The organism is Escherichia sp. WS1118 (genome assembly GCF_046487695.1).
In the GTDB taxonomy this organism is placed as follows: domain Bacteria; phylum Pseudomonadota; class Gammaproteobacteria; order Enterobacterales; family Enterobacteriaceae; genus Escherichia; species Escherichia coli.
In genome coordinates this window covers 229,907-286,469 of the sequence record NZ_JBJQIZ010000003.1, presented here as the reverse complement: position 1 = coordinate 286,469, position 56,563 = coordinate 229,907, and the positions used below count along the sequence as shown (strand labels likewise).

The 56,563-nt window shown below is 51.3% G+C and carries 58 protein-coding genes and 1 other RNA gene (2 of these 59 cut by a window edge); 32 read left to right on the top strand and 27 right to left on the bottom strand.

Translation table 11 applies throughout. The features are described 5' to 3' along the window. On the bottom strand, positions 1–96 hold the beginning of the coding sequence (acpH, locus tag ACJHYO_RS07190; protein WP_001009870.1) for an ACP phosphodiesterase. Its footprint begins 486 nt before the window's first position; 96 of the gene's 582 nt are visible here — the first part of the coding sequence; the start codon lies at positions 94–96; its stop codon lies off the left edge, out of view. Positions 97–188: 92 nt separating this feature from the next. On the opposite strand from acpH, the gene queA reads away from it, so the two are divergent. The 6 genes from queA (at position 189) to yajD (ending at position 6,130) form a co-directional block, all read left to right on the top strand. Beyond that, positions 189–1,259: a tRNA preQ1(34) S-adenosylmethionine ribosyltransferase-isomerase QueA gene (gene queA / locus ACJHYO_RS07185; RefSeq protein ID WP_001266506.1), complete on the top strand. Its 1,071-nt coding sequence runs from the start codon at positions 189–191 to the stop codon at positions 1,257–1,259. A 54-nt stretch (positions 1,260–1,313) separates the two neighbouring features. Then, the gene (gene tgt / locus ACJHYO_RS07180; RefSeq protein ID WP_000667319.1) at positions 1,314–2,441 is read left to right on the top strand and encodes a tRNA guanosine(34) transglycosylase Tgt; all 1,128 of its coding nucleotides are present in this window, start codon (positions 1,314–1,316) and stop codon (positions 2,439–2,441) included. Positions 2,442–2,463: 22 nt separating this feature from the next. Further along, positions 2,464–2,796, top strand: coding sequence for a preprotein translocase subunit YajC (yajC, locus tag ACJHYO_RS07175; RefSeq protein ID WP_000007629.1), 333 nt, complete (start codon positions 2,464–2,466; stop codon positions 2,794–2,796). A gap of 27 nt (positions 2,797–2,823) precedes the next feature. Next, positions 2,824–4,671: a protein translocase subunit SecD gene (gene secD, locus ACJHYO_RS07170; RefSeq protein WP_000934823.1), complete on the top strand. Its 1,848-nt coding sequence runs from the start codon at positions 2,824–2,826 to the stop codon at positions 4,669–4,671. 10 nt (positions 4,672–4,681) lie between these two features. Further along, a complete protein-coding gene (secF, locus tag ACJHYO_RS07165) occupies positions 4,682–5,653 on the top strand; it encodes a protein translocase subunit SecF (RefSeq protein WP_000046637.1) in 972 nt (323 codons plus the stop codon). Between the two features lie 129 nt (positions 5,654–5,782). Further along, the gene (gene yajD / locus ACJHYO_RS07160) at positions 5,783–6,130 is read left to right on the top strand and encodes an HNH nuclease YajD (protein ID WP_000974813.1); all 348 of its coding nucleotides are present in this window, start codon (positions 5,783–5,785) and stop codon (positions 6,128–6,130) included. Between the two features lie 37 nt (positions 6,131–6,167). Here the strand turns inward: yajD and tsx are convergent, their stop codons facing one another. After that, positions 6,168–7,052, bottom strand: a complete 885-nt coding sequence (gene tsx, locus ACJHYO_RS07155) for a nucleoside-specific channel-forming protein Tsx (protein WP_001350206.1) — start codon at positions 7,050–7,052, stop codon at positions 6,168–6,170. 298 nt (positions 7,053–7,350) lie between these two features. Then, entirely contained in the window at positions 7,351–7,890 is a 540-nt protein-coding gene (locus tag ACJHYO_RS07150) for a DUF3251 domain-containing protein (protein ID WP_001314529.1), read from the bottom strand. A 150-nt stretch (positions 7,891–8,040) separates the two neighbouring features. Here ACJHYO_RS07150 and nrdR point away from each other — a divergent pair, with 150 nt between their 5' ends. The 6 genes from nrdR to pgpA all read left to right on the top strand — a co-directional run bounded on the left by nrdR (position 8,041) and on the right by pgpA (position 12,146). After that, positions 8,041–8,490: a transcriptional regulator NrdR gene (gene nrdR, locus ACJHYO_RS07145; protein WP_000543535.1), complete on the top strand. Its 450-nt coding sequence runs from the start codon at positions 8,041–8,043 to the stop codon at positions 8,488–8,490. 3 nt (positions 8,491–8,493) lie between these two features. Further along, the gene (gene ribD / locus ACJHYO_RS07140; RefSeq protein WP_001150484.1) at positions 8,494–9,597 is read left to right on the top strand and encodes a bifunctional diaminohydroxyphosphoribosylaminopyrimidine deaminase/5-amino-6-(5-phosphoribosylamino)uracil reductase RibD; all 1,104 of its coding nucleotides are present in this window, start codon (positions 8,494–8,496) and stop codon (positions 9,595–9,597) included. A gap of 88 nt (positions 9,598–9,685) precedes the next feature. After that, positions 9,686–10,156 carry a 6,7-dimethyl-8-ribityllumazine synthase gene (gene ribE, locus ACJHYO_RS07135; protein WP_001021161.1) on the top strand — a complete coding sequence of 157 codons (471 nt, stop codon included), beginning with the start codon at positions 9,686–9,688 and terminating at the stop codon, positions 10,154–10,156. Between the two features lie 19 nt (positions 10,157–10,175). Further along, positions 10,176–10,595 (top strand): transcription antitermination factor NusB, encoded by a 420-nt coding sequence (gene nusB, locus ACJHYO_RS07130; protein WP_000801125.1) that lies wholly within the window; start codon positions 10,176–10,178, stop codon positions 10,593–10,595. A 77-nt stretch (positions 10,596–10,672) separates the two neighbouring features. After that, positions 10,673–11,650: a thiamine-phosphate kinase gene (gene thiL / locus ACJHYO_RS07125; protein ID WP_000752121.1), complete on the top strand. Its 978-nt coding sequence runs from the start codon at positions 10,673–10,675 to the stop codon at positions 11,648–11,650. After that, on the top strand, positions 11,628–12,146 hold the full coding sequence (pgpA, locus tag ACJHYO_RS07120) for a phosphatidylglycerophosphatase A (RefSeq protein ID WP_000154049.1): 519 nt from the start codon (positions 11,628–11,630) through the stop codon (positions 12,144–12,146). The genes thiL and pgpA overlap by 23 nt, the downstream gene beginning before the upstream one ends. 53 nt (positions 12,147–12,199) lie before the next feature. On the opposite strand, the gene yajO is transcribed toward pgpA, so the two are convergent. The 4 genes from yajO to xseB are packed head-to-tail and all read right to left on the bottom strand — an operon-like array spanning position 12,200 to position 16,257. Then, entirely contained in the window at positions 12,200–13,174 is a 975-nt protein-coding gene (yajO, locus tag ACJHYO_RS07115; RefSeq protein ID WP_001199804.1) for a 1-deoxyxylulose-5-phosphate synthase YajO, read from the bottom strand. 54 nt (positions 13,175–13,228) lie between these two features. Next, positions 13,229–15,091, bottom strand: coding sequence for a 1-deoxy-D-xylulose-5-phosphate synthase (gene dxs, locus ACJHYO_RS07110; protein ID WP_000006817.1), 1,863 nt, complete (start codon positions 15,089–15,091; stop codon positions 13,229–13,231). 24 nt (positions 15,092–15,115) lie between these two features. Beyond that, the gene (gene ispA / locus ACJHYO_RS07105; RefSeq protein WP_001764302.1) at positions 15,116–16,015 is read right to left on the bottom strand and encodes a (2E,6E)-farnesyl diphosphate synthase; all 900 of its coding nucleotides are present in this window, start codon (positions 16,013–16,015) and stop codon (positions 15,116–15,118) included. Next, positions 16,015–16,257 (bottom strand): exodeoxyribonuclease VII small subunit, encoded by a 243-nt coding sequence (xseB, locus tag ACJHYO_RS07100; protein WP_001124935.1) that lies wholly within the window; start codon positions 16,255–16,257, stop codon positions 16,015–16,017. Before xseB ends, ispA begins: the two co-directional genes overlap by 1 nt. Before the next feature lie 205 nt (positions 16,258–16,462). Here xseB and thiI point away from each other — a divergent pair, with 205 nt between their 5' ends. Then, a complete protein-coding gene (thiI, locus tag ACJHYO_RS07095) occupies positions 16,463–17,911 on the top strand; it encodes a tRNA uracil 4-sulfurtransferase ThiI (protein WP_085455213.1) in 1,449 nt (482 codons plus the stop codon). Positions 17,912–17,964: 53 nt separating this feature from the next. Here the strand turns inward: thiI and yajL are convergent, their stop codons facing one another. Both yajL and panE read right to left on the bottom strand, forming a co-directional pair. Then, positions 17,965–18,555: a protein deglycase YajL gene (gene yajL / locus ACJHYO_RS07090; protein WP_001276309.1), complete on the bottom strand. Its 591-nt coding sequence runs from the start codon at positions 18,553–18,555 to the stop codon at positions 17,965–17,967. Further along, complete coding sequence (gene panE, locus ACJHYO_RS07085; protein ID WP_000705834.1) at positions 18,518–19,429, bottom strand: 2-dehydropantoate 2-reductase; 912 nt, start codon at positions 19,427–19,429, stop codon at positions 18,518–18,520. The genes yajL and panE overlap by 38 nt, the downstream gene beginning before the upstream one ends. Positions 19,430–19,596: 167 nt before the next feature. Between panE and yajQ the strand changes: the two genes are divergently transcribed. Then, positions 19,597–20,088, top strand: a complete 492-nt coding sequence (yajQ, locus tag ACJHYO_RS07080) for a nucleotide binding protein YajQ (RefSeq protein WP_001138904.1) — start codon at positions 19,597–19,599, stop codon at positions 20,086–20,088. A 127-nt stretch (positions 20,089–20,215) separates the two neighbouring features. Here the strand turns inward: yajQ and ACJHYO_RS07075 are convergent, their stop codons facing one another. The 8 genes from ACJHYO_RS07075 to ACJHYO_RS07040 all read right to left on the bottom strand — a co-directional run bounded on the left by ACJHYO_RS07075 (position 20,216) and on the right by ACJHYO_RS07040 (position 29,084). Continuing rightward, complete coding sequence (locus tag ACJHYO_RS07075; RefSeq protein WP_001000968.1) at positions 20,216–21,580, bottom strand: MFS transporter; 1,365 nt, start codon at positions 21,578–21,580, stop codon at positions 20,216–20,218. Between the two features lie 152 nt (positions 21,581–21,732). Beyond that, positions 21,733–22,623, bottom strand: a complete 891-nt coding sequence (gene cyoE / locus ACJHYO_RS07070; RefSeq protein WP_000576425.1) for a heme o synthase — start codon at positions 22,621–22,623, stop codon at positions 21,733–21,735. Positions 22,624–22,634: 11 nt separating this feature from the next. Next, positions 22,635–22,964: a cytochrome o ubiquinol oxidase subunit IV gene (locus tag ACJHYO_RS07065; protein WP_000019796.1), complete on the bottom strand. Its 330-nt coding sequence runs from the start codon at positions 22,962–22,964 to the stop codon at positions 22,635–22,637. After that, positions 22,964–23,578 (bottom strand): cytochrome o ubiquinol oxidase subunit III, encoded by a 615-nt coding sequence (locus ACJHYO_RS07060; protein WP_000179819.1) that lies wholly within the window; start codon positions 23,576–23,578, stop codon positions 22,964–22,966. Before ACJHYO_RS07060 ends, ACJHYO_RS07065 begins: the two co-directional genes overlap by 1 nt. After that, positions 23,568–25,559, bottom strand: coding sequence for a cytochrome o ubiquinol oxidase subunit I (gene cyoB / locus ACJHYO_RS07055; protein ID WP_000467180.1), 1,992 nt, complete (start codon positions 25,557–25,559; stop codon positions 23,568–23,570). Before cyoB ends, ACJHYO_RS07060 begins: the two co-directional genes overlap by 11 nt. 21 nt (positions 25,560–25,580) lie before the next feature. After that, entirely contained in the window at positions 25,581–26,528 is a 948-nt protein-coding gene (gene cyoA, locus ACJHYO_RS07050) for a cytochrome o ubiquinol oxidase subunit II (RefSeq protein ID WP_001239434.1), read from the bottom strand. 458 nt (positions 26,529–26,986) lie between these two features. Continuing rightward, positions 26,987–28,462, bottom strand: a complete 1,476-nt coding sequence (gene ampG / locus ACJHYO_RS07045) for a muropeptide MFS transporter AmpG (RefSeq protein WP_000098433.1) — start codon at positions 28,460–28,462, stop codon at positions 26,987–26,989. Positions 28,463–28,505: 43 nt separating this feature from the next. Next, positions 28,506–29,084 (bottom strand): lipoprotein, encoded by a 579-nt coding sequence (locus ACJHYO_RS07040; protein WP_001295326.1) that lies wholly within the window; start codon positions 29,082–29,084, stop codon positions 28,506–28,508. A gap of 304 nt (positions 29,085–29,388) precedes the next feature. On the opposite strand from ACJHYO_RS07040, the gene bolA reads away from it, so the two are divergent. The 9 genes from bolA to fadM all read left to right on the top strand — a co-directional run bounded on the left by bolA (position 29,389) and on the right by fadM (position 39,729). Next, positions 29,389–29,706, top strand: coding sequence for a transcriptional regulator BolA (gene bolA / locus ACJHYO_RS07035; RefSeq protein WP_000973448.1), 318 nt, complete (start codon positions 29,389–29,391; stop codon positions 29,704–29,706). Positions 29,707–30,049: 343 nt separating this feature from the next. Further along, entirely contained in the window at positions 30,050–31,348 is a 1,299-nt protein-coding gene (gene tig, locus ACJHYO_RS07030; RefSeq protein WP_001198388.1) for a trigger factor, read from the top strand. Positions 31,349–31,593: 245 nt separating this feature from the next. After that, on the top strand, positions 31,594–32,217 hold the full coding sequence (gene clpP / locus ACJHYO_RS07025; RefSeq protein WP_000122253.1) for an ATP-dependent Clp endopeptidase proteolytic subunit ClpP: 624 nt from the start codon (positions 31,594–31,596) through the stop codon (positions 32,215–32,217). A gap of 125 nt (positions 32,218–32,342) precedes the next feature. Continuing rightward, positions 32,343–33,617, top strand: coding sequence for an ATP-dependent protease ATP-binding subunit ClpX (clpX, locus tag ACJHYO_RS07020; protein WP_000130305.1), 1,275 nt, complete (start codon positions 32,343–32,345; stop codon positions 33,615–33,617). A gap of 187 nt (positions 33,618–33,804) precedes the next feature. Beyond that, the gene (gene lon / locus ACJHYO_RS07015; protein ID WP_001295325.1) at positions 33,805–36,159 is read left to right on the top strand and encodes an endopeptidase La; all 2,355 of its coding nucleotides are present in this window, start codon (positions 33,805–33,807) and stop codon (positions 36,157–36,159) included. 190 nt (positions 36,160–36,349) lie between these two features. Next, complete coding sequence (gene hupB, locus ACJHYO_RS07010; protein ID WP_254892905.1) at positions 36,350–36,640, top strand: nucleoid-associated protein HU-beta; 291 nt, start codon at positions 36,350–36,352, stop codon at positions 36,638–36,640. A 191-nt stretch (positions 36,641–36,831) separates the two neighbouring features. Beyond that, positions 36,832–38,703 (top strand): peptidylprolyl isomerase, encoded by a 1,872-nt coding sequence (ppiD, locus tag ACJHYO_RS07005; protein ID WP_000969372.1) that lies wholly within the window; start codon positions 36,832–36,834, stop codon positions 38,701–38,703. 150 nt (positions 38,704–38,853) lie between these two features. Then, the gene (locus ACJHYO_RS07000) at positions 38,854–39,225 is read left to right on the top strand and encodes a helix-hairpin-helix domain-containing protein (RefSeq protein WP_000680314.1); all 372 of its coding nucleotides are present in this window, start codon (positions 38,854–38,856) and stop codon (positions 39,223–39,225) included. Between the two features lie 105 nt (positions 39,226–39,330). After that, positions 39,331–39,729: a long-chain acyl-CoA thioesterase FadM gene (fadM, locus tag ACJHYO_RS06995; protein WP_001194552.1), complete on the top strand. Its 399-nt coding sequence runs from the start codon at positions 39,331–39,333 to the stop codon at positions 39,727–39,729. Positions 39,730–39,780: 51 nt separating this feature from the next. Here the strand turns inward: fadM and queC are convergent, their stop codons facing one another. Next, positions 39,781–40,476: a 7-cyano-7-deazaguanine synthase QueC gene (queC, locus tag ACJHYO_RS06990; RefSeq protein WP_000817227.1), complete on the bottom strand. Its 696-nt coding sequence runs from the start codon at positions 40,474–40,476 to the stop codon at positions 39,781–39,783. Positions 40,477–40,540: 64 nt separating this feature from the next. Then, the gene (locus tag ACJHYO_RS06985) at positions 40,541–42,241 is read right to left on the bottom strand and encodes an SgrR family transcriptional regulator (RefSeq protein WP_001238259.1); all 1,701 of its coding nucleotides are present in this window, start codon (positions 42,239–42,241) and stop codon (positions 40,541–40,543) included. 99 nt (positions 42,242–42,340) lie between these two features. Between ACJHYO_RS06985 and cof the strand changes: the two genes are divergently transcribed. The 6 genes from cof to amtB all read left to right on the top strand — a co-directional run bounded on the left by cof (position 42,341) and on the right by amtB (position 49,181). Continuing rightward, positions 42,341–43,159, top strand: coding sequence for an HMP-PP phosphatase (gene cof / locus ACJHYO_RS06980; protein WP_085455214.1), 819 nt, complete (start codon positions 42,341–42,343; stop codon positions 43,157–43,159). 152 nt (positions 43,160–43,311) lie between these two features. Next, entirely contained in the window at positions 43,312–43,770 is a 459-nt protein-coding gene (gene decR, locus ACJHYO_RS06975) for a DNA-binding transcriptional regulator DecR (protein WP_000884589.1), read from the top strand. Positions 43,771–43,799: 29 nt separating this feature from the next. Continuing rightward, positions 43,800–45,572: a SmdA family multidrug ABC transporter permease/ATP-binding protein gene (locus ACJHYO_RS06970; protein WP_085455215.1), complete on the top strand. Its 1,773-nt coding sequence runs from the start codon at positions 43,800–43,802 to the stop codon at positions 45,570–45,572. Further along, on the top strand, positions 45,565–47,346 hold the full coding sequence (locus ACJHYO_RS06965; RefSeq protein ID WP_001256198.1) for a SmdB family multidrug efflux ABC transporter permease/ATP-binding protein: 1,782 nt from the start codon (positions 45,565–45,567) through the stop codon (positions 47,344–47,346). Before ACJHYO_RS06970 ends, ACJHYO_RS06965 begins: the two co-directional genes overlap by 8 nt. A 180-nt stretch (positions 47,347–47,526) precedes the next feature. Beyond that, the gene (glnK, locus tag ACJHYO_RS06960; protein WP_000780338.1) at positions 47,527–47,865 is read left to right on the top strand and encodes a P-II family nitrogen regulator; all 339 of its coding nucleotides are present in this window, start codon (positions 47,527–47,529) and stop codon (positions 47,863–47,865) included. 29 nt (positions 47,866–47,894) lie between these two features. Then, the gene (amtB, locus tag ACJHYO_RS06955; RefSeq protein WP_085455216.1) at positions 47,895–49,181 is read left to right on the top strand and encodes an ammonium transporter AmtB; all 1,287 of its coding nucleotides are present in this window, start codon (positions 47,895–47,897) and stop codon (positions 49,179–49,181) included. A gap of 48 nt (positions 49,182–49,229) precedes the next feature. Here the strand turns inward: amtB and tesB are convergent, their stop codons facing one another. Beyond that, a complete protein-coding gene (tesB, locus tag ACJHYO_RS06950) occupies positions 49,230–50,090 on the bottom strand; it encodes an acyl-CoA thioesterase II (protein WP_000075870.1) in 861 nt (286 codons plus the stop codon). A gap of 217 nt (positions 50,091–50,307) precedes the next feature. On the opposite strand from tesB, the gene ACJHYO_RS06945 reads away from it, so the two are divergent. After that, complete coding sequence (locus ACJHYO_RS06945) at positions 50,308–50,880, top strand: YbaY family lipoprotein (protein ID WP_000779831.1); 573 nt, start codon at positions 50,308–50,310, stop codon at positions 50,878–50,880. Between the two features lie 30 nt (positions 50,881–50,910). On the opposite strand, the gene ACJHYO_RS06940 is transcribed toward ACJHYO_RS06945, so the two are convergent. Further along, the gene (locus ACJHYO_RS06940; RefSeq protein WP_000409908.1) at positions 50,911–51,222 is read right to left on the bottom strand and encodes an MGMT family protein; all 312 of its coding nucleotides are present in this window, start codon (positions 51,220–51,222) and stop codon (positions 50,911–50,913) included. A gap of 162 nt (positions 51,223–51,384) precedes the next feature. On the opposite strand from ACJHYO_RS06940, the gene ffs reads away from it, so the two are divergent. Both ffs and ACJHYO_RS06930 read left to right on the top strand, forming a co-directional pair. Further along, positions 51,385–51,481: signal recognition particle sRNA small type (gene ffs / locus ACJHYO_RS06935), an RNA gene on the top strand. A gap of 119 nt (positions 51,482–51,600) precedes the next feature. Next, positions 51,601–51,954 (top strand): DUF1428 domain-containing protein, encoded by a 354-nt coding sequence (locus ACJHYO_RS06930; protein ID WP_000878140.1) that lies wholly within the window; start codon positions 51,601–51,603, stop codon positions 51,952–51,954. A gap of 41 nt (positions 51,955–51,995) precedes the next feature. On the opposite strand, the gene pdeB is transcribed toward ACJHYO_RS06930, so the two are convergent. The 6 genes from pdeB to acrB form a co-directional block, all read right to left on the bottom strand. After that, a complete protein-coding gene (pdeB, locus tag ACJHYO_RS06925) occupies positions 51,996–53,546 on the bottom strand; it encodes a cyclic-guanylate-specific phosphodiesterase PdeB (protein ID WP_085455481.1) in 1,551 nt (516 codons plus the stop codon). Positions 53,547–53,709: 163 nt separating this feature from the next. Beyond that, a complete protein-coding gene (locus tag ACJHYO_RS06920) occupies positions 53,710–54,180 on the bottom strand; it encodes a YlaC family protein (RefSeq protein WP_085455217.1) in 471 nt (156 codons plus the stop codon). Positions 54,181–54,295: 115 nt separating this feature from the next. After that, positions 54,296–54,847: a maltose O-acetyltransferase gene (gene maa, locus ACJHYO_RS06915; protein ID WP_000102539.1), complete on the bottom strand. Its 552-nt coding sequence runs from the start codon at positions 54,845–54,847 to the stop codon at positions 54,296–54,298. A 172-nt stretch (positions 54,848–55,019) separates the two neighbouring features. Next, positions 55,020–55,238, bottom strand: a complete 219-nt coding sequence (locus ACJHYO_RS06910; RefSeq protein ID WP_001291435.1) for an HHA domain-containing protein — start codon at positions 55,236–55,238, stop codon at positions 55,020–55,022. 25 nt (positions 55,239–55,263) lie between these two features. Continuing rightward, positions 55,264–55,638 carry an Hha toxicity modulator TomB gene (tomB, locus tag ACJHYO_RS06905; protein ID WP_000344800.1) on the bottom strand — a complete coding sequence of 125 codons (375 nt, stop codon included), beginning with the start codon at positions 55,636–55,638 and terminating at the stop codon, positions 55,264–55,266. Positions 55,639–56,182: 544 nt separating this feature from the next. Continuing rightward, positions 56,183–56,563: the final stretch of an efflux RND transporter permease AcrB gene (acrB, locus tag ACJHYO_RS06900; RefSeq protein ID WP_001132480.1), read on the bottom strand. Its footprint extends 2,769 nt past the window's final position; the window shows 381 of its 3,150 coding nt (coding positions 2,770–3,150); its start codon lies beyond the right edge, outside the window; it ends in the stop codon at positions 56,183–56,185.

Genomic DNA, 56,563 nt, shown 5'->3' with positions numbered 1-56,563 from the left:
TTCTTCAGGATTTCCGCGTACGAAATCAGCCAGTAAATTGCCGGAAAGCGAGCTTTCCGCGAGATGGGCTAAATGCAGGTGAGCTAAAAAATTCATCGATTATATTCTATCCAAAGGGGGGTAAAGGTTGCAGGGAGAGCGCCCCGGCACTAGACTACCCGCCTCTTATTTTAGTCTGAGTCAGTGTCATGCGCGTTACCGATTTCTCTTTTGAATTGCCCGAATCCCTGATTGCCCACTATCCCATGCCTGAACGCAGTAGCTGTCGTTTACTGTCGCTGGACGGGCCGACGGGCGCGCTGACGCACGGTACTTTCACCGATTTACTCGATAAGCTCAACCCCGGCGATCTTCTGGTTTTTAATAATACCCGCGTGATCCCGGCGCGTCTGTTTGGGCGTAAAGCCAGCGGCGGCAAGATTGAAGTGCTGGTTGAGCGGATGCTCGACGACAAACGCATTCTTGCGCATATTCGCGCCTCGAAAGCGCCAAAACCTGGCGCAGAACTGCTGCTGGGCGATGACGAAAGTATTAACGCAACAATGACCGCGCGCCACGGCGCACTGTTTGAAGTCGAATTTAATGATCAACGTTCGGTGCTGGATATTCTCAACAGCATCGGCCATATGCCGCTGCCGCCGTACATCGACCGTCCGGACGAAGATGCAGACCGCGAACTTTATCAAACGGTTTATAGCGAAAAACCCGGCGCGGTAGCAGCACCGACCGCCGGACTGCACTTTGACGAACCTTTGCTGGAAAAATTACGCGCCAAAGGCGTGGAGATGGCGTTTGTGACGTTGCACGTTGGTGCGGGCACCTTCCAGCCGGTGCGCGTCGACACCATTGAAGATCACATCATGCACTCGGAATACGCTGAAGTTCCGCAGGATGTGGTAGACGCGGTACTGGCGGCGAAAGCGCGCGGTAACCGGGTGATTGCGGTTGGTACCACCTCAGTACGTTCGCTGGAAAGTGCGGCTCAGGCAGCGAAAAACGATCTCATTGAACCGTTCTTTGACGATACCCAAATCTTTATCTATCCGGGCTTCCAGTACAAAGTGGTCGATGCGCTGGTGACGAACTTCCACCTTCCGGAATCGACGCTGATTATGCTGGTTTCGGCATTTGCTGGTTATCAACACACCATGAATGCCTATAAAGCGGCGGTAGAAGAGAAATATCGCTTTTTTAGTTACGGTGATGCGATGTTTATCACGTACAATCCGCAGGCAATTAATGAGCGCGTTGGGGAGTAATTCCGCGGCGCTGGTTTAAACGTTGGACTGTTTTTCTGACGTAGTGGAGAAAAAATGAAATTTGAACTGGACACCACCGACGGTCGCGCACGCCGTGGCCGCCTGGTCTTTGATCGTGGCGTAGTGGAAACGCCTTGTTTTATGCCTGTTGGCACTTACGGCACCGTAAAAGGGATGACGCCGGAAGAAGTTGAAGCCACTGGCGCGCAAATTATCCTCGGCAACACCTTCCACCTGTGGCTGCGCCCGGGCCAGGAAATCATGAAACTGCACGGCGATCTGCACGATTTTATGCAGTGGAAAGGACCAATCCTTACCGACTCCGGCGGCTTCCAGGTCTTCAGCCTTGGTGATATTCGTAAAATCACCGAACAGGGCGTTCACTTCCGCAACCCGATCAACGGCGACCCGATTTTCCTCGACCCGGAAAAGTCGATGGAGATTCAGTACGATCTTGGTTCGGATATCGTCATGATCTTTGATGAGTGTACGCCGTATCCTGCTGACTGGGATTACGCAAAACGCTCCATGGAGATGTCTCTGCGTTGGGCGAAGCGTAGCCGTGAGCGTTTTGACAGTCTCGGAAACAAAAATGCGCTGTTTGGTATCATTCAGGGCAGTGTTTACGAAGATTTACGTGATATTTCTGTTAAAGGTCTGGTAGATATCGGTTTTGATGGCTACGCTGTCGGCGGTCTGGCTGTGGGTGAGCCGAAAGCAGATATGCACCGTATTCTGGAGCATGTATGCCCGCAAATTCCGGCAGACAAACCGCGTTACCTGATGGGCGTTGGTAAACCAGAAGACCTGGTTGAGGGCGTACGTCGCGGTATCGATATGTTTGACTGCGTAATGCCAACCCGCAACGCCCGAAATGGTCATTTGTTCGTGACCGATGGCGTGGTGAAAATCCGCAATGCGAAGTATAAGAGCGATACTGGCCCACTCGATCCTGAGTGTGATTGCTACACCTGTCGCAATTATTCACGCGCTTACTTGCATCATCTCGACCGTTGCAACGAAATATTAGGCGCGCGACTCAACACCATTCATAACCTTCGTTACTACCAGCGTTTGATGGCGGGTTTACGCAAGGCTATTGAAGAGGGTAAATTAGAGAGCTTCGTAACTGATTTTTACCAGCGTCAGGGGCGAGAAGTACCACCTTTGAACGTTGATTAATATTAATAATGAGGGAAATTTAATGAGCTTTTTTATTTCTGATGCGGTAGCGGCAACGGGTGCACCGGCGCAAGGTAGCCCGATGTCTTTGATTTTGATGCTGGTGGTATTCGGTCTGATTTTCTATTTCATGATCCTGCGTCCACAGCAGAAGCGCACCAAAGAACACAAAAAGCTGATGGACTCCATCGCTAAAGGTGATGAAGTGCTGACGAACGGTGGCCTGGTCGGTCGCGTAACCAAAGTAGCGGAAAACGGCTACATTGCTATCGCACTGAATGACACCACTGAAGTAGTTATTAAACGTGACTTCGTAGCTGCCGTTCTGCCGAAAGGCACCATGAAGGCGCTGTAATTAAAATTTTTCCCTAAGGGAATTGCCGTGTTAAACCGTTATCCTTTGTGGAAGTACGTCATGCTGATCGTGGTGATTGTCATCGGTCTGCTGTATGCGCTTCCCAACCTGTTTGGTGAGGATCCGGCTGTTCAGATCACTGGTGCGCGCGGAGTCGCCGCCAGTGAGCAAACGCTGATCCAGGTCCAGAAAACGTTACAAGAAGAAAAAATAACTGCTAAGTCTGTGGCACTGGAAGAGGGCGCTATTCTTGCGCGCTTCGACTCCACTGACACCCAGCTGCGCGCTCGTGAAGCATTAATGGGCGTTATGGGTGACAAATACGTCGTGGCGCTTAACCTTGCCCCGGCAACGCCGCGCTGGCTGGCAGCCATTCATGCTGAGCCGATGAAGCTCGGCCTTGACCTGCGTGGCGGCGTTCACTTCCTGATGGAAGTGGATATGGACACCGCGCTTGGCAAACTCCAGGAACAAAATATCGATAGCCTGCGCAGCGACCTGCGTGAAAAGGGCATCCCGTATACCACCGTTCGTAAAGAAAACAACTACGGCCTGAGCATCACTTTCCGCGATGCTAAAGCTCGTGATGAAGCCATTGCGTATCTGAGCAAGCGCCATCCGGACCTGGTGATTAGCAGCCAGGGCAGCAACCAGCTGCGTGCGGTAATGAGCGATGCTCGTCTGAGTGAAGCGCGTGAATATGCGGTGCAGCAGAACATCAATATCCTGCGTAACCGTGTAAACCAACTTGGCGTGGCGGAGCCGGTGGTTCAGCGTCAGGGTGCTGACCGTATCGTTGTTGAACTGCCAGGTATTCAGGACACTGCGCGTGCGAAAGAGATTCTGGGTGCAACGGCAACGCTGGAATTCCGTCTGGTAAACACCAACGTTGATCAGGCCGCTGCGGCATCCGGTCGCGTACCGGGCGACTCTGAAGTGAAACAGACCCGCGAAGGTCAGCCGGTTGTGCTGTACAAACGCGTAATTCTGACCGGTGACCATATCACCGACTCCACTTCCAGCCAGGACGAATACAACCAGCCGCAGGTTAACATCTCGCTCGATAGCGCGGGTGGTAACATCATGTCTAACTTCACCAAGGACAACATCGGCAAACCGATGGCAACCCTGTTTGTGGAGTACAAAGACAGCGGTAAGAAAGATGCAAACGGTCGTGCGGTTCTGGTGAAACAGGAAGAGGTGATTAATATCGCCAACATCCAGTCTCGTCTGGGTAACAGCTTCCGTATTACTGGCATCAATAACCCAAGCGAAGCGCGTCAGCTTTCACTGCTGCTGCGTGCCGGTGCGTTGATCGCGCCGATTCAGATTGTTGAAGAACGTACCATTGGCCCAACCCTGGGTATGCAGAACATTGAGCAGGGGCTGGAGGCTTGCCTTGCCGGTCTGCTGGTTTCTATTCTGTTCATGATCATCTTCTATAAGAAGTTTGGTCTGATTGCGACCAGTGCTCTGATTGCCAACTTGATCTTGATTGTCGGTATTATGTCGCTGTTGCCAGGCGCAACGCTGAGTATGCCAGGTATCGCGGGTATCGTCTTAACCCTTGCGGTAGCGGTCGATGCGAACGTACTGATCAACGAACGTATTAAAGAAGAGTTGAGCAACGGACGTACTGTTCAACAGGCAATTGATGAAGGTTATCGTGGCGCATTCAGTTCCATCTTCGATGCGAACATCACCACGCTGATTAAAGTCATCATCCTGTATGCAGTGGGTACCGGGGCAATTAAAGGGTTCGCGATTACTACCGGTATCGGTGTGGCGACGTCGATGTTTACCGCGATTGTCGGTACGCGTGCCATCGTAAACCTGCTATATGGCGGCAAGCGCGTCAAGAAGCTGTCAATCTGAGGAGTGCGATGTGGCACAGGAATATACTGTTGAACAACTAAACCACGGCCGTAAAGTCTATGACTTTATGCGCTGGGACTACTGGGCTTTCGGCATCTCTGGTCTGCTGTTAATCGCCGCTATCGTTATTATGGGCGTGCGCGGCTTTAACTGGGGGCTGGATTTTACCGGTGGTACGGTTATTGAAATTACGCTCGAAAAACCGGCTGAAATTGACGTAATGCGTGATGCATTGCAAAAAGCCGGTTTTGAAGAGCCGATGCTGCAAAACTTTGGTAGCAGCCACGACATCATGGTCCGTATGCCGCCTGCTGAAGGCGAAACCGGCGGTCAGGTGCTGGGCAGCCAGGTTCTGAAGGTGATTAACGAATCCACCAATCAGAATGCGGCAGTGAAGCGTATTGAGTTCGTCGGTCCGAGCGTGGGGGCAGACCTTGCGCAAACCGGTGCGATGGCGCTGATGGCAGCGCTGCTGTCTATCCTCGTGTACGTTGGTTTCCGCTTTGAGTGGCGACTGGCGGCAGGGGTTGTTATTGCGCTGGCGCACGACGTTATCATTACGCTGGGTATTTTGTCGTTATTCCATATCGAGATTGACCTGACCATTGTGGCATCATTGATGTCGGTTATCGGTTACTCGCTTAACGACAGTATCGTGGTATCGGACCGTATTCGTGAAAACTTCCGCAAGATCCGTCGCGGTACGCCTTACGAAATCTTTAACGTGTCCTTGACCCAGACGCTGCACCGTACCTTGATCACATCCGGTACTACCTTGATGGTTATCCTGATGCTGTACCTCTTCGGTGGTCCGGTACTGGAAGGCTTCTCGCTGACCATGCTTATCGGTGTTTCCATCGGTACTGCATCTTCCATCTATGTGGCATCTGCGCTGGCTCTGAAACTGGGTATGAAGCGCGAACACATGTTGCAGCAGAAAGTGGAAAAAGAAGGGGCGGATCAGCCGTCAATTCTGCCTTAATCAAGTTTCAGCTGATGTTGAAAATCCCGGTCAGAAGATCGGGATTTTTTTTGATGTAAGGTGATTGCGAAAATCCCCGCATCTTGGGAAACTGCGCGTAACCCTACATTTCATCCAGGTAACTTTTTCATGGCTATCATCCCAAAAAACTATGCGCGGTTAGAAAGCGGCTATCGCGAAAAAGCATTAAAAATCTATCCGTGGGTCTGCGGTCGCTGTTCCCGCGAGTTTGTTTATTCCAACCTGCGTGAACTTACCGTTCACCACATTGATCACGACCATACTAATAACCCGGAAGATGGCAGTAACTGGGAATTACTTTGTCTCTATTGCCACGATCATGAGCATTCGAAATACACTGAAGCGGATCAGTATGGTACGACCGTTATCGCAGGGGAAGATGCGCAGAAAGATGTCGGTGAAGCGAAGTACAACCCATTCGCTGATTTGAAAGCGATGATGAACAAGAAGAAGTGATAAAAAATGCCGGATATGAAATCCGGCATTCTCACAATTAGAAGTTGTAACCTACTACCAGATAACCACCCCAGCCGGTAGAGTGAACGTTGAAGTTGCCGTTGCCGAAGTTCAGTTCTGCATCGTCATTCCACTGACCACCGTTATGCCAGTAACGGGCAACGACAGAGTAGTGCCAGTGATCGTAATTCAGCGCCAGAATATGGCTGGACGCAATAGAGTTATTGGTACGTGTTTTAATACCGTTGTTCGCATAACCGCTGTCATCGCCCAGGTCGGAACCCCAGTCGAAGTTGGTGAAGCCGATGTAGCTCAGCTGGCCGCCCCACAGATCGGTAATCGGCACAAAGTACTTCACTTTGAAACGGTAACCGTCCCACTCGTTTTCGTTCGCTGCGCCGTAGTTCTGCCACTGGTATTTCGCATAGACGTTCATGGACAGGCTCATCGGCAGACCAGTATCGATGTCGGTACCCAGACCCATGTACCAGGTGCTCTGGCGGCCATCTTTATTACGACCCATGTCGTAAATGTAGTTGTTCGCAAAGTACCACTCTTTGAACGGACCGAAGCTAAGGTCAGTATTGGTCAGCTTGTCAATGGAGAAACGCGGTTCGATTTCCATAAACAGCGGAGAACCGTGGTTCCAGATACCTTTTGCATCGGAGTTACCGCCGAAGAATACCGGCGCATCCGCATAACCATAGAAGTCGAACCAGTCTTTTTTAGCGAATGCTTCGTACTCAAGGTAGGTATCGTTGCGGAGCTGCGGTCCGAAACGGGTGTGATAGCTTCCGACAACGTTAACGCTCTGGTGCCACCAGTCGGAAAGATACTGCGGTTTGTCGTTTTCAGCTGCGTTGACAGTAAAAGACGAAGAGAGCGCCAGTACCGCACCGGCTGCCAGTAATGTTTTTTTCATATGTATGCCACTGTTTGAAAATCCCTTGCGGGAGTGAAAAAGGCGCAAATTGCGTTTCTAAATATTTCGTATACAGAGGAGCCTATTATAAAAATCATTGCTCACAAAAATATGTTTCGTTTCACAGTTCTATCATTTACGTAATCGATTGCGTTCACGTTTACACACATTCGGGCGGGGATTGTACTGACTTTCACCCTTGTTGCAAACTTTTACTATCAATCCAGGTGATGTAAGCGGAGTAACAAAATGACGGAGAAAGATGTTGCGGGACGCACAATATCGCCCCGCAATACGTTTACTGCATAACAGGTTGAATGTCGTGGATACGTACAAAGCCTAACTGATCCACAGAAATACCCTTTAACTGTAACGGAATATCAACATCGCTGGGGGCGAGGACGCTGGCAGGTGCGTTAATCAATTGATTCTGCACATTGATTTCCTGAAAGTTGTCTATTGTTCCCTGAATTTGCCCATATTCAACGGTTCCGCTGAATGCGGGTAAAGGGTCATTGGATTCGCCCTGAATACGTAGCGTCAGGGTGGTGCCATCTGTATCAGGCGTAATATTCACCAGCGACATACGTAAAGTACCGATCTGGCTTTCCAGTCTTGCTGGTGTTTTTGCTCCAGGCAGAAGGTAAACCCCACTGCTGGATTTTGCATTCAGCCTGTTTTGCTGAGTGATTTTGACCGTTTCTTTATTGAGCTGCGTCATCTCCTGGTTCAGCGTGCTGACGCTGTGTTTCATCTGTCGCACTTCACTTTGCTGCACACAGGCGCTAAGGCTGAACAGGCTTCCCAGCAGGAGCAGTCGAAAAACGTTAGTATTCATAGGTCGTCCCTTTCTCGTCGCAATTAGCCTAATGGTAGAGGGTAAAAGCAGTGAAAGCATCGATCCTTTATCTCAAAAGCGTTGCGCCTTTGTTGTATCGTCAGTTCAGGGTAAAATAGATTTCTGTTAACCACCTGGTCAGGACGCCGTATGCATTGCCCATTCTGTTTCGCCGTGGACACTAAGGTAATTGACTCTCGTCTCGTGGGCGAGGGTTCATCCGTACGCCGCCGTCGGCAGTGTCTGGTGTGTAATGAACGTTTCACCACCTTTGAAGTGGCGGAGCTGGTTATGCCGCGTGTTGTAAAAAGCAACGACGTGCGTGAACCGTTTAATGAAGAGAAATTACGTAGCGGAATGCTGCGGGCGCTGGAAAAACGTCCGGTGAGTTCCGATGACGTCGAAATGGCAATCAATCATATAAAATCGCAGCTGCGCGCCACCGGTGAGCGCGAAGTGCCGAGCAAGATGATTGGCAATCTGGTGATGGAGCAATTGAAAAAGCTCGATAAAGTCGCCTATATCCGTTTTGCCTCTGTCTACCGCAGTTTCGAAGATATCAAAGAATTTGGCGAAGAGATCGCGCGCCTGGAGGACTAAGCCGTGCAGGACGAGTATTACATGGCGCGGGCGCTAAAGCTGGCGCAACGAGGACGTTTTACCACGCATCCCAACCCGAATGTCGGGTGCGTCATTGTCAAAGATGGCGAAATTGTCGGTGAAGGTTACCATCAACGCGCGGGTGAACCTCATGCCGAGGTACACGCGTTGCGCATGGCCGGCGAAAAAGCCAAAGGCGCAACGGCGTATGTCACACTCGAACCCTGTAGCCATCATGGTCGTACGCCACCGTGTTGTGATGCATTAGTTGCTGCGGGCGTGGCGCGCGTGGTTGCTGCAATGCAAGACCCCAATCCGCAGGTCGCTGGACGTGGACTTTACCGTCTGCAACAGGCTGGCATTGACGTCAGCCACGGGCTGATGATGAGTGAAGCTGAGCAATTGAATAAAGGCTTTCTCAAGCGGATGCGCACCGGCTTTCCTTATATTCAGTTAAAACTTGGCGCATCGCTTGATGGTCGCACGGCGATGGCGAGTGGCGAAAGCCAGTGGATCACTTCACCTCAGGCGCGACGCGACGTACAACGACTGCGCGCGCAAAGTCATGCCATTTTAACCAGCAGCGCCACGGTGCTGGCGGATGATCCAGCCTTAACAGTGCGTTGGTCTGAACTGGATGAACAAACTCAGGCGCTCTATCCGCAACAAAATCTCCGTCAGCCGATACGTATTGTGATTGATAGCCAAAATCGCGTGACGCCGGAACATCGCATTGTGCAGCAGCCCGGCGAAACCTGGTTCGCGCGTACGCAGGATGATTCTCGTGAGTGGCCGGAAACGGTGCGTACCTTGCTGATTCCAGAGCATAAAGGTCATCTGGATCTGGTTGTACTGATGATGCAACTGGGTAAACAGCAAATTAACAGCATCTGGGTGGAAGCGGGGCCAACGCTCGCTGGCGCATTGCTACAGGCGGGTTTAGTCGATGAGCTGATTGTCTATATCGCACCTAAACTATTAGGCAACGACGCCCGTGGATTATGCACGCTGCCAGGGCTTGAGAAATTAGCCGACGCTCCCCAATTTAAATTCAAAGAGATACGTCATGTAGGCCCGGATGTTTGCCTGCATTTAGTGGGTGCATGATCTCCCGGCTCGAAAGGGAAGCAGCGCACGAAATATTATGCTAAAATCCGCCCCCCTGCGGGGCCATACTCGAACCCGAAGGAAGAAAATGAACATTATTGAAGCTAACGTTGCTACCCCGGACGCTCGCGTCGCCATCACCATCGCGCGTTTCAACAACTTTATCAATGACAGCCTGCTGGAAGGTGCAATTGACGCACTGAAACGTATCGGTCAGGTAAAAGATGAAAACATTACCGTTGTTTGGGTGCCTGGTGCCTATGAGCTGCCGCTGGCGGCGGGTGCACTGGCTAAAACCGGTAAATACGACGCGGTGATTGCGCTGGGTACGGTTATTCGTGGTGGCACTGCCCACTTTGAATATGTCGCTGGTGGTGCAAGCAACGGCCTGGCGCATGTTGCCCAGGACAGCGAAATTCCGGTTGCTTTTGGGGTTCTGACCACTGAAAGCATTGAACAAGCGATCGAACGTGCTGGCACCAAAGCTGGCAACAAAGGTGCAGAAGCTGCACTGACCGCGCTTGAAATGATTAATGTATTGAAAGCCATCAAGGCCTAAAATTAGTAAGGGGAAATCCGTGAAACCTGCTGCTCGTCGCCGCGCTCGTGAGTGTGCCGTCCAGGCGCTCTACTCCTGGCAGTTGTCCCAGAACGACATCGCTGATGTTGAATACCAGTTCCTGGCTGAACAGGATGTAAAAGACGTTGACGTCCTGTACTTCCGTGAGCTGCTGGCCGGGGTGGCGACTAACACCGCATACCTCGACGGACTGATGAAGCCGTACCTGTCCCGTCTGCTGGAAGAACTGGGCCAGGTAGAAAAAGCAGTACTGCGCATTGCGCTGTACGAGCTGTCTAAACGTAGCGATGTGCCATACAAAGTGGCCATTAACGAAGCGATCGAACTGGCGAAATCGTTCGGCGCAGAAGACAGCCATAAGTTCGTCAACGGCGTACTCGATAAAGCAGCACCTGTGATTCGCCCTAACAAAAAGTAATATCCAGGCCGGTAGATTCACGGAAGACCGTTCCATGATCGCCGGCCTTTTCTTTTTTACCTGCTGAGGCATAACGTATGGCATGTGGCGAGTTCTCCCTGATTGCCCGTTATTTTGACCGTGTAAGAAGTTCTCGTCTTGATGTCGAACTGGGCATCGGCGACGATTGCGCTCTTCTCAATATCCCCGAGAAACAGACCCTGGCGATCAGCACTGATACGCTGGTGGCGGGCAACCACTTCCTCCCTGATATCGATCCTGCTGATCTGGCTTATAAAGCACTGGCGGTGAACCTAAGCGATCTGGCAGCGATGGGGGCCGATCCGGCCTGGCTGACGTTGGCATTAACCTTACCGGACGTAGACGAAGCGTGGCTTGAGTCCTTCAGCAACAGCTTGTTTGATCTTCTCAATTATTACGATATGCAACTCATTGGCGGCGATACCACGCGTGGGCCATTATCAATGACGTTGGGTATCCACGGCTTTGTTCCGATGGGACGAGCCTTAACGCGCTCTGGGGCGAAACCGGGTGACTGGATCTATGTGACCGGTACACCGGGCGATAGCGCTGCCGGGCTGGCGATTTTGCAAAACCGTTTGCAGGTTGCCGATGCTAAAGATGCGGACTACTTGATCAAACGTCATCTCCGTCCGTCGCCGCGTATTTTACAGGGGCAGGCACTGCGCGATCTGGCAAATTCAGCTATCGATCTCTCTGACGGTCTGATTTCCGATCTCGGGCATATCGTGAAAGCCAGCGACTGCGGCGCACGTATTGACCTGGCATTGCTGCCGTTTTCTGATGCGCTTTCTCGCCATGTTGAACCGGAACAGGCGCTGCGCTGGGCGCTCTCTGGCGGTGAAGATTATGAGTTGTGTTTCACGGTGCCGGAACTGAACCGTGGCGCGCTGGATGTGGCTCTCGGACACCTGGGCGTACCGTTTACCTGTATCGGGCAAATGACCGCCGATATCGAAGGGCTTTGTTTTATTCGTGACGGCGAACCTGTCACGTTAGACTGGAAAGGATATGACCATTTTGCCACGCCATAAAGATGTCGCGAAAAGTCGCCTGAAAATGAGTAATCCGTGGCATCTGCTTGCTGTCGGATTCGGAAGTGGATTAAGCCCGATCGTTCCTGGCACGATGGGGTCGCTGGCGGCGATTCCCTTCTGGTATCTGATGACTTTTTTGCCCTGGCAGCTCTATTCGCTGGTGGTAATGCTGGGGATCTGTATCGGCGTCTATCTTTGTCATCAAACGGCGAAAGACATGGGCGTGCACGATCACGGCAGTATTGTCTGGGACGAATTTATTGGTATGTGGATTACGCTCATGGCGCTGCCGACCAATGACTGGCAGTGGGTTACCGCCGGATTTGTGATTTTCCGTATTCTGGATATGTGGAAGCCGTGGCCGATCCGCTGGTTTGATCGCAATGTACATGGCGGCATGGGGATCATGATTGACGATATTGTCGCCGGGGTGATCTCCGCTGGCATCCTGTACTTTATTGGACATCACTGGCCGCTGGGTATTCTGTCGTAGTTGTGCACCGATGCCTGATGTGACGCTTGTCACGTCTCATCAGGCCTGCATACCTATTTAAATCCTACGACCGGATGCGGTTTATACGGCGTTTCCAGCTCGGCGATCTGTTCCGGCTTCAAGGTGATATCCACCGCGTTTAGCAGTTCATCAAGCTGTTCCTCCCGAGAAGTTCCGATAATCGGTGCGGCAATGCCCGGTTTACTCAACAACCAGGCCAGCGCAACTTGTGCTCGCGTTGCACCAAGTTCTTCACTGACGCCCGTTAAGCGTTCTGCAATTTGTGCGTCATTTTCATCGCTTTCTTGGTAGAGATTTTTCCCTACTTCATCCGACACCAGCCGTGCGGTGGTTTCTCCCCAAGGACGCGTCAGACGGCCCCGCGCCAGCGGGCTCCATGGAATCACCGCCACGCCTTCCTGATAACACAGCGGCAGCATCTCGCGCTCTTCTTCACGATAAATCAGATTGTAGTGATCCTGCATACTGACAAACTGCGCCCAGCCGTGCTGTTTTTGTAGTTCCAGTGCCTGAGCAAACTGCGAAGCGTGCATGGATGACGCGCCGATATAACGCGCTTTCCCGGCTTTTACCACGTCGTTCAGGGCTTCCAGCGTCTCTTCGATCGGCGTGTTGTAATCCCAGCGATGAATTTGCAGGATATCGACATAATCCATGCCGAGACGGCGCAGGCTGTCGTCGATAGAGCGCAAAATTTGTGCACGGGATAATCCTTCCGGTAAATCACCAACGCGATGGAACACTTTGGTCGCAACGACCACGTCTTCACGACGGGCGAAATCCCGCAGTGCGCGACCGACGATCTCTTCGCTGCTGCCATCGGAATAGCTATTGGCGGTGTCAAAGAAATTTATGCCGCCTTCCAGCGCACGTTTAATGATGGGACGGCTGCTCTCTTCCGGCAGTGTCCATGCGTGATTACCGCGATCTGGCTCGCCAAAGGTCATACAGCCGAGGCAAAGTCGGGAAACACGAAGGTCGGTTTTTCCTAAGGGGTTGTATTGCATGCTGCCACTCCTGCCATGAATAATTTCTTAAGCATAGCAGGAGTAGAGTAGGGATTATGCCAGCCAGGCTTTGATTTTGGCTTCCATACCGGTGGCATCGAGGCTGAGTTCGGCGCGCATTTCTTCCTGAGTTCCTTGTGGAATAAAGAAGTCCGGCAGACCAATGTTCAGCACGGGTACTGGTTTACGATGGGCCATCAGCACTTCGTTCACGCCGCTGCCTGCACCACCCATAATGGCGTTTTCTTCTACGGTAACCAGCGCTTCATGGCTGGCGGCCATTTCCAGAATTAACGCTTCATCAAGCGGTTTCACGAAACGCATATCGACCAGCGTAGCGTTCAGCGATTCAGCGACTTTCGCCGCTTCTGGCATCAGCGTACCAAAGTTAAGGATCGCCAGTTTCTCACCACGACGCTTCACAATGCCTTTGCCAATTGGCAGTTTTTCCAGTGGCGTCAGTTCCACGCCAACTGCGTTGCCGCGCGGGTAGCGCACCGCGGACGGGCCATCGTTATAGTGATAGCCGGTATAGAGCATCTGGCGACATTCGTTTTCATCGCTCGGGGTCATAATGACCATTTCCGGTATGCAGCGCAGGTAAGAGAGATCAAAAGCGCCCTGGTGGGTTTGACCGTCAGCACCAACAATGCCCGCACGGTCGATGGCGAACAGGACCGGAAGCTTTTGAATCGCCACGTCATGCAGCACCTGATCATAGGCGCGTTGCAGGAAGGTGGAGTAGATCGCAACAATGGGTTTGTAGCCTCCAATCGCCAGACCCGCAGCAAAGGTCACTGCGTGTTGCTCGGCAATTGCCACGTCGAAGTAGCGATCCGGGAATTTACGTGAAAACTCGACCATGCCGGAACCTTCACGCATCGCCGGAGTAATCGCCATCAGCTTGTTATCTTTCGCTGCGGTTTCGCACAACCAGTCGCCAAAGATTTTTGAATAGCTTGGCAAACCGCCGCTACTTTTCGGCAGACAACCGCTGGAGGGATCAAATTTAGGCACGGCGTGGAAGGTGATTGGGTCTTTTTCTGCCGGTTCATAACCACGACCTTTTTTGGTCATGATATGCAGGAACTGCGGGCCTTTCAGGTCGCGCATGTTCTTAAGCGTGGTGATAAGCCCCAGCACATCGTGACCGTCCACCGGGCCGATGTAGTTAAAGCCCAGCTCTTCAAACAACGTGCCAGGCACTACCATGCCTTTAATATGTTCTTCGGTACGTTTGAGCAGCTCTTTAATGGGTGGCACGCCAGAGAAAACTTTTTTTCCGCCTTCGCGCAGTGAAGAGTAAAGCTTACCGGAAAGCAGCTGCGCCAGATGGTTGTTGAGCGCGCCAACATTTTCGGAAATCGACATTTCATTGTCGTTGAGAACCACCAGCATATCAGGACGGATATCGCCCGCGTGATTCATCGCTTCAAACGCCATGCCAGCAGTAATCGCGCCATCGCCAATGACACAGACGGTGCGGCGATTTTTGCCTTCTTTCTCGGCAGCAACTGCGATCCCAATTCCGGCACTGATGGAGGTTGATGAATGCCCGACGCTTAATACGTCATATTCGCTTTCGCCGCGCCACGGGAACGGGTGCAGGCCACCTTTCTGACGGATGGTGCCGATTTTGTCGCGGCGCCCGGTCAAAATTTTATGCGGATAAGCCTGATGCCCCACATCCCAGATTAACTGGTCAAACGGGGTATTGTAGACATAGTGCAGCGCCACGGTCAGTTCGACCGTGCCCAGCCCGGAGGCGAAGTGCCCGCTGGAACGGCTCACGCTGTCGAGTAAATAGCGGCGCAGTTCGTCGCAGAGTTTCGGTAAACTCTCTTTCGGCAACAGTCGTAACTCCTGGGTGGAGTCGACCAGTGCCAGGGTCGGGTATTTGGCAATATCAAAACTCATCAGGGGCCTATTAATACTTATTGTTTATTTATTACGCTGGATGATGTAGTCCGCTAGCGCTTCCAGTGCCGAGGTATCGAGTGACTGTTCAGTCAGTTGTTTCAGCGACTGACGGGCATCGTCGATCAGATCCCGGGCTTTCTTCCGGGCTTGCTCAAGACCCAGAAGTGCAGGGTAGGTACTTTTACCAAGTTGCTGGTCGGCACCCTGGCGTTTTCCCAACGTTGCAGTATCTCCCACCACATCCAGGATGTCATCCTGAACCTGGAAGGCAAGGCCGATGCTCTCTGCGTACTTGTCGAGTACTGGCAGAGCACGACGTCCTTTATCTCCGGCGCTTAATGCACCAAGGCGAACGGCGGCGCGAATCAATGCGCCGGTTTTATGACGATGAATACGCTCAAGCGCGTCCAGAGGTATGTGTTTGCCTTCAGCGTCTAAATCTAATGCCTGACCACCGCACATTCCGGCAATACCGCTGGCGCTCGCCAGCTCAGAAATCATCGAAATTCTGTCGCGATCTGACACTTCCGGCATATCGGCATCGCTTAGAATCGAGAACGCCAGCGTTTGTAAAGCGTCACCAGCGAGAATCGCGTTTGCTTCGCCAAACTTCACATGGCAGGTCGGCAAACCGCGACGCAGATCGTCATCATCCATCGCCGGTAAATCATCATGAATTAATGAGTAAGCGTGGATACACTCTACGGCGGCAGCGGGTGCGTCCAGTGTGTTTGTGCTAACGCCGAACATATGACCAGTGGCATAAACCAGGAAAGGTCGCAGGCGCTTACCACCTAATAATGCGCCATACTGCATGGTTTCGACCACGGGAGTGTTCTGAAAGGGCAGTGGGGCGATAAAACGGCTCAGCGCCTGGTTGGCCTGCTTAACGCAGGCTTCGAGTTGCTGCGGAAAGTCCATTACTCATTGTCCGGTGTAAAAGGGGTTAGAGAGGCGTCTTCATTGTCAGACAGCAGAATTTGTACGCGCTGTTCGGCTTGTTGTAATTTGGCCTGCCCCTGACGTGCCAGCTGCACGCCGCGTTCGAACTCGTTCAGCGCCTCTTCCAGCGGCAGGTCGCCACTTTCCAGACGGGTTACAATCTGTTCCAGCTCGCTCAGCGCCTTTTCAAAGCTGGCGGGCGCCTCATTTTTCTTCGGCATAATGAATGTCTGACTCTCAATATTTTTCGCCCCGTCATGGTAACGGACTCAGGGCAAATAGCAAATAACGCGCAATGGTAAGGTGATGTGCGCAGCAAAGCGATGTTAGTGGTATACTTCCGCGCCTGGATGCAGCCGCAGGTGTGGGCTGCTGTATTTTTCCCTATACAAGTCGCTTAAGGCTTGCCAACGAACCATTGCCGCCATGAAGTTTATCATTAAATTGTTCCCGGAAATCACCATCAAAAGCCAATCTGTGCGCTTGCGCTTTATAAAAATCCTTACCGGGAACATTCGTAACGTTTTAAAGCACTATGATGAGACGCTCGCTGTCGTCCGCCACTGGGATAACATCGAAGTTCGCGCAAAAGATGAAAACCAGCGTCTGGCTATTCGCGACGCCCTGACCCGTATTCCGGGTATCCACCATATTCTCGAAGTCGAAGACGTGCCGTTTACAGACATGCACGATATTTTCGAGAAAGCGTTGGTTCAATATCGCGATCAGCTGGAAGGCAAAACCTTCTGCGTACGCGTGAAGCGCCGCGGCAAACATGATTTTAGCTCGATTGATGTGGAACGTTACGTCGGCGGCGGTTTAAATCAGCATATTGAATCCGCGCGCGTGAAGCTGACCAATCCGGAAGTGACTGTCCATCTGGAAGTGGAAGACGATCGTCTGCTGCTGATTAAAGGCCGCTACGAAGGTATTGGCGGTTTCCCGATCGGCACCCAGGAAGATGTGTTGTCGCTCATTTCCGGTGGTTTCGACTCCGGTGTTTCCAGTTATATGTTGATGCGTCGCGGCTGCCGCGTGCATTACTGCTTCTTTAATCTCGGCGGCGTGGCGCATGAAATTGGTGTTCGTCAGGTGGCGCATTATCTGTGGAACCGTTTTGGTAGCTCCCACCGCGTGCGTTTTGTCGCCATTAACTTTGAGCCGGTCGTCGGTGAAATTCTCGAGAAAATCGACGACGGTCAGATGGGCGTTATCCTCAAACGTATGATGGTGCGTGCCGCGTCCAAAGTGGCAGAACGTTACGGCGTACAGGCGCTGGTTACCGGTGAAGCGCTCGGCCAGGTGTCCAGCCAGACGCTGACCAACCTGCGCCTGATTGATAACGTCTCCGATACGCTGATCCTGCGTCCGCTGATCTCTTACGACAAAGAGCACATCATCAACCTGGCTCGCCAGATTGGCACCGAAGACTTTGCCCGCACGATGCCGGAATATTGCGGCGTGATTTCCAAAAGCCCGACGGTGAAAGCGGTTAAATCGAAGATTGAAGCGGAAGAAGAGAAGTTCGACTTCAGCATTCTCGATAAAGTGGTGGAGGAAGCGAATAACGTTGATATCCGCGAAATCGCCCAGCAGACCGAGCAGGAAGTGGTGGAAGTGGAAACCGTCAATGGCTTCGGCCCGAACGACGTGATCCTCGATATCCGTTCTATCGATGAACAGGAAGATAAGCCACTGAAAGTCGAAGGGATTGATGTGGTTTCTCTGCCGTTCTATAAACTGAGCACCAAATTTGGCGATCTCGACCAGAGCAAAACCTGGCTGTTGTGGTGTGAGCGCGGGGTGATGAGCCGCCTGCAGGCGCTCTATCTGCGCGAGCAGGGTTTTAACAATGTGAAGGTGTATCGCCCGTAATATGTGGTTGTAACGTCGCATCTGGTCAGATGCGACGTTTACCGCATCCGACACTACTCGTAATAATTATAAATCCCTGCCGCCATCACCAGTTGTGATGCCACTTCATGGGCTTTCTCGCGCCCAACCAGCAGGTCGATAATTTTCAGACCAAAGTCGATAGCTGTACCTGGCCCCTGGCTGGTCAGCAATTTTACCCGTGCATCCCAGACGACGCGCTTGTCCTGCCATTGTTCGGCGGGTATTTTGTCTTTCAGCGTCGGGAAGCCGGTCATATTGCCAATCGGGAAGATATCGTGCGGGACCAGCACGGTGGCTGGCGCGGCGCAAATAGCCGCGACGATACGCCCGGAACGGTGGAACTGTTTAACGGTTTCAACCAGCAGGGTGCTATCGCGAAAACACTCTGCGCCTTTGATGCCACCAGGCAGCACAATCACGTCATATTCGCCATCAGCCACTTCAACCAGCGGTGCATCCGCCAGCAGCTTCACGCCGCGCGAGCAGGTAATCGCCAGGTTACCATCGCTGGCGACGCTGGCAGTGGTGACTTTGATACCGCCGCGAACCAAGAGGTCGATAGTGGTGACGGCTTCAGTCTCTTCACTACCAGGGGCGAGGCAAACCAGTGCCGATGCGCTCATATTCACTCTCCTTTCTTTTTACCATTTCAAACAGGCGGGTGTTTTCCGGTACGGCAATCCCATGCGCGCGGGCGCGGCGTAAGAGAAAACCATTGATATAGTCGATTTCGGTGTGGCGCAGCGCGCGGATATCCTGCAACATCGACGAGATATTTTCCGCTGTGGCATCAATCACCTGCATCACGTAATCACGCAAATCTTCTGCTGAAGTATGATGCCCTTCGCGTTCGATCACTGCCGCGACTTCTTCGCATATCTGCATAATTTCTTGTTGATGATGGCGTAGTTCACCATTCGGGCAATTCAAGATGGCGGTCAGTGGATTAATCACACAGTTGACTGCCAGCTTGCGCCACAGCTCGGCGCGAATATTGTTATGCCAGGCGACGTCAGGTAACACGGTTTGCAAAATATCCGCCAGATAACTGTAATCGCCGTCCTGTTGCCGTGCCGGACCAATATGCGTGATACCGTTTGCCACATGAATAATGACATTTCCGTCGCGGCGAGCTGCATGGGTGGTGGTGCCCATCAGTAATGGCTGCTGAATGTTTTGCAACTCTTCGATGGTGCCCATGCCGTTGTGAATTAACAGTATTGGCGTGGTTACAGGCAGTGTGGACGCGAGGCTTTTGACGGCATCGGAAACCTGCCATGCTTTCAGCGTCACCAGGAGCAGATCGCTGGTGGCGAGAAAATCGGGATCGTTGGCGGTCAGCGATTCGTTAAATATCGAACCATCTGTCTCAACCAGATTCACACTACAATAAGGTTGCGGTACGCGCAGCCAGCCCTGAACGTCGTGACCCTGTTTACAAAGTGCTGTAAGCCATAATTGCCCTAAGGCACCGCATCCCAATACGGTAATTTTCATTGTTCCTCCTCACCCGCAACCACTCCGGGTGTTCAATAAGGCTATCCCTTAATTGTGCATGCTGTTGCGACTATGCACAATTAAGGGATACGTCCTGGTGCAGGACTGTTGGTTATTTAACTTTGCAGGTATTATGCTTCGCATCAAAAATGAAGGGAGAGGAAAAGATGCCATCTTTCGATATTGTCTCTGAAGTTGATCTTCAGGAAGCACGTAACGCGGTCGATAACGCGAGCCGCGAAGTGGAGTCCCGTTTTGACTTCCGTAACGTTGAAGCCTCATTTGAGCTGAATGACGCCAGCAAAACCATCAAAGTGTTGAGCGAGTCCGACTTCCAGGTCAATCAGTTGCTGGATATTCTGCGTGCCAAGTTGCTGAAGCGCGGCATTGAAGGCAGTTCACTGGATGTACCGGAAAATATCGTTCATAGCGGTAAAACCTGGTTTGTGGAAGCGAAACTGAAACAGGGCATTGAGAGCGCGACTCAGAAGAAAATCGTCAAAATGATCAAAGACAGCAAACTGAAAGTGCAGGCGCAAATTCAGGGCGATGAGATCCGTGTGACGGGCAAATCTCGTGATGATTTACAGGCTGTCATGGCGATGGTACGTGGTGGCGATCTCGGTCAGCCGTTCCAGTTCAAAAACTTCCGCGATTAATCGCGACAACCTGCGCTTTGTTCATGTCAGATGCGGCATGAACGCCTGATTCGGCCTACAAAGGTTTGTAACTCAGGAACTTAGTAGGCCTGATAAGCGTAGCGCAGCAGGCAATTTCGCCTCGCTTTTATGCCTGGCGAATTGCCTGTTCAACCTCAAAGCGATTCGTCACTTTGCTGTCGATTTTCACATAAGCTGAATGTTCTTCTTCTGCAATCAACACTTCTTTGATGCCTTCAGTTTCCAGCAAACGCACTTTTAACGCCTCGTTTGCGGCAATGTTCGCCGGGATTTCAATGCGCAAGCTGCTGACATACGGCGGTTCTTTCATGGTACTGGCGACTGCCAGCCACACTGCGGCCAGCATTGCGCCAGCGAGAAATACGCCCTGACCGTCAAACATGCCGTCAATCCAGCCGCCCAGCGAACCGCCAATCGCCACGCCAAGAAACTGGCTGGTGGAGTAAACACCCATCGCCGTACCTTTGTAACCTGCTGGCGATTCTTTACTGATAAGTGAAGGCAGAAGGGCTTCCATCAAATTAAACGCCACAAAGAAAAGCTGCACGCCGACCACCAGTTGCCAGAACTGCGTTTGTGCGTTCCACAACACAATTTCCGCAACCACGATCAACCCGACGCAGAAGACAAAGACTTGCTTCATTTTGCGCTTAACTTCAGCGTAGATAATGAAAGGCACGACCGAGCCAAAGGCGATTAACATCGTTGCCAGGTAGACCTTCCAGTGTTCAGCCGCCGGTAACCCCGCATCAGCCATCTGTCCGGGCAGGGCAACAAAGGTCGACATCAGCAAAATATGCAGACACATAATGCCAAAGTTGAGTTTCAGCAGCCGCGGTTCCGCCAGCACTTTACTGAAACTGCCTTTCACCATTCCGGACTCACGATTAAGTACGTGAGTGCTACTGTTGGGCACAACCCAAATGGTCAACGCAATGCCGGTTGTTGCCAGAATAGCGATCATCCAGAACAGCGCGTGCAGCCCAAGTTTGTGAGTGATGATCGGGCCAAGCACCATCGCAATGGCAAAGGTAATGCCAAAGCTCACGCCGATAAACGCCATCGCTTTGGTGCGGTTTTGTTCGCGCGTGAGATCGGAAAGCAGCGCCATAACGGCAGCGGCAATCGCACCGGAGCCTTGTAGCGCCCGGCCCAGAATAATTCCCCAGATGGAGTCAGAGAGCGCAGCGATAACGCTACCGGCGGCAAACACCGCCAGCCCACCGACAATTAATGGTTTGCGACCAATGCGGTCTGAAAGCAGGCCAAACGGAATCTGAAAAACGGCCTGAGTCAGACCATAAATACCAATGGCAATACCGATTAATGCTTCGCTGGCACCTTGCAGAGCCATGCCGTACGTGGTCAGAACCGGCAGAACCATGAACATGCCCAGCATGCGTAATGAAAATACGGTCCCTAAACCCCAGGTCGCGCGCCGCTCACCTGGCGTCATTTTATAATCGTTCATTACCACCTCTGTTTTAAATTCGCGACTAGTGTAAAGCGGCAAACGAATGGGGTAAACATGCGGATTTTTTAGTAAATATTTCGAGAGGGATATGATTCTAATGCTAAGAAAGAAAAAAGGTGCCGTAGCACCTTTTTAACTGAGAGGTTGTGTTACCACACAGCAGCCAGCAGCGTATGCGAGTCCGGCACCATAAAATCAACGGACATCATCACCGAGAGGGCAGTGATGGCGATGATAGAGAAACCGAACAGCTTGCGCGCCCAGATTCTGTCATCAGCAACTTTATAGCCGCGCAGAGCCATGCCTAACCACCAGACGCTCACCGCAGCGGCGACCACCAGATATTTATACCCAGCGTAGCCGCCAAGAGAGAGCATCAGCGTGGCAACGGCAAAGGCGATGATATACAGCGTGATGTGATTCTTCGCCACCGAAATGCCTTTCACCACCGGCAGTACCGGAATGTTTGCCGCCTGATAATCCTTAAAGCGGAAAATGGCTATGGCATAAGAGTGAGGCATCTGCCACAGGCTGAAGATAGCCAGCAGGATCGCTGCGCCGCTATCGAACTCGCCGGTTACCGCACAGTAACCGATCACCGGCGGCGCAGCGCCGGAGAGCGAACCAATCAATGTGCCGTAGACAGAATGACGTTTCATGTACAGGCTATAAACGCCGACATAAACCACAAAGCCCATCACCCCCAGCCAGCAGGCCAGCGGATTCGCGCCAAACCACAGCAGCATAAAGCCAGCAATACCCAGCAAGGTGGCGTACACCAGCGAGACAGCAGGAGAGATCAGGCCTTTAACCAGCACCCGATTCTTCGTCCTTTCCATCTTTCTGTCGATATCCCTGTCGATGTAGTTGTTAAACACACAACCCGACGCCACAACCAGTGACACCCCAACCAGCGTGTAGATAAACAGGGGATAATCAATGCTGCCCTTTGAGGCCAACAGGAATCCCCCAATCACCGAGATCAGGTTGCCAAAGATGATGCCTGGTTTCGTTACTTGCAGGTATTGCTTAAATATCATAACCGCCGCTCTTAGTGCATCATCATGTTGTAGTTGAGGTTCCACATAATCCAAATGGAGCCCACAACCAGGATAGCGATGATTAGCACGGTGAAGACAAATGCCGTCATATTCCAGCCTTCATCTGATTTGGTATTCATGTGCAGGAAGCACACCAGATGCACCAGAATCTGTACCACTGCCATTGCCAGGATTGTTCCCAGAATTACGGCCGGAGAGGCAGCCCCTGTCATCACCATCCAGAACGGAATTACCGTCAGGATTATCGACAGGATAAAGCCTGTCATGTAGGTCTTTACGCTGCCATGGGATGCGCCGCTGCTTGCGTTAGAATGACTCATTACATCGCCCCCATCAGATAAACAACAGTGAACACACAGATCCAAACCACATCCAGGAAGTGCCAGAACAGGCTCAGGCACATGATGCGGGTACGGTTAGTGCTGGTCAGGCCGCGACGGGCGATTTGCACCATCAGCACCGCCATCCAGATAAGACCGGAAGTGACGTGCAGACCGTGCGTGCCGACCAGCGCAAAGAATGCTGACAGGAAGCCGCTGCGATCCGGACCCATGCCGTTAACAATCAGGTGATGGAATTCATAGATTTCCATCCCGATAAATCCGGCACCAAACAACCATGTCAACGCCAGCCAGGAGATCACCTGGCTTTTGTTGTTTTTGTACATGGCGATAGCCGCCATGCCGTAGGTGATGGAGCTGAACAACAGCAAGAAAGTTTCAACCAGAACGAACGGCAGTTCGAAAATGTCCTTACCTGTCGGCCCACCTGCGGTGCCGTTCACCAGAACGGCATAGGTAGCAAACAAGATAGAGAACAGAATGCAGTCGCTCATCAGGTAGATCCAAAATCCGAAGATTTTGGTTCCGCCTGCATCGTGGTGCCCGTGTTCGTGCGCGTGGGCAGTCGCGTGCGTCAAAGTATCAGTTGCCATTTTTCAGCCCTGCCTTAGTAATCTCATCGAAATGCTGGTTTTCCAGTTTTTCGATTTCTGCCACCGGCACGTAGTAATCCACGTCCTCGTCGAAGCTTTTCACGATCCAGGTGATGATCATGCCTGCGAAGCCAACAATCGCCAGCCACCAGATATGCCAGATCATGGCGAAACCGAAGATGGTGGAGAAAGCCGCAATGACGATACCGGCACCGCTGTTTTTCGGCATATGAATTTCTTCATAGTGGTCAGGCTTTTTGTACGCTTCGCCTTTCTCTTTCATTTCCCAGAATGCATCACGTTCGTGAACGTGCGGCACAACGGCAAAGTTATAGAACGGAGGCGGGGAAGAGGTTGCCCACTCCAGCGTACGGCCACCCCACGGGTCGCCAGTCAGGTCACGGTTCTGGTCGCGGTCACGAATAGAAACGTACATCTGAATAACGAGGCAGAGAATACCCAGCGCAATCAGTACCGCACCGCTGGCTGCAATCATCAGCATGGTGTGGAACTGCGGGTCAATCTGCTGGCTCAAACGACGGGTCATGCCCATGAAGCCCAGCGCATACAGTGGCATAAAGGCAACGAAGAAGCCGATGATCCAGAACCAGAACGCGCGTTTACCCCAGGTTTCGTTCAGTTTGAAACCGAACGCTTTAGGCCACCAGTAGGTCATCCCTGCGAAGCAGCCGAAGACCACGCCGCCGATGATCACGTTATGGAAGTGCGCAATCAGGAACAGGCTGTTATGCAGAACGAAGTCCGCGCCCGGTACTGCCAGCAGCACGCCAGTCATCCCGCCCACCGAGAAGGTGACGATAAAACCGATGGTCCACAGCATCGCAGAATGGAACACGATGCGGCCCTGATACATGGTGAACAGCCAGTTGAAGATCTTCACCCCGGTCGGGATGGCGATAATCATCGTGGTGATACCAAAGAAGGCGTTTACGTTCGCGCCCGCACCCATCGTAAAGAAGTGGTGCAGCCAGACGATGAACGACAGCACGGTGATACAGACGGTTGCCCATACCAGCGAGGTATAACCAAACAGACGTTTACGCGAGAAGGTTGCCGCAATTTCGGAGAACACACCGAATACAGGCAGGATCAAGATGTAAACTTCCGGGTGGCCCCAGGCCCAAATCAGGTTGATATACATCATCATGTTGCCACCCATATCGTTGGTAAAGAAATGGGTGCCCAGATAGCGATCCAGGGTCAACAACGCGACGGTAACCGTCAGAATTGGGAAGGAAGCAATAATCAGTACGTTTGCGCACAGTGATGCCCAGGTAAATACTGGCATCTTGAACATGGTCATGCCCGGTGCGCGCATCTTTAGAATGGTAACGAAGAAGTTGATACCGGTAAGCGTCGTACCTATACCGGATAGCTGGAGACTCCATATCCAGTAATCGACACCGACTCCCGGACTGTACTCTATTCCCGATAGCGGTGGATAGGCCAGCCAGCCGGTCTGCGCAAATTCGCCCACGCCGAGAGAAACGTTAACCAGAATCACACCAACAACGGTAAACCAGAAGCTTAAGTTGTTGAGGAACGGGAACGCAACGTCACGCGCGCCGATCTGCAGCGGAACCACCAGGTTCATCAGACCGATAACGAAAGGCATCGCCACGAAGAAGATCATAATCACGCCGTGCGCGGTGAAGATCTGATCGTAGTGGTGAGGTGGCAGGAAGCCCGCTTCGCCCGCCGAGGCAAGAGCCTGCTGGCTACGCATCATAATGGCGTCAGCAAAACCACGCAGCAACATCACAATCGCCACGATGATATACATGATACCGAGACGTTTATGGTCAACGGAGGTCAGCCACTCTTTCCACAGGTAGGTCCACTTACCGAAGTAAGTGATCAGGCCAACGAGCGCCAGACCTCCCAAAATAATGCCAGCGATCGTAACCATGACGATAGGTTCATGGAACGGGACTGCATCAAGTGATAATTTTCCGAACATCTTTATTCTTCCTCAACCCCTTTAATGGGCGGATTCCGCGTGGCTCATGTCCATGCCTTCCATACCTTCATGTGCGCTGTGCTCACCTTCTGGCTGGGTCATGTCCATGCTCTTACCGTGAGCCATAAACTTGTTAATCACATCGGCAAACAAGTCTGGTTTCACGTTGGAGAAATATTCCACCTGGTTGTATTCGCTAGGCGCGGCCAGTTTTTCGAACGCTGCCATGTCAGACATGCTGTTCGGCGACTGTTTCGCTTTTGCGACCCACTGGTCGAATGCGGCGCGATCCGGTGTTGCAATAGCTTTGAACTTCATGCCTGAGAAGCCCGGGCCGCTGTAGCTGGCGGAGATACCGTCATAAGTACCGGGTTCGTTGGCGATCAGATGCAGGCGAGTCTGCATACCGGCCATGGCATAAATCTGGCTACCCAGACGCGGAATGAAGAAGGAGTTCATCACGGAGTTGGAGGTCACTTTGAAGTACACCGGAGTGTTCGCCGGGAAAGCGATTTCATTCACGGTTGCAATGCCCTGTTCCGGGTAGATGAAGAACCATTTCCAGTCCATGGAAACCACTTCGATGGTAATGGGCTTCTCGTCGTGTGCCAGCGGCTTGCTAGGCTCAAGAGCGTGAGTGGTTTTCCAGGTCAGTACCGCAAGGAAGATGATGATTAAGATAGGTACCGTCCAGACCACAGCTTCCACTTTATTGGAGTGTGACCAGTTCGGGCTGTACTTAGCATCTTTATTGCTCGCACGGTACTTCCAGGCGAAACCAACAGCCATCAAGATTGCGGGAATAACGACAATCAACATCAGGCCAAATGCCGTCAGTATCAGTGAACGTTGCTCCAGACCAATCTGTCCTTTGGGATCTAACAGCGCAGAATTACAGCCACTGAGCAATACAGTGCCTGCAAATAATGACAACCATCCCAAACTTTTATTGTATTTCCTGAGTCTCATTTAACGACCTCAATTCCACGGGATCTGGTGGCGTTTAAAGTGTGTGGGCATTTTACGGGAAGGTTACATTACTGTAAACATGATTAAATTCCTGTTACTTGGATTTGGCTGTCAGGTCACATATGTTGCAAAACATATCAAGTTGATTTTAAGAAGCTGTTGCAAAAGGGCGTTATAACGAAAGGGGAGTGCAGAAGGAGTTTGGGTGGGCAATTGGTATAATCAATATAAAATAAAACAATTATTTAACAAATAATTATCATTGAGGTGACAACTGGGTGGTGAGAAAATAAGGACTCATTAGCTGAATCGTGTAAGAAAAATAGAATTCATAAATTTCGTCAATAATTTCCAAACGCTAAGCCGCACAAAAGAACAAATATTAATAAGCGATGCTGATGTTTATTTAGCCGTAATAATTACGGCGAGTGATTACTACAGCTAAATAATATTACAGATTACATCAGATGTGTTTTTCGTAGCGCCAGATAATCCAGCAAACCACCAAGCACAACGCCAGAAAGGGCGACTAAAACCCCGACTTCCAGCAGCGCAGGCAGGAAAGAGAAGTGCGTCAAATCCAGCGCGTCCATCGTCAACAGCAGTAACCACACGGCCAACAGGCTGATGCCCGCCGCCAGTGTCCACATGGCAAAGGCATAACCTGCAGGATATTCGGTACGGGAGATAAAGTTGTCATTTACTCGTGTATATTCAAGCGTCTGGCGGCAAACCAGCAGCAAAATAAGCCCTGGTACGGCAGCGGCGACGGAGAATAGATAGAATGTCGACCAGCCGTGTGCTTCAACAAACCAACCCGCCACGGGGCCGACATAAACTCGCCCTACAGCAGAAAGCGCTGAGAGCAGGGCAAATTGAGTAGCGGAAAATGACTTATTACACAGCGTCATTAACAGCGCGACAAAGGCTGATGTACCCATCCCGCCACAGAGGTTTTCGAAAAAGACGGCTGCACCCATGCTGTAGAGATGCTTATCAGTAATCGACAGCAGCCAGTAACCGGCGTTAGATGCACCTTGTAAAATGCCGAAAATCAGCAGTGCACGGAACAGCGACAGGCGCTGCATCAAAATCCCACCGTACAATGCGCCAACAATGGTCGCCAGTAAGCCAAGCGTTTTGTTAACCACGCCTACTTCACCCGCATCAAACCCGACGCCGCGAATCAAAAACGTGGTTGTCAGGCTCATAGCGAATGCGTCGCCCAGCTTATACAGCACGATAAGAAGCAAAATAAGCCAGGCATTATTGCGACCAAAGAAATCTCGCAGAGGTGCAACAACCGCTTGTTCCAGCGTTTTGGGCACAGGAATGGTGTCGGTGGGTTCTGGTGCAAGCAACGTCGCGATAATACAGGGGATCAACAGCGCCGCCATCAACCAGTACATGCCCTGCCAGCCCAGCCATTTATCTGCCAGCCACAGGGCTAAGCCGCCGGAAACCAGCATCCCTAAACGGTAACCCAGCACGCTGATTGCCGCGCCCGCACCACGTTCTTCTGCCGGGAGCACATCGGTTTTCCACGCATCGAAGACAATATCCTGGGAGGCAGAGCAAAAAGCGATCACCACCGCCAGTGCCGCCATCCAGCGGAGCTGGGTGCCTGGTTCGAGAAAACCCATCGCCGCAATGGCGACTAATAACAGAATTTGCGTGGCGAGCAGCCAACCGCGCCGCCGCCCGAAAAATGGGGGCGTGTAGCGGTCCATCAGTGGTGACCAGAGGAATTTAAAAACGTAAGCCTGGCCTACCAGAGAGAAGAAACCAATGGTTTTGAGATCGATATTCTCGACCGTCATCCAGGCCTGTAAGGTGCCGGACGTCAGGGCGAGCGGTAGCCCGGAAGCAAAACCCAGGATCAGCAATATGGCTGAACGCGGCTGTTGAAAAATACGTAAATATTGACTGGACATGGGTGTCTACAGGCCCGGCTTGCACCGGGCCAGAGGGCAGAAATTAACGCGCGTTCTGCTTGATGAATTCGTGGATGCTGGTGTCCTGAGACATATCAGCGATGGTATCGGTCAGCACACTGTTAACCGCATCGGCGATATTTTTGTTGGAGGCCTGGAATGCACCTTCAACGTTGTAGCTGGCACGATAGTTTTTGGTCATTTTGTTGCCATTCTGCGCGGTAGCGATGATGGCGATATCCGCTTTGGTCGCGATGTTGTAGCGCACGTTGCCCTGGGACACGTCAGCATACAGTTGGCTAACGATGATTTGCAGATTAACCGGGCCATTCGGACCAACCATGTATCCACGGGCGGTCATCTGTTTTTCCAGCACTTCTTGCAGCAGGAAACGCAGATCGCGGGAGGCGGTCAGGGTAACGATTTGATTATCGCGGGTGACTTTTGCCAGCGCCTGATCGGTACGCTGATCGGCACCATTAATGCTTACGGTGACGCCCATCAGGCTTGGATCCTGCTGTGGCAGTGTAATCGTCGGGGAAACTTCGATAGTTGTTGGCGGTTTTGCGCATCCTGCAAGCATAAACAGAGCAACTAACGGGAAGAGGATTTTTTTGAACATGTTCGGGCTCTCAGAGACTCTTAAGCGTGTTTGGTAAAAATTCCCGCCATCATAACATTGCCAACGGCGAGGGGAAGTGGGTAAGGCATGTAAATTCATCATGTTGACGAAATAATCGCCCCTGGTAAAAGAAACGCTGATGCGAGGCCTGTGTTTCAATCTTTAAATCAGTAAACTTCATACGCTTGACGGAAAAACCAGGACGAAACCTAAATATTTGTTGTTAAGCTGCAATGGAAACGGTAAAAGCGGCTAGTATTTAAAGGGATGGATGACATCTCAGCGTTGTCGGAGGAGATATTTCATGATGATACGTGAGCGGATAGAAGAAAAATTAAGGGCGGCGTTCCAACCCGTATTCCTCGAAGTAGTGGATGAAAGCTATCGTCACAATGTCCCAGCCGGCTCTGAAAGCCATTTTAAAGTTGTGCTGGTCAGCGATCGTTTTACGGGTGAACGTTTTCTGAATCGTCATCGAATGATTTACAGTACTTTAGCGGAGGAACTCTCTACTACCGTTCATGCGCTGGCTCTGCATACTTACACTATTAAGGAGTGGGAAGGGTTGCAGGACACCGTCTTTGCCTCTCCTCCCTGTCGTGGAGCAGGAAGCATCGCGTAAAAACGCATTTGCAACTGTCGGCGCTTTTCCAGTATGTTGCTAAAGATTTTATGAAAAACGGCCTGCGGGCCGTTTTGTTTTGTCTGGATTTTGCGCTTTTTGCCCAGCATTCAGACGAAAATCGCCCGGGAATTGTGAAAAAATACGCGACAGCGCGCAATAACCGTTCTCGACTCATAAAAGTGATGCCGCTATAATGCCGCGTCCTATTTGAATGCTTTCGGGATGATTCTGGTAACAGGGAATGTGATTGATTATAAGAACATCCCGGTTCCGCGAAGCCAACAACCTGTGCTTGCGGGGTAAGAGTTGACCGAGCACTGTGATTTTTTGAGGTAACAAGATGCAAGTTTCAGTTGAAACCACTCAAGGCCTTGGCCGCCGTGTAACGATTACTATCGCTGCTGACAGCATCGAGACCGCTGTTAAAAGCGAGCTGGTCAACGTTGCGAAAAAAGTACGTATTGACGGCTTCCGCAAAGGCAAAGTGCCAATGAATATCGTTGCTCAGCGTTATGGCGCGTCTGTACGCCAGGACGTCCTGGGCGACCTGATGAGCCGTAACTTCATTGACGCCATCATTAAAGAAAAAATCAATCCGGCTGGCGCACCGACCTATGTTCCGGGCGAATACAAGCTGGGTGAAGACTTCACCTACTCTGTAGAGTTTGAAGTTTATCCGGAAGTTGAACTGCAGGGTCTGGAAGCGATCGAAGTTGAAAAACCGATCGTTGAAGTGACCGACGCTGACGTTGACGGCATGCTGGATACTCTGCGTAAACAGCAGGCAACCTGGAAAGAAAAAGACGGCGCTGTTGAAGCAGAAGACCGTGTGACCATCGACTTCACCGGTTCTGTTGACGGCGAAGAGTTCGAAGGCGGTAAAGCGTCTGATTTCGTACTGGCGATGGGTCAGGGTCGTATGATCCCGGGCTTTGAAGACGGTATCAAAGGCCACAAAGCTGGCGAAGAGTTCACCATCGACGTGACCTTCCCGGAAGAGTACCACGCAGAAAACCTGAAAGGTAAAGCAGCGAAATTCGCTATCAACCTGAAGAAAGTTGAAGAGCGTGAACTGCCGGAACTGACTGAAGAATTCATCAAACGTTTCGGCGTTGAAGATGGTTCCGTAGAAGGTCTGCGCGCTGAAGTGCGTAAAAACATGGAGCGCGAGCTGAAGAGCGCCATCCGTAACCGCGTTAAGTCTCAGGCGATCGAAGGTCTGGTAAAAGCTAACGACATCGACGTACCGGCTGCGCTGATCGACAGCGAAATCGACGTTCTGCGTCGCCAGGCTGCACAGCGTTTCGGTGGCAACGAAAAACAAGCTCTGGAACTGCCGCGCGAACTGTTCGAAGAACAGGCTAAACGCCGCGTAGTTGTTGGCCTGCTGCTGGGCGAAGTTATCCGCACCAACGAGCTGAAAGCTGACGAAGAGCGCGTGAAAGGCCTGATCGAAGAGATGGCTTCTGCGTACGAAGATCCGAAAGAAGTTATCGAGTTCTACAGCAAAAACAAAGAACTGATGGACAACATGCGCAATGTTGCTCTGGAAGAACAGGCTGTTGAAGCTGTACTGGCGAAAGCGAAAGTGACTGAAAAAGAAACCACTTTCAACGAGCTGATGAACCAGCAGGCGTAATTTACGTAGCATAACGCGCTAAATTCGCACAAAGGCCCGTCACCGCCAGGTGGTGGGCTTTTTTTTGTCATGAATTTTGCATGGAACCGTGCGAAAAGCCTCTTTCGGTGTTAGCGTAACAACAAAAGATTGTTATGCTTGAAATATGGTGATGCCGTACCCATAACACAGGGACTAGCTGATAATCCGTCCATAAGGTTACAATCGGTACAGCAGGTTTTTTCAATTTTATCCAGGAGACGGAAATGTCATACAGCGGCGAACGAGATAACTTTGCACCCCATATGGCGCTGGTGCCGATGGTCATTGAACAGACCTCACGAGGTGAGCGCTCTTTTGATATCTATTCTCGTCTACTTAAGGAACGCGTCATTTTTCTGACTGGCCAGGTTGAAGATCACATGGCTAACCTGATTGTGGCGCAGATGCTGTTCCTGGAAGCAGAAAACCCAGAAAAAGATATCTATCTGTACATTAACTCTCCAGGCGGGGTGATTACTGCCGGGATGTCTATCTATGACACCATGCAGTTTATCAAGCCTGATGTCAGCACCATCTGTATGGGCCAGGCGGCCTCGATGGGTGCTTTCTTGCTGACTGCAGGGGCAAAAGGTAAACGTTTCTGCCTGCCGAATTCGCGCGTGATGATTCACCAGCCGTTGGGCGGCTACCAGGGCCAGGCGACCGATATCGAAATTCATGCCCGTGAAATTCTGAAAGTTAAAGGGCGCATGAATGAACTTATGGCGCTTCATACGGGTCAATCATTAGAACAGATTGAACGTGATACCGAGCGCGATCGCTTCCTTTCTGCCCCTGAAGCGGTGGAATACGGTCTGGTCGATTCGATTCTGACCCATCGTAATTGATGCCAGAGGCGCAACTGTGCCGCTATACTTATCCAGGGCGGCACAACGCTGTAAGCGGCTTGCGCCTGAGAATGGCATTTGCGTCGTCGTGTGCGGCACAAAGAACAAAGAAGAGGTTTTGACCCATGACAGATAAACGCAAAGATGGCTCAGGCAAATTGCTGTATTGCTCTTTTTGCGGCAAAAGCCAGCATGAAGTGCGCAAGCTGATTGCCGGTCCATCCGTGTATATCTGCGACGAATGTGTTGATTTATGTAACGACATCATTCGCGAAGAGATTAAAGAAGTTGCACCGCATCGTGAACGCAGTGCGCTACCGACGCCGCATGAAATTCGCAACCACCTGGACGATTACGTTATCGGTCAGGAACAGGCGAAAAAAGTGCTGGCGGTCGCGGTATACAACCACTACAAACGTCTGCGCAACGGAGATACCAGCAATGGCGTCGAGTTGGGCAAAAGTAACATTCTGCTGATCGGTCCGACCGGTTCCGGTAAAACGCTGCTGGCCGAAACGCTGGCGCGCCTGCTGGACGTTCCGTTCACCATGGCTGACGCAACCACGCTGACCGAAGCCGGTTATGTGGGCGAAGACGTTGAAAACATCATTCAGAAGCTGTTGCAGAAGTGCGATTACGACGTACAGAAAGCGCAGCGCGGGATTGTCTACATCGATGAAATTGACAAGATTTCTCGTAAGTCAGACAACCCGTCCATTACCCGAGACGTTTCCGGTGAAGGCGTACAGCAGGCACTGTTGAAACTGATCGAAGGTACGGTAGCTGCTGTTCCGCCGCAAGGTGGGCGTAAACATCCGCAACAGGAATTCTTGCAGGTTGATACCTCTAAGATCCTGTTTATCTGTGGCGGTGCGTTTGCCGGTCTGGATAAAGTGATTTCCCATCGTGTAGAAACCGGTTCCGGCATTGGTTTTGGCGCGACGGTAAAAGCGAAGTCCGACAAAGCAAGCGAAGGCGAGCTGCTGGCGCAGGTTGAACCGGAAGATCTGATCAAGTTTGGTCTGATCCCTGAGTTCATTGGTCGTCTGCCGGTTGTCGCAACGTTGAATGAACTGAGCGAAGAAGCTCTGATTCAGATCCTCAAAGAGCCGAAAAACGCCCTGACCAAGCAGTATCAGGCGCTGTTTAATCTGGAAGGCGTGGATCTGGAATTCCGTGACGAGGCGCTGGATGCTATCGCTAAGAAAGCGATGGCGCGTAAAACCGGTGCCCGTGGTCTGCGTTCCATCGTAGAAGCCGCACTGCTCGATACCATGTACGATCTGCCGTCCATGGAAGATGTCGAAAAAGTGGTTATCGACGAGTCGGTAATTGATGGTCAAAGCAAACCGTTGCTGATTTATGGTAAGCCGGAAGCGCAACAGGCATCTGGTGAATAATTAACCATTCCCATACAATTAGTTAACCAAAAAGGGGGGATTTTATCTCCCCTTTAATTTTTCCTCTATTCTCGGCGTTGAATGTGGGGGAAACATCCCCATATACTGACGTACATGTTAATAGATGGCGTGAAGCACAGTCGTGTCATCTGATTACCTGGCGGAAATTAAACTAAGAGAGAGCTCTATGAATCCTGAGCGTTCTGAACGCATTGAAATCCCCGTATTGCCGCTGCGCGATGTGGTGGTTTATCCGCACATGGTCATCCCCTTATTTGTCGGGCGGGAAAAATCCATCCGTTGTCTGGAAGCGGCGATGGACCATGATAAAAAAATTATGCTGGTCGCGCAGAAAGAAGCTTCAACGGATGAGCCGGGTGTAAACGATCTTTTCACTGTCGGGACCGTGGCCTCTATATTGCAGATGCTGAAACTGCCTGACGGCACCGTCAAAGTGCTGGTCGAGGGGTTACAGCGCGCGCGTATTTCTGCGCTCTCTGACAATGGCGAACACTTTTCTGCGAAGGCGGAGTATCTGGAGTCGCCGACCATTGATGAGCGGGAACAGGAAGTGCTGGTGCGTACTGCAATCAGCCAGTTCGAAGGCTACATCAAGCTAAACAAAAAAATCCCACCAGAAGTGCTGACGTCGCTGAATAGCATCGACGATCCGGCGCGTCTGGCGGATACCATTGCTGCACATATGCCGCTGAAACTGGCTGACAAACAGTCCGTTCTGGAGATGTCCGACGTTAACGAACGTCTGGAATATCTGATGGCAATGATGGAATCGGAAATCGATCTGCTGCAGGTTGAGAAACGCATTCGCAACCGCGTTAAAAAGCAGATGGAGAAATCCCAGCGTGAGTACTATCTGAACGAGCAAATGAAAGCTATTCAGAAAGAACTCGGTGAAATGGACGACGCGCCGGACGAAAACGAAGCCCTGAAGCGCAAAATCGACGCGGCGAAGATGCCGAAAGAGGCAAAAGAGAAAGCGGAAGCAGAGCTGCAGAAGTTGAAAATGATGTCTCCGATGTCGGCAGAAGCGACCGTAGTGCGTGGATATATCGACTGGATGGTACAGGTGCCGTGGAATGCGCGTAGCAAGGTCAAAAAAGACCTGCGTCAGGCGCAGGAAATCCTTGATACCGACCATTATGGTCTGGAGCGCGTGAAAGATCGTATCCTTGAGTATCTTGCGGTTCAAAGCCGTGTCAACAAAATCAAGGGACCGATCCTCTGCCTGGTAGGGCCGCCGGGGGTAGGTAAAACCTCCCTGGGTCAGTCCATCGCCAAAGCCACCGGGCGTAAATATGTCCGTATGGCGCTGGGCGGCGTGCGTGATGAAGCGGAAATCCGTGGTCACCGCCGTACTTACATCGGTTCTATGCCGGGTAAACTGATCCAGAAAATGGCGAAAGTGGGCGTGAAAAACCCGCTGTTCCTGCTCGATGAGATCGACAAAATGTCTTCTGACATGCGTGGCGATCCGGCCTCCGCACTGCTTGAAGTGCTGGATCCAGAGCAGAACGTAGCGTTCAGCGACCACTACCTGGAAGTGGATTACGATCTCAGCGACGTAATGTTTGTCGCTACGTCGAACTCCATGAACATTCCGGCACCGCTGCTGGATCGTATGGAAGTGATTCGCCTCTCCGGTTATACCGAAGATGAAAAACTGAACATCGCCAAACGTCACCTGCTGCCGAAGCAGATTGAACGTAATGCACTGAAAAAAGGTGAGCTGACCGTCGACGATAGCGCCATTATCGGCATTATTCGTTACTACACCCGTGAGGCGGGCGTGCGTGGTCTGGAGCGTGAAATCTCCAAACTGTGTCGCAAAGCGGTTAAGCAGTTACTGCTCGATAAGTCATTAAAACATATCGAAATTAACGGCGATAACCTGCATGACTACCTCGGTGTTCAGCGTTTCGACTATGGGCGCGCGGATAACGAAAACCGTGTCGGCCAGGTAACCGGTCTGGCGTGGACGGAAGTGGGCGGTGACTTGCTGACCATTGAAACCGCGTGCGTTCCGGGGAAAGGTAAACTGACCTATACCGGTTCGCTCGGCGAAGTGATGCAGGAGTCTATTCAGGCGGCGTTAACGGTGGTTCGTGCGCGTGCGGAAAAACTGGGGATCAACCCTGATTTTTACGAAAAACGTGACATCCACGTCCACGTACCGGAAGGTGCGACGCCGAAAGATGGTCCGAGTGCCGGTATTGCCATGTGCACCGCGCTGGTTTCTTGCCTGACCGGTAACCCGGTTCGTGCCGATGTGGCAATGACCGGTGAGATCACTCTGCGTGGTCAGGTACTGCCGATCGGTGGTTTGAAAGAAAAACTACTGGCAGCGCATCGCGGCGGGATTAAAACAGTGTTAATTCCGTTCGAAAATAAACGCGATCTGGAAGAGATTCCTGACAACGTAATTGCCGATCTGGACATTCATCCTGTGAAGCGCATTGAGGAAGTTCTGACTCTGGCGCTACAAAATGAACCGTCTGGCATGCAGGTTGTGACTGCAAAATAGTGACCTCGCGCAAAATGCACTAATAAAAACAGGGCTGGCAGGCTAATTCGGGCTTGCCAGCCTTTTTTTGTCTCGCTAAGTTAGATGGCGGATCAGGCTTGCCCTTATTAAGGGGTGTTGTAAGGGGATGGCTGGCCTGATATAACTGCTGCGCGTTCGTACCTTGAAGGATTCAAGTGCGATATAAATTATAAAGAGGAAGAGAAGAGTGAATAAATCTCAATTGATCGACAAGATTGCTGCAGGGGCTGATATCTCTAAAGCTGCGGCTGGCCGTGCGTTAGATGCTATTATTGCTTCCGTAACTGAATCTCTGAAAGAAGGGGATGATGTAGCACTGGTAGGTTTTGGTACTTTTGCCGTCAAAGAGCGTGCTGCCCGTACTGGCCGCAACCCGCAGACCGGTAAAGAGATCACCATCGCTGCTGCTAAAGTACCGAGCTTCCGTGCAGGTAAAGCACTGAAAGACGCGGTAAACTAAGCGTAGTCCCCAGTGGGGATGTGACGAAGTTCAAGGGCGCATCTACTGATGTGCCTTTTTTATTTGTATTCGGTGACTTTCTGCGTCTTGTGGGCTGACAATTGCCCCCGTTTCTTGTCACAATAGGCCTTTGCGCGCATCGATACGTTGCGTGAGGTACACAGTCATCTACAGCGGAGTGTTGTTACACCATGATGGACAGCTTACGCACGGCTGCAAACAGTCTCGTGCTCAAGATTATTTTCGGTATCATTATCGTGTCGTTCATATTGACCGGCGTGAGTGGTTACCTGATTGGCGGAGGCAATAACTACGCCGCAAAAGTGAATGACCAGGAAATCAGCCGTGGGCAATTCGAGAACGCCTTCAACAGCGAGCGTAATCGCATGCAGCAACAGCTGGGCGATCAATACTCCGAGCTGGCAGCGAACGAAGGCTATATGAAAACCCTGCGTCAACAGGTGCTGAATCGTCTGATCGACGAGGCGCTTCTGGATCAGTACGCTCGTGAGCTGAAACTGGGTATCAGCGATGAGCAGGTTAAACAGGCGATTTTCGCGACCCCAGCCTTCCAGGTTGACGGCAAATTTGATAACAGCCGCTATAACGGTATCCTCAACCAGATGGGGATGACCGCCGATCAGTACGCTCAGGCGCTGCGTAACCAGCTCACTACCCAACAGCTGATTAACGGCGTTGCCGGTACCGATTTTATGCTGAAAGGTGAAACCGACGAGCTGGCGGCACTGGTAGCTCAACAACGCGTGGTGCGTGAAGCGACTATCGATGTTAACGCGCTGGCGGCGAAGCAGCCTGTGACCGAACAGGAAATTGCCAGCTACTACGAACAAAACAAAAACAATTTCATGACGCCGGAACAATTCCGCGTGAGTTACATCAAGCTGGATGCCGCGACGATGCAGCAACCGGTTAGCGATGCGGATATCCAGAGCTACTACGATCAGCATCAGGATCAATTCACCCAGCCGCAGCGTACCCGTTACAGCATCATCCAGACCAAAACTGAAGATGAAGCGAAAGCGGTACTTGATGAGCTGAATAAGGGCGGTGATTTTGCTGCATTAGCCAAAGAAAAATCTGCCGATATTATCTCTGCCCGCAACGGCGGTGATATGGGGTGGTTAGAAGATGCCACTATCCCGGACGAACTGAAAAATGCGGGTCTGAAAGAAAAAGGCCAACTGTCTGGTGTTATCAAATCTTCGGTCGGTTTCCTGATTGTGCGTCTGGACGACATTCAGCCAGCGAAAGTGAAATCGTTAGACGAAGTACGTGACGACATTGCGGCGAAAGTGAAACACGAAAAAGCCCTCGATGCGTACTACGCGCTGCAGCAGAAAGTGAGCGATGCGGCAAGCAACGACACCGAGTCTCTGGCCGGTGCAGAGCAAGCTGCCGGCGTTAAAGCCACTCAGACGGGTTGGTTCAGCAAAGATAATCTGCCGGAAGAGTTGAACTTCAAGCCAGTTGCCGACGCTATCTTCAACGGTGGTCTGGTAGGTGAAAACGGCGCGCCGGGCATCAACTCTGACATCATCACCGTAGACGGCGACCGCGCATTCGTGCTGCGCATCAGCGAGCACAAACCGGAAGCGGTGAAACCGTTGGCAGATGTTCAGGAACAAGTTAAGGCACTGGTTCAGCACAACAAAGCTGAACAACAGGCGAAAGTGGATGCTGAGAAACTGCTGGTTGATTTGAAAGCCGGCAAAGGTGCGGAAGCTATGCAGGCTGCCGGTCTGAAATTTGGCGAGCCGAAAACCTTAAGCCGTTCCGGTCGTGACCCGATTAGCCAGGCTGCGTTTGCACTGCCACTGCCAGCGAAAGACAAACCGAGCTACGGTATGGCGACCGATATGCAAGGTAATGTAGTTCTGCTGGCGCTGGATGAAGTGAAGCAAGGTTCAATGCCGGAAGATCAGAAAAAAGCGATGGTGCAAGGTATCACTCAGAACAACGCACAAATCGTCTTTGAAGCTCTGATGAGTAACCTGCGTAAAGAGGCGAAAATCAAAATTGGCGATGCGCTGGAACAGCAATAATCCTGAAGCCGCCTCGCAAAAAAATGCTTTGCAGCTGTAACAAGAAAAGGTCGCTTTCGCGGCCTTTTCCATTTCTGAACATTGCCATTTGTTTACTGTTTTCACTGCCGTTAAGGTGATTCCACTGTTAACAAACAAGGAGAAAACAGTATGAAACACGGAATTAAAGCACTGCTCATTACCCTGTCCCTAGCCTGTGCCGGAATGTCTCATAGCGCGCTGGCGGCAGCTTCTGTGGCGAAACCGACAACAGTAGAAACCAAAGCGGAAGCTCCTGCAGCACAAAGTAAAGCAGCAGTACCGGCGAAAGCCAGTGACGAAGAAGGCACCCGGGTCAGCATTAATAATGCCAGCGCGGAAGAGTTAGCCCGCGCGATGAATGGCGTTGGCCTGAAGAAAGCGCAGGCGATTGTCAGTTATCGCGAAGAGTACGGTCCGTTTAAAACGGTGGAGGATCTAAAACAGGTGCCGGGGATGGGCAATTCGCTGGTGGAACGTAATCTGGCGGTATTAACCCTGTAATTAATTTGCATAGTGGCAATTTTTTGCCAGACTGAAGAGGTCATACCAGTTATGACCTCTGTACTTATAACAGTTCTTATAACAACAACGTAAGGTTATTGCGCTATGCAAACACAAATCAAAGTTCGTGGATATCATCTCGACGTTTACCAGCACGTAAACAACGCCCGCTACCTTGAATTTCTCGAAGAAGCCCGCTGGCATGGGTTGGAAAATAGCGACAGTTTTCACTGGATGACGGCCCATAACATCGCCTTCGTCGTGGTCAATATCAATATTAACTATCGCCGCCCGGCGGTATTAAGCGACCTGTTAACCATTACCAGTCAGTTGCAGCAATTAAACGGTAAAAGTGGCATCTTAAGCCAGGTCATTACACTGGAGCCGGAAGGACAGGTGGTAGCGGATGCGCTTATTACGTTTGTTTGTATTGATCTTAAAACGCAGAAAGCATTAGCTCTGGAAGGGGAATTGCGCGAAAAGCTGGAGCAGATGGTTAAGTAAACGTTTTGTGGTGCCGGATGCTCAAGCCGCATCCGGCGACACCCGGAATAATTACTTCAACCCGGTTTTCTGCTTCATCGCTGCCATCACCGTCGGTTTATCGGCCAGATAATGATTCAAACCGTTGGCACGTAAATTACACGCCGCACAATGACCGCAACCGTCGCCTTTAATGCCGTTATAACAGGTCAGCGTTTCGTTACGGACTAAATCCAGCTTGCCGTAATAATCTGCCAGCGCCCAGGTTTCCGCTTTATCAATCCACATCAGCGGCGTTTCAAAACGAATATCTTTCGCCATGCCCAAACTGACGGCATGGTTTAGTGCTTTCACAAACTCATCGCGGCAATCCGGGTAGCCGGAGAAATCCGTTTCGCAGACGCCGGTAATTACGGCTTCTGCTTTTACCTGATACGCATATATTGCCGCCAGTGTCAGGAACAAAATATTACGCCCTGGGACAAACGTATTCGGGATACCATCGGCTTCAGGTTCATAATCAGGCACCGGAATGCTGTCACGCGTCAGGCTGCTGACCGCCAGCTCGTTGAGCAGCGTTACATCAAGCACCTTATGCGCGCGTGCCCCCAGTTTCAGCGCCAGTTCGCGTGCCACGTCGATTTCTGCGCGATGGCGTTGACCGTAATCGAACGTCACGCAATGGACTTCATCATATTGTTGTAATGCCTGCACCAGACAGGTGGTGGAATCCTGGCCTCCACTGAACACAACGACAGCACGTTTCATAGATAATCCTGCTTGAACAATAAAAACGTTATGGTAACGCCTGCGATTAACCCGGACCAGCTATTCATTGCGACGGCGCGGGAAGCCAGGCTTCGGTAAATTCAAACCAGCCGCGCGGTGTCAGTCGCACACCGTTCACGCCGGGAGGGGCGCTAATGCGATAGTGATAGTTGAACAGCGGCGTCAGCGTCGCATCTGCCATTAACTGGCTAAAAACCGCTTTCAGGGCATTAAATCGGTTTTCCTCATCAGGCATTACTTGCACCGCGTCCAGTGTCGATTGCAAATGTGCATATGCTGGAGCGTCGAAAACATGTGGCCACAGTGGATCGCAACGCAGCCATTGCTCCAGGGTATATTCCGGTGCTTCGCCAATTAATCTGTCGCCCATCATGAGGTCTGCGTGTGCCAGTAGGGTCGTGTCGTCCCAGTTTTTTGCGTTATGAAAAATAATTGTGAGTTCACAGCCTTCCGCTGCCAGTGTCGCCTGTAGGCGTTCTGCCATGGTATGAAGTTCTATCGGTAGGTGATAAACCAGCGTCAAGGTTTTCGGTAGTTTGACTTCATCCGGTACTTGCCATTGTGGAATAGTCCAGTCTGGCAGTAATGCATGACTGGCGGTGATCAGGTTTTCTCCGACTTCTAACGTTTGTAATAAACCGGATTGATGAATAATGGAGATCACTTTTCGCGCCTGCCAGAGGGACAGTCGGGGACTTTTGCGCAACGTTAAATAGCAAAAACCTAAACTGATGCCACTACTGACCTGGCTGACCCGTTGCAGCTCCTCAGGTTTGCCGATAGTGATTTGCACGGGATGCCGACAACTGGTTCCCAAATCTTTTTCGAAAAGCGGAGGAGTTATCCAGTACTCAACCGCTTTAAGCAGCGGATGACGTAAATGGTAATAATCATGGCTTTCCAGGCGCACCAGTTCCGCTGTGAATTGTGTTAAGCGAAAAGGACCAGTGCCGATCAGGGGGAATTGCGGATGCGCCAGATGGCTGCAATAGCTCGCCAGCCGGTGCGCAAGCCAGTAATCGGGGCGATGTAAAAAGAAGGTCAGACACTGCGGATGGGTGACTTCAATACGCTTCACGCTAATAAATAATTGATCCAGTGCTGGCAGTTGTAACAGCATCAATAACCGCTGGTGTAAGTGGGAGGCTTTTACTGCATCGCCGTTATGCCAGTGTAAGGTTGAGCGAAGATAAAAATCCCAGCGTAACCCGTCAGTAGAGGTTTCCCAGTGATGCGCTAAATCGCCAATCGGGCGCTGGGTATTATTATCGAAGCGGGTCAGGCCGGAAAATATCTGCCCGGCCAGATGCTGCTCGGCACGGCCGGGCAAAAAGCCCGGTTGTAGCGGTTCGAGCGGGCGATAGTAGGGAATACGCAACGTGGGCGTATCGTTTTGCCATTGTCCGCCCATAAACGGCTGTAACAGAGTGCGCAACTCACCTGGGGCCAGTTGCGCCAGCTCCAGCACATCTTGCTGCTTTCCGGTTTCCAGCGCCTGTTCCATCATCGCATTGCGTAGCGATTCTGGCGTGACCAGAAAGCGTAGTTGACCGCGCTTTCCGCGTCCTGACTGCGCCTGCCACTCCAGCCATCCCGCCTCCTGTGCCTGACGCAACACCGTACGAACATGGCGTTCGCTGCAAAAACAGCGTTCGGCCAGTTCGCTGACGGTGACGGTTTGCGGCTTTCCGGCGGAAGGTTGCCACAGACGTTGATACTGGTTAAGACGGTTGAGCAGTCGCATATAAACCCGGAACAATATTATTTAACTATTCACTATTACTTCCGTATATATCAGGTGATACTCAATCACCATTAACCGTGTCACAGAGTGGAGAAAGAAATGGCTCGTCTGGCAGCATTTGATATGGATGGCACTTTATTGATGCCTGACCATCATTTAGGTGAGAAAACCCTCTCTACTTTGGCGCGACTGCGTGAACGCGACATTACCCTCACTTTTGCCACGGGGCGTCATGCGCTGGAGATGCAGCATATTCTCGGGGCGCTATCGCTGGATGCATATTTGATTACTGGCAACGGAACGCGCGTGCATTCTCTGGAAGGTGAACTTTTACATCGTGATGATTTACCTGCGGATGTCGCGGAGCTGGTGCTGTATCAGCAATGGGATACCCGAGCAAGCATGCATATCTTCAATGACGATGGTTGGTTTACCGGGAAAGAGATCCCTGCGTTGTTGCAGGCATTTGTCTATAGCGGTTTTCGTTATCAGATAATCGATGTCAAAAAAATGCCACTCGGCAGCGTCACCAAGATCTGCTTCTGTGGCGATTACGACGATCTTACACGCTTGCAGATCCAGCTATACGAAGCATTAGGCGAGCGTGCACATTTATGTTTTTCCGCCACGGATTGCCTCGAAGTGCTGCCGGTGGGCTGCAATAAAGGCGCTGCATTGACGGTGCTGACCCAACATTTAGGTTTATCGTTACGCGATTGCATGGCCTTTGGTGATGCGATGAACGATCGCGAAATGTTAGGCAGTGTCGGTAGCGGATTTATTATGGGCAATGCGATGCCGCAACTGCGCGCGGAGCTCCCGCATTTACCGGTGATTGGACATTGCCGAAATCAGGCTGTCTCTCACTATTTGACGCACTGGCTGGACTATCCACATCTACCTTATTCCCCCGAATAACGAGATCCCTTCCAGCACCGGGCAATTGCCCGGTTTTTTTTGCGTTGAATTTGTCATTTTGTGCCGTGGTGCTTAAACCGCACAGAATAAATTGTCGCGATTTCACCTTTAAAATAGAATTAAAAGAGAAAAAAATTCTCTGTGGAAGGGCTATGTTAGATAAAATTGACCGTAAGCTGCTGGCCTTGCTACAGCAGGATTGCACCCTCTCTTTGCAGGCACTGGCTGAAGCCGTTAATCTGACAACCACCCCCTGCTGGAAGCGTCTGAAACGGCTGGAGGACGACGGTATCCTTATCGGCAAAGTCGCCCTGCTGGATCCGGAAAAAATAGGCCTCGGCCTGACCGCCTTTGTGCTGATAAAAACGCAACATCACAGCAGCGAATGGTATTGCCGCTTTGTCACGGTGGTTACCGAAATGCCAGAAGTGCTGGGGTTCTGGCGCATGGCTGGTGAATACGATTATCTGATGCGCGTCCAGGTTGCCGACATGAAACGCTACGACGAGTTTTATAAGCGTCTGGTAAACAGTGTACCGGGGCTGTCGGACGTCACTTCCAGCTTCGCGATGGAACAGATTAAATACACCACTTCTTTACCCATCGAATAAATATCCAGAATCAAGTCAGGACACAACGCGTGCGATTATTTGCTCAATTAAGCTGGTATTTCCGTCGGGAATGGCGTCGCTATCTCGGGGCTGTCGCCTTGCTTGTCATTATCGCGATGCTGCAACTGGTTCCGCCAAAAGTGGTTGGTATTGTTGTTGATGGCGTGACAGAACAACACTTTACTACCGGGCAGATCCTGATGTGGATCGCCACCATGGTGCTGATTGCCGTTGTGGTTTATCTCCTGCGTTACGTCTGGCGCGTATTGCTGTTTGGTGCGTCTTATCAACTGGCTGTTGAACTGCGTGAAGATTATTACCGCCAGCTAAGCCGGCAGCATCCTGAGTTTTACCTGCGTCATCGCACGGGTGACCTCATGGCTCGTGCGACCAATGACGTCGATCGCGTCGTGTTTGCCGCCGGAGAAGGGGTGCTGACGCTGGTGGATTCACTGGTAATGGGCTGCGCTGTGTTGATTATGATGTCTACGCAAATTAGCTGGCAGTTGACCTTATTTGCCCTGTTGCCGATGCCAGTGATGGCGATCATGATCAAGCGCAACGGCGATGCCTTGCATGAACGCTTTAAGCTGGCACAGGCGGCGTTTTCCAGTCTTAATGACCGCACCCAGGAAAGCCTCACCAGTATCCGCATGATCAAAGCCTTTGGTCTGGAAGATCGTCAGTCGGCGTTATTTGCCGCGGATGCCGAAGATACCGGCAAAAAAAACATGCGGGTGGCGCGTATTGATGCTCGTTTCGACCCGACCATCTATATCGCGATTGGTATGGCGAACTTGCTGGCGATTGGCGGCGGTAGTTGGATGGTGGTACAGGGCAGTTTAACGCTGGGCCAGCTCACCAGTTTTATGATGTATTTAGGTCTGATGATTTGGCCAATGCTGGCGCTGGCATGGATGTTTAACATTGTGGAACGTGGCAGCGCGGCGTATAGCCGAATTCGTACCATGCTGGCCGAAGCGCCAGTCGTTATTGATGGTAGTGATAAGGTGCCAGAAGGTCGTGGTGAACTGGATGTGAATATTCGCCAGTTTACGTATCCGCAGACTGACCATCCTGCGCTGGAAAACGTCAATTTCTCCCTGAAACCCGGTCAGATGCTGGGTATCTGCGGGCCGACTGGTTCCGGCAAAAGTACCCTGTTGTCGCTCATTCAGCGTCATTTCGACGTCAGCGAGGGTGATATCCGTTTTCATGATATTCCTCTGACGAAGTTACAACTCGATAGCTGGCGTAGCCGTCTGGCGGCGGTCAGCCAGACACCATTCCTTTTTTCCGACACCGTGGCGAACAACATCGCGTTGGGTTGCCCGAATGCCACCCAGCAAGAGATTGAACACGTAGCGCGGTTAGCCAGCGTACATGACGATATTTTGCGTCTGCCGCAAGGTTACGACACAGAAGTGGGCGAGCGCGGCGTGATGCTTTCTGGCGGACAAAAACAGCGTATCTCCATTGCTCGAGCGTTATTAGTCAACGCGGAAATCCTCATCCTTGACGATGCGCTTTCAGCGGTGGACGGACGCACAGAGCACCAGATCCTGCATAACCTGCGTCAGTGGGGGCAGGGAAGAACGGTAATCATCAGTGCCCATCGCCTTTCTGCACTGACGGAAGCCAGTGAAATTATTGTGATGCAGCACGGACATATCGCCCAGCGTGGCAATCATGATGAGCTGGCGCAACAAAGTGGCTGGTATCGCGATATGTATCGCTATCAACAACTGGAGGCGGCGCTCGACGACGCTCCGGAAATTCGCGAGGAGGCCATCGATGCGTAGTTTTAGCCAACTGTGGCCGACTCTCAAGCGCCTGTTAGCGTACGGTTCACCGTGGCGTAAACCGTTGGGGATTGCGGTCCTGATGATGTGGGTTGCGGCGGCGGCAGAAGTCAGTGGGCCGCTGCTTATCAGCTATTTTATCGACAATATGGTAGCGAAAAATAACCTGCCGTTGAAAGTGGTTGCAGGGCTGGCGGCGGCGTATGTTGGGCTGCAACTGTTTGCAGCCGGGCTACATTACGCGCAGTCGCTGCTGTTTAATCGGGCGGCAGTAGGCGTAGTGCAACAGTTGCGTACCGACGTGATGGATGCTGCGTTACGCCAGCCATTAAGCGAGTTTGATACCCAACCCGTCGGGCAGGTGATTTCCCGCGTCACTAATGACACTGAAGTGATCCGCGATCTCTACGTTACCGTAGTGGCAACTGTCCTGCGTAGCGCCGCACTGGTGGGCGCGATGCTGGTGGCGATGTTCAGCCTCGACTGGCGAATGGCGCTGGTGGCGATAATGATTTTCCCGGTGGTGCTGGTGGTAATGGTGATATATCAGCGTTACAGCACGCCGATTGTCCGTCGTGTGCGCGCTTATCTGGCGGATATCAACGACGGCTTTAACGAAATCATCAATGGCATGAGCGTTATCCAGCAGTTCCGTCAGCAGGCGCGATTTGGCGAACGTATGGGTGAGGCCAGTCGTTCACACTATATGGCGAGGATGCAAACCCTGCGCCTCGACGGTTTTCTGCTGCGTCCGCTGCTGAGTCTGTTTTCATCGCTCATTCTTTGTGGCTTGTTGATGCTGTTTGGCTTCTCCGCCAGCGGCACCATTGAAGTGGGCGTGTTGTATGCGTTCATCAGTTATTTGGGGCGACTTAACGAACCCTTAATCGAACTGACCACGCAGCAGGCGATGCTGCAACAGGCTGTTGTTGCTGGTGAGCGCGTTTTTGAGCTGATGGACGGACCGCGCCAGCAATATGGCAATGATGATCGCCCGTTGCAGAGCGGCACCATCGACGTCGATAACGTGTCATTTGCTTATCGCGATGACAATCTGGTGCTAAAGAACATTAATCTCTCTGTGCCTTCGCGCAACTTTGTGGCGCTGGTCGGGCATACCGGCAGTGGCAAAAGCACCCTCGCCAGTTTATTGATGGGCTATTACCCGCTAACGGAAGGTGAGATTCGCCTTGATGGTCGTCCATTAAGTACGCTAAGTCACAGCGCGCTGCGCCAGGGCGTGGCAATGGTGCAGCAAGATCCGGTGGTGCTGGCGGATACCTTCCTCGCCAACGTGACGCTGGGACGTGATATCTCTGAAGAACGCGTCTGGCAGGCGCTGGAAACCGTGCAGCTGGCGGAGCTGGCGCGTAGCATGAGTGATGGTATTTACACGCCGCTTGGCGAGCAGGGGAATAATCTCTCAGTCGGGCAAAAGCAACTGCTGGCACTGGCGCGCGTGCTGGTGGAGACGCCGCAAATCCTGATCCTTGATGAGGCAACCGCCAGCATTGACTCCGGGACTGAACAGGCGATTCAACATGCTCTGGCGGCGGTGCGTGAACATACTACGCTTGTGGTGATTGCTCACCGCTTATCGACTATTGTTGATGCCGACACCATTCTGGTGCTTCATCGTGGGCAAGCCGTGGAGCAGGGCACTCACCAGCAACTGCTGGCGGCCCAGGGACGATACTGGCAGATGTATCAACTGCAACTTGCGGGCGAAGAGCTGGCAGCCAGCGTGCGTGAAGAGGAATCATTGAGCGCCTGAATAGCGCAATATTTCATCGTTGGTGCAAAAATGTAACGCACTGTGCACTGTCATAGTGCGTTTTCATTTTCAATCTTCTTAACTTCCTGCTCTCTTTCTCGTTCTTCATTTCTGGCACACCGCTTGCAATACCTTCTTCGTGTAGCAGAACCATTACCGAATTCTGACCGGAGGGGATCTATGAAGCTGGTGACCGTGATAATCAAACCATTCAAGCTGGAAGACGTTCGTGAAGCGTTATCTTCCATTGGTATTCAGGGCCTGACCGTCACCGAAGTGAAAGGTTTCGGGCGTCAGAAAGGGCATGCCGAGCTGTACCGGGGGGCGGAATACAGCGTCAACTTCCTGCCAAAAGTAAAAATTGATGTGGCGATTGCTGATGACCAACTCGATGAAGTGATCGATATCGTCAGCAAAGCGGCTTACACCGGAAAAATTGGCGACGGCAAAATCTTCGTCGCTGAATTGCAACGCGTCATTCGTATTCGTACCGGCGAAGCCGACGAAGCGGCGCTGTAATCTCTGGCACACAGCAACAGGAACGAAAAATGAAGATAGCAACGATAAAAACTGGGCTTACTTCACTGGCGATGCTGCCGGGACTGGTAATGGCTGCACCTGCGGTGGCCGATAAAGCCGACAATGCGTTTATGATGATTTGTACTGCGCTGGTGCTGTTTATGACCGTTCCGGGGATTGCCCTGTTTTATGGAGGGCTGATTCGTGGCAAAAACGTGCTGTCGATGCTGACGCAGGTGACCGTGACGTTTGCACTGGTCTGTATTCTCTGGGTGGTTTACGGCTACTCGCTGGCGTTTGGCGAAGGCAACAACTTCTTCGGCAACATTAACGGGTTGATGCTGAAAAACATTGAACTGACGGCGGTGATGGGCAGCATTTATCAGTATATCCACGTGGCGTTTCAGGGATCGTTTGCCTGCATTACCGTAGGCTTGATAGTTGGGGCGCTGGCGGAACGAATCCGCTTCTCAGCTGTGTTGATTTTTGTGGTGGTATGGCTGACGTTCTCTTACATTCCGATTGCGCATATGGTCTGGGGCGGCGGTTTGCTGGCTTCTCACGGGGCACTGGATTTCGCGGGTGGCACGGTGGTGCACATTAACGCCGCAATCGCCGGTCTGGTGGGCGCGTATCTGATAGGCAAACGCGTGGGCTTCGGTAAAGAGGCGTTTAAACCGCACAACCTGCCGATGGTCTTCACCGGGACTGCTATTCTCTATATCGGTTGGTTTGGCTTTAACGCCGGGTCAGCGGGCACGGCGAATGAAATCGCGGCACTGGCATTTGTGAATACTGTGGTCGCAACTGCGGCGGCAATTCTTGGCTGGATCTTCGGTGAATGGGCGCTGCGTGGTAAGCCTTCACTGCTGGGAGCGTGTTCTGGCGCGATTGCCGGTCTGGTCGGCGTGACGCCAGCCTGTGGTTACATTGGGGTTGGCGGCGCGTTGATTATCGGCGTGGTAGCTGGTCTGGCGGGCTTGTGGGGCGTTACCATGCTCAAACGCTTGCTGCGGGTGGATGATCCCTGCGATGTCTTCGGTGTGCACGGCGTTTGTGGTATTGTCGGCTGTATCATGACCGGGATTTTTGCCGCCAGCTCGCTGGGCGGCGTGGGCTTCGCTGAAGGTGTGACGATGGGCCATCAGTTGCTGGTACAGCTGGAAAGCATCGCCATTACGATTGTCTGGTCTGGTGTGGTGGCATTTATCGGCTACAAACTGGCGGATTTGACGGTTGGTCTGCGTGTACCGGAAGAGCAGGAGCGAGAAGGGCTGGACGTCAACAGCCACGGCGAGAATGCCTATAACGCGTAACAAGCACTGCAAAAAACAGCCGGACGGTTTTCACCTCCGGCTATTTTTTTAATTGTGATTACGCATCACCCCTTCCTGAACGGTCGAGGCAACCAGCACGCCGTCCTGGGTATAAAACTCACCGCGCACAAAGCCGCGTGCGCTGGACGCCGAGGTGCTTTCCACGCTATACAGCAGCCATTCATTCAAATTAAACGGGCGATGGAACCACATGGAATGGTCAATGGTGGCAATCTGAATCCCCGGTTCGAGAAAACCGATGCCGTGCGGCTGTAGAGCTACCGGCAGGAAATTAAGATCAGAAGCATAACCGAGCAGATACTGATGAACGCGCAGATCATCCGGCACGCTACCATTTGCGCGGATCCACACCTGACGATGCGGTTCTGCGACGTGACCTTTCAGTGGGTTATGAAACTCCACCGGACGGACTTCCAGCGGACGATCGCAGATGAATTTATCTTTCAGCACTGGCGGCAGCAGGTGCGCCAGCGATTGGGCGATTTGCGTTTCTGAAGGCAGGCCATCAGGCGCTGGCGCGGACGGCATTGTTTTTTGATGTTCGAAACCCGCTTCTGGTGCCTGGAAAGAGGCAGTCATATAAAAAATCGGTTTGCCGTTTTGAATAGCAGAAACCCGGCGGGCGCTGAAGCTGTTACCGTCACGCAGCGTTTCGACATCATAAATAATCGGCTTCTTACTATCGCCAGGGCGAAGAAAGTAGCTGTGAAAAGAATGTACCAGCCGCTCGTCAGGGACGGTCTCTTTTGCAGCATACAAGGCCTGACCCACGACCTGGCCGCCAAATACCTGGCGTAAACCTAAATCTTCACTCTGGCCGCGAAAGAGTCCTTCCTCAATTTTTTCCAGATTTAACAATGTCAGTAAATTTTTTAGCGCCTGACTCATATAACTCTCCAGTAACAAAGCTGCCGCAGCAAGCCAAAGTGAGTTGAGTATAACGCAAATTTGCCACTGGTCCGATGGGTGCAATGGTCTGAATTACGGGCTAATTACAGGCAGAAATGCGTGATGTGTGCCACACTTGTTGACGTTACTATTTTGTTAACCACTCTTCCGGCGAGGAAAGTTAGCCCGCTGGTGCATTGATAATAAGGAGAAGTGAATGAAACTCGTGCACATGGCCAGTGGTTTAGCGGTTGCGATTGCGTTGGCGGCTTGCGCAGATAAAAGCGCGGATATTCAGACGCCAGCACCGGCTGCAAATACGTCTATTTCAGCAACACAACAACCTGCTATCCAGCAACCGAATGTCTCCGGTACCGTTTGGATCCGTCAGAAAGTCGCACTGCCGCCTGATGCCGTGCTGACCGTGACACTTTCTGACGCGTCGTTAGCCGATGCGCCGTCGAAAGTGCTGGCGCAGAAAGCGGTGCGTACCGAAGGTAAACAGTCACCATTCAGCTTTGTTCTGCCATTTAACCCGGCAGATGTTCAGCCGAACGCGCGTATTCTGTTGAGTGCGGCGATTACCGTGAATGACAAACTGGTATTTATTACAGATACCGTTCAGCCGGTGATCAACCAGGGCGGAACTAAAGCCGACCTGACATTGGTGCCGGTGCAGCAAACCGCCGTGCCGGTTCAGGCTAGCGGTGGCGCAACGACTACCGTACCTTCAACTTCACCAACCCAGGTGAATCCGTCTTCGGCAGTTCCAGCTCCAACGCAATATTAAGCGAAGTTAACCCTCTCCGCCCGGAGAGGGTTAGTAGTTCCAGCGATAAAGCTGCAAGTCGATTTGCCCGCTTCCCGACACCATCACACCTTCTGCCAGTAATGCCTGTCGCTGACGCTGTAAATCCGGTCCGGTCAGTGAAATGGTGCCGTGGCGATTAACCACCCGGTGCCAGGGCAAGGTGCTGCCTTCGGGGAGACGCTTTAACACACCGCCTACCTGGCGCGCGGCACGGGGCGATCCCGCCAGTTTCGCCACATCACCGTAAGTGGTGACATAGCCTTCGGGAATAGCGGCTACGATTTGCCAGACGCGTTGGGGAAATGAATCTTCTTTTTCCATCTTTTCTTCCTGAGGTAATTTTTCAGCATAATCTGGAAAAACGCCCGAGTGAAGCCGCATTGCGCAAGAAACCAGCATCTGGCACGCAATGGGTTGCAATTAGCCGGGGCAGCAGTGATAATGCGCCTGCGCGTTGGTTCTCAACGCTCTCAATGGGGGCTCTGTTGGTTCTCCCGCAACGCTACTCTGTTTACCAGGTCAGGTCCGGAAGGAAGCAGCCAAGGCAGATGACGCGTGTGCCGGGATGTAGCTGGCAGGGCCCCCACCCATTTCTGCCGCCCACCGTTTCGTCAAAAAATCCCAATATGGCTAAACTTTAACCACAACTGACGTCGCAAGAATTGTCTGGCTGCGCAGTACGCTTCGGAGGTATGTCTGATGAAGTATGTTGATGGTTTTGTTGTTGCCGTTCCTGCCGATAAAAAGGATGCCTATCGGGAAATGGCCGCTAAGGCCGCGCCATTATTTAAAGAGTTCGGTGCGCTTCGTATTGTCGAATGCTGGGCCAGCGATGTACCGGATGGTAAAGTGACCGATTTTCGTATGGCGGTGAAAGCGGAAGAGAATGAAGAGGTTGTCTTTAGCTGGATTGAATACCCTTCAAAAGAGGTCCGCGACGCTGCTAATCAAAAGATGATGTCGGACCCACGGATGAAAGAGTTCGGCGAGTCCATGCCGTTTGATGGTAAGCGAATGATCTATGGCGGATTCGAGTCAATCATCGACGAGTAGGTAGCGTGACGGGCTGTGCGGCGTGCCGTCAGCCCTATAATTCACAAATGTTGCTCGGCCCAGCGTAAGAAATCCTCTTTCGGTAATGCCTTGCTGTAGAGCCAGCCCTGACCGTAGTGCACGCCATGCTGGCGTAGCCACTCTTCTTGTTTACTGGTTTCGATTCCCTCCGCAACCATTTTCAGTTTCAGTGTTTTTGCCATTTCGATGATATGCGGCGTGACATTTTTATATTCCAGCGCATCAACGAAAGATTTATCGATCTTCAGAATGTCGACATCCAGATCCTGTAAATAACTTAAACTTGAATACCCTGTACCAAAATCATCGAGATAAATTTCATGGCCCGCCTCCCGGTAGCGAGAAAGTATCGGGGCGCTGGTTTTCGGATCGGCAAACTCGCGTTCAGTGAGTTCAAGCGCGATCTGTCTGGGATTAACCTGATAGTGATTGATCATTTCACGCAGCAATTGCGGGATTTTTTCCGAGGTGAGCACGGTGGATTCAAGATTGATCGAAATATGCTGCTGAGAATGCTGACGCAGCCAGTCGCCCATATCTTCAAAGACGCTTCTTATAATCAGTAGCGTCAATGGCTCAGAAAGGCCCGTTTGCTGTGCCAGCGGAATAAAACTATCTGGTGACAACCAACTACCGTCTGTCTGCGGCCAGCGCGCCAGTGCCTCAGCACCGACAATTTTGCCATTGGCTAAGGAGACAATCGGCTGATAGTGCACGCAAATATCACGATTTTCGATAGCATCCTGCAGCCGATGATGCGGTGACTGGATACGGCGCAAAATACGCAGCACAAACATCGCTGCCAGCAGGCCAATCACCAACCCGAGCGGTAACCAAATAAAGACTTGCCGATGCCAGCCTTTCTGCAACATTTTCGTTGAAGCCCAGGTGATGATCGAAATATTCATCTCCGGTAAGGGCAGGATATCGTAAATGATTCCATTATTTTCGATATGCTCACCGGGTGTTTTTTGTAGCCTGGTAATAATTCCCTGAGCAAGTTCATCGCTGCTGGTTATGACAACGTTATGGGCATTGCCAATAATGGCGGCATCAATTTGCCATGAGCTATAGGGAATGACATCAATAAAGGAAGCAGGGTCGATCATGACGACATAATGTGCCGTTCCCATGGCGACCATATAACGGATAATGCCTAAATCGCTATGCGATGTTAACCAGACACGATAACCATCTTTCGAAATTTTACCTGGCTCGGGGAAGGTATCGGGCGGGCTTTCATGCTCCAGAGACGAACACTGGGGAACGTTGTTATCGATATAAACCACTTCCTGAATATAGCGATAACTGTAAGATACCCGACGCATTTCCATGAGATGGGCTTCGCTACAGGCAGCGCCTTGCCATCTTTCCAGCTCTTGCAGCGCATCTTTCCCTTGTGTCGCCACCTTATTGGCCCGAATAGCGACGCGGGAGGAATACGTATTCAGCTCTTCAATAAATGATGTTTCTACCTGCTGATGGGCCAGCCAGATGCTTAAGCCGACAGGCAGCAATACTGAAAGAATCAGTACTCCCGAAATAAGGCTGACCAGATGTCGTGTTCTCACCAGCATATCCTTATTAACACAGTGTAGGGAAAGTATATCTGATTGTGGAAAAAGGCTGGCAGGAGATAAGGAGGTAGAGCTGGTATTTCCTGAAGTGATGGGTGGAAGCGATCGTTGTCATTTGACCAGGCGTAGAGCTTTACGCCTGGTATGTACCCCTAACTTAAGATGTTGATTCGGCGCGAGCGAGGGTAAAAATATCGTAAAAAGACAGTTCACCTTTACGGACGATCATTTTTTGCAGTTGTTCTTTATGAACATCCGCGACACGCGGAGAGTTCAAGATGGCTTCAACCAGCGCGGCAGGTACAAAGCGCGTGTTGTACCATTCGCCGTTATAGCAAACGCGGAAATCCAGCACGTCGATATCTTCATAGCGGTAGCGTGGGTAGACATCGAAAAAGAAGAAACCATTAAGCAGGATAAATAATACAACCAGTAGCCAGACAGAGCCTGAAAGCTTTTCGGACTGCAACATCACCGCCAGGGTGGCAAAAAAAGCAACGTACATACCGATAAACAGCCCCGGATGTTTACGGATAAAACTGATACTAAAGCGGGGTTTGTTGTCGCGTTTTTCGCGGGTATTCAGAGACTCAATCGTTTCGGTCAGCAGGCGTTGTATTTCGGTCATCGTTTGCCTTCGTGATATCTGCAACTTTCCAGGGAACACCCTATTTTAACGTGGGAATAGTAGAGGGGAAGTAACAGATTTGCCACGATTTTGCATAACAGTTGAGAAAAGCTGGTTACAATTTTTTAATGATTCTGGCTGGATTACCGCCCACGACAACGTTGTCCGGGACATCTTTTGTGACAACTGCACCTGAGGCTACCACGACGTTATCACCAATGGTCACACCAGGGTTAATGACTGCACGTCCGCCAATCCAGACGTTATTACCGATGGTGACGGGTTTCCCCAGTTCAGCACCGCTATTACGTGCTACAGGGTCGATGGGATGTGTTGCCGTGTAGATATGAACGCCTGGTGCCAACATACAGTTATCACCAATGCGAATAGGGCAGACATCAAGCATCACGCAATCGAAGTTGGCGAAAAAATTATTGCCGAGAAAAATGTTATAGCCATAGTCACAGCGAAACGTTGGCTCAATATAAGCCTCTGTCACCTGACCGAATAAATCAGCAAGAATTTGCTGGCGTAATGTGTGCTCTTCCGCCAGGGAATGATTGTATCGGTGAATAAGCCGACGAGCTCGCAGGCGATCGCGAGATAACGCCTCATCTGCCGAGTGATACAACTCACCAGCAATCATCTTTTCTTTTTCTGTGCTCATTACTGACTTCCGGTTGCTGAAAATGCGGCAACACAGTAAGACGAAAAGTCAGTGAAGAGAACGTTCCCATTACATCTGTGTGATGAAGATCACATAGGGTATGTCTTCATGGCGAAAAAAGTGCAAAATTCTTAATAAACAGCCAGTTATAGCTCCGAAAGTGAGTTATTTATTAGCGAATAAATTTCCATACTGAGGAAGGGATCTTGTCGTACAGTTTATTCATGGTCAATTCGGCGAGGCGGTGATCTGCGGCTGAGTAAAATACCGCCAGTTCATTATCTGATAATTCGTATTTATTTTTCTCGATAACACGCTCCAGCGTGTCAATTGTCTGGCAACGACGTAAACGCATTAAATAATCGGTTTTCGTTAAAGGTTTTTCGGACATACTTCTACCCATGGTTGTAATAATTCTAACAAGATAAACTCGCAGGATTCTCTTTCGTCGCATTGACAAAACAACGGAATAGTCGATTACCTGACTTCCGCCATTTCTGAAGATCCTGCATATTAATACCATAACTACTGAACAACATAAAGGTGTCATCCAGATATTCGTCGATCTGCTCAATGAGCTTATTGTCTTCATTATACTTAATTTTGTAATTAAGTGCGAAGGTCGCAATATGCTCAATCAGTTCATTCAACTGGAGGTTGATCGCCGAGGTTGGGTCGTTAACCCAGCCATGATTGCTTTCTTCAAGGTTTGCAAGGCAGTCATGATACAGGGTTTCACAGAGAAACTTAAGCTGTGCGATATCATGTCTTTTGGGTGAGTATTCATCCATAACGCGTCCCCTTCTTAGCGGTTGAACTAACGGACACCTTTCGGGATGGAAAAAACTTACTGACCTGGACTTGCCCTCTCGTTTGTTAGCTTAACTATAAGCCACTCTTTGTAGGTTTTCATCGCATTATTACGAAAAATTACAATTAGGAAGGAAGCGGGACAGGACTCACTTTTTCATACTAGCACCAACCCGCAGCAGGTAAAAGCAGTTTGCTCGAACTGTTCATAACATTTCAGAATTATCGCCAGAAGAAATTGGTGACACTAATACCAGGATTGCTCTGAATATGACGTAATAACCGAGGAATGAATAAAGAATTACCGCAAATAATTAAGAATAGCCTCTAAATGGTTATGGATTATTAAATCTATTAGCGCTACTTAATATAAATTAACTAACAATCAGTATTTTTTATGAATTTTATGCGGGGTTAATACTGGTTTTCGTATGGGATCCTGAGTTGGTGGTTCAATACTCCTTAATGTTCGTAGGTTATGTATAAAAAAGGCCGCTTGCGCGGCCTTAGTGATTACACGTTGTATCAATGATGATCGACAGTATGGCTGTGCTCGATATCTTCATTCTTGCGGCTAAAGCGGCGGCGAACCACCACAAAGAATACCGGAACGAAGAAGATTGCCAGTACCGTTGCGGTCACCATCCCGCCCATTACACCGGTACCTACTGCGTTCTGCGCGCCGGAACCAGCACCAGTACTGATAACCAGCGGCATAACGCCGAGGATAAACGCCAACGAGGTCATCAGGATTGGGCGTAAACGCATCCGCACCGCATCAAGCGTCGCTTCAATCAGACCTTTACCTTCTTTATCCATCAAGTCTTTGGCGAATTCGACGATAAGTATCGCGTTCTTCGCCGACAAACCAATGGTTGTGAGCAGGCCTACCTGGAAGTAAACGTC

Bases quoted from the DNA above. Each gene is read 5' to 3' on its own strand.
- lon (WP_001295325.1), top strand. From the start codon at position 33,805: ATGAATCCTGAGCGTTCTGAACGCATTGAAATCCCCGTATTGCCGCTG.
- ACJHYO_RS06920 (WP_085455217.1), bottom strand. From the start codon at position 54,180: ATGACCGAAATACAACGCCTGCTGACCGAAACGATTGAGTCTCTGAAT.
- queA (WP_001266506.1), top strand. From the start codon at position 189: ATGCGCGTTACCGATTTCTCTTTTGAATTGCCCGAATCCCTGATTGCC.
- ACJHYO_RS07075 (WP_001000968.1), bottom strand. From the start codon at position 21,580: ATGAACGATTATAAAATGACGCCAGGTGAGCGGCGCGCGACCTGGGGT.
- ppiD (WP_000969372.1), top strand. From the start codon at position 36,832: ATGATGGACAGCTTACGCACGGCTGCAAACAGTCTCGTGCTCAAGATT.
- ACJHYO_RS06940 (WP_000409908.1), bottom strand. From the start codon at position 51,222: ATGGAAAAAGAAGATTCATTTCCCCAACGCGTCTGGCAAATCGTAGCC.
- ACJHYO_RS07065 (WP_000019796.1), bottom strand. From the start codon at position 22,964: ATGAGTCATTCTAACGCAAGCAGCGGCGCATCCCATGGCAGCGTAAAG.
- decR (WP_000884589.1), top strand. From the start codon at position 43,312: ATGTTAGATAAAATTGACCGTAAGCTGCTGGCCTTGCTACAGCAGGAT.
- yajO (WP_001199804.1), bottom strand. From the start codon at position 13,174: ATGCAATACAACCCCTTAGGAAAAACCGACCTTCGTGTTTCCCGACTT.
- fadM (WP_001194552.1), top strand. From the start codon at position 39,331: ATGCAAACACAAATCAAAGTTCGTGGATATCATCTCGACGTTTACCAG.
- pgpA (WP_000154049.1), top strand. From the start codon at position 11,628: ATGACCATTTTGCCACGCCATAAAGATGTCGCGAAAAGTCGCCTGAAA.
- panE (WP_000705834.1), bottom strand. From the start codon at position 19,429: ATGAAAATTACCGTATTGGGATGCGGTGCCTTAGGGCAATTATGGCTT.
- ACJHYO_RS07150 (WP_001314529.1), bottom strand. From the start codon at position 7,890: ATGAATACTAACGTTTTTCGACTGCTCCTGCTGGGAAGCCTGTTCAGC.
- ACJHYO_RS06965 (WP_001256198.1), top strand. From the start codon at position 45,565: ATGCGTAGTTTTAGCCAACTGTGGCCGACTCTCAAGCGCCTGTTAGCG.
- ACJHYO_RS07060 (WP_000179819.1), bottom strand. From the start codon at position 23,578: ATGGCAACTGATACTTTGACGCACGCGACTGCCCACGCGCACGAACAC.
- glnK (WP_000780338.1), top strand. From the start codon at position 47,527: ATGAAGCTGGTGACCGTGATAATCAAACCATTCAAGCTGGAAGACGTT.
- ACJHYO_RS06930 (WP_000878140.1), top strand. From the start codon at position 51,601: ATGAAGTATGTTGATGGTTTTGTTGTTGCCGTTCCTGCCGATAAAAAG.
- ampG (WP_000098433.1), bottom strand. From the start codon at position 28,462: ATGTCCAGTCAATATTTACGTATTTTTCAACAGCCGCGTTCAGCCATA.
- ispA (WP_001764302.1), bottom strand. From the start codon at position 16,015: ATGGACTTTCCGCAGCAACTCGAAGCCTGCGTTAAGCAGGCCAACCAG.
- tig (WP_001198388.1), top strand. From the start codon at position 30,050: ATGCAAGTTTCAGTTGAAACCACTCAAGGCCTTGGCCGCCGTGTAACG.
- tesB (WP_000075870.1), bottom strand. From the start codon at position 50,090: ATGAGTCAGGCGCTAAAAAATTTACTGACATTGTTAAATCTGGAAAAA.
- thiL (WP_000752121.1), top strand. From the start codon at position 10,673: ATGGCATGTGGCGAGTTCTCCCTGATTGCCCGTTATTTTGACCGTGTA.
- ACJHYO_RS06945 (WP_000779831.1), top strand. From the start codon at position 50,308: ATGAAACTCGTGCACATGGCCAGTGGTTTAGCGGTTGCGATTGCGTTG.
- ACJHYO_RS07000 (WP_000680314.1), top strand. From the start codon at position 38,854: ATGAAACACGGAATTAAAGCACTGCTCATTACCCTGTCCCTAGCCTGT.
- yajQ (WP_001138904.1), top strand. From the start codon at position 19,597: ATGCCATCTTTCGATATTGTCTCTGAAGTTGATCTTCAGGAAGCACGT.
- dxs (WP_000006817.1), bottom strand. From the start codon at position 15,091: ATGAGTTTTGATATTGCCAAATACCCGACCCTGGCACTGGTCGACTCC.
- yajL (WP_001276309.1), bottom strand. From the start codon at position 18,555: ATGAGCGCATCGGCACTGGTTTGCCTCGCCCCTGGTAGTGAAGAGACT.
- tsx (WP_001350206.1), bottom strand. From the start codon at position 7,052: ATGAAAAAAACATTACTGGCAGCCGGTGCGGTACTGGCGCTCTCTTCG.
- amtB (WP_085455216.1), top strand. From the start codon at position 47,895: ATGAAGATAGCAACGATAAAAACTGGGCTTACTTCACTGGCGATGCTG.
- maa (WP_000102539.1), bottom strand. From the start codon at position 54,847: ATGAGCACAGAAAAAGAAAAGATGATTGCTGGTGAGTTGTATCACTCG.
- ACJHYO_RS07040 (WP_001295326.1), bottom strand. From the start codon at position 29,084: ATGTTCAAAAAAATCCTCTTCCCGTTAGTTGCTCTGTTTATGCTTGCA.
- tomB (WP_000344800.1), bottom strand. From the start codon at position 55,638: ATGGATGAATACTCACCCAAAAGACATGATATCGCACAGCTTAAGTTT.
- xseB (WP_001124935.1), bottom strand. From the start codon at position 16,257: ATGCCGAAGAAAAATGAGGCGCCCGCCAGCTTTGAAAAGGCGCTGAGC.
- ribE (WP_001021161.1), top strand. From the start codon at position 9,686: ATGAACATTATTGAAGCTAACGTTGCTACCCCGGACGCTCGCGTCGCC.
- tgt (WP_000667319.1), top strand. From the start codon at position 1,314: ATGAAATTTGAACTGGACACCACCGACGGTCGCGCACGCCGTGGCCGC.
- nrdR (WP_000543535.1), top strand. From the start codon at position 8,041: ATGCATTGCCCATTCTGTTTCGCCGTGGACACTAAGGTAATTGACTCT.
- yajC (WP_000007629.1), top strand. From the start codon at position 2,464: ATGAGCTTTTTTATTTCTGATGCGGTAGCGGCAACGGGTGCACCGGCG.
- ACJHYO_RS06910 (WP_001291435.1), bottom strand. From the start codon at position 55,238: ATGTCCGAAAAACCTTTAACGAAAACCGATTATTTAATGCGTTTACGT.
- ACJHYO_RS06985 (WP_001238259.1), bottom strand. From the start codon at position 42,241: ATGCGACTGCTCAACCGTCTTAACCAGTATCAACGTCTGTGGCAACCT.
- clpX (WP_000130305.1), top strand. From the start codon at position 32,343: ATGACAGATAAACGCAAAGATGGCTCAGGCAAATTGCTGTATTGCTCT.
- cyoA (WP_001239434.1), bottom strand. From the start codon at position 26,528: ATGAGACTCAGGAAATACAATAAAAGTTTGGGATGGTTGTCATTATTT.
- queC (WP_000817227.1), bottom strand. From the start codon at position 40,476: ATGAAACGTGCTGTCGTTGTGTTCAGTGGAGGCCAGGATTCCACCACC.
- thiI (WP_085455213.1), top strand. From the start codon at position 16,463: ATGAAGTTTATCATTAAATTGTTCCCGGAAATCACCATCAAAAGCCAA.
- cyoB (WP_000467180.1), bottom strand. From the start codon at position 25,559: ATGTTCGGAAAATTATCACTTGATGCAGTCCCGTTCCATGAACCTATC.
- bolA (WP_000973448.1), top strand. From the start codon at position 29,389: ATGATGATACGTGAGCGGATAGAAGAAAAATTAAGGGCGGCGTTCCAA.
- clpP (WP_000122253.1), top strand. From the start codon at position 31,594: ATGTCATACAGCGGCGAACGAGATAACTTTGCACCCCATATGGCGCTG.
- yajD (WP_000974813.1), top strand. From the start codon at position 5,783: ATGGCTATCATCCCAAAAAACTATGCGCGGTTAGAAAGCGGCTATCGC.
- cyoE (WP_000576425.1), bottom strand. From the start codon at position 22,623: ATGATATTTAAGCAATACCTGCAAGTAACGAAACCAGGCATCATCTTT.
- cof (WP_085455214.1), top strand. From the start codon at position 42,341: ATGGCTCGTCTGGCAGCATTTGATATGGATGGCACTTTATTGATGCCT.